Genomic DNA, 56,616 nt, shown 5'->3' on the forward strand with positions numbered 1-56,616 from the left:
CGATCTCGGTGAATATGACGAGGTGCCTGAGACGACCGCCGCGCTGACCCGCGTGTGGGCGGAAAACGGCCGTATCAATGCGCTGGGCGGATGCTGCGGCTCCACGCCCGATCATATCGCTGCGATGGCCCGCGCCGTCGAAGGGCTGACGCCGCGCTCGGTCCCGGACAGCGAAGCTGAGATGCGCCTCGCCGGACTTGAACCTTTCACGATTGCTGCCTGATGAGTGACCTTACCACTGCCCGCTTCGTCAATATCGGCGAACGCACCAATGTGACCGGCTCGGCCCGGTTCAAGAAACTGATCATGGCGGGCGATTACGACACCGCCGTCGAAGTCGCGCGCCAGCAGGTCGAGAACGGCGCGCAGATAATCGACGTCAACATGGACGAAGGCCTGCTCGACGCCGAGAAGGCGATGACGACCTTCCTCAAGCTGATCGCCGCCGAGCCGGACATCGCGCGCGTGCCGGTGATGATCGACAGTTCGAAATTCGAAGTGATCGAGGCGGGACTCAAATGCGTTTCGGGCAAGCCGATCGTCAATTCGATCAGCATGAAGGAAGGCGAAGAGGCTTTCCTCGAACACGCACGCATTTGCATGGATTACGGCGCGGCCGTGGTCGTGATGGCCTTCGACGAGACCGGTCAGGCCGACACGAAAGAGCGCAAGGTCGAGATCTGTGCGCGGGCATACGACCTGCTGACCGGGATCGGCTTTCCCGCCGAGGATATCATCTTCGATCCAAATATCTTCGCCGTGGCGACCGGGATCGAGGAGCACGACCGCTACGGGCTCGATTTCATCGAGGCGGTACGCGAGATCAAGCAGCGGTGCCCGCATGCCCAGACCAGTGGCGGGCTATCGAACCTCTCCTTCAGCTTTCGCGGCAACGAAACCGTGCGCCGCGCGATGCACTCGGTCTTCCTTTATCACGCGATCCCCGCCGGGCTCGATATGGCCATCGTCAATGCGGGCCAGCTCGACGTCTATGATCAGATCGACCCCGAACTGCGCGAGGCGTGCGAGGACGTCATCCTCATGCGCCGCGAAGACGCGACAGAGCGGCTGATCGACCTTGCCGAAAGCTACAAGGGCAAGTCTGCGGCCGACGAGAAAGCCGCAGAGGAATGGCGCGCTTGGGACGTGGCGCGCCGTCTCGAACATGCGCTCGTCAAGGGTATCGATGCGCATGTAGTCAACGATACCGAAGAGGCGCGCCAGCAGTTCGACCGCCCGATCGAGGTGATCGAAGGCCCGCTGATGGACGGCATGAACGTGGTCGGAGACCTGTTCGGCAGCGGCAAGATGTTCCTGCCCCAGGTGGTGAAATCCGCACGCGTCATGAAGAAGGCGGTCGCCCACCTCATTCCCTTTATCGAAGCCGAAAAGGAAGCGTCCGGCCTTGCCGACCAGTCCAAGGGCAAGATCGTGATGGCCACCGTAAAGGGCGACGTCCACGATATCGGCAAGAATATCGTCGGCGTGGTGCTGCAATGTAACGGCTACGAGGTCATCGATCTCGGCGTCATGGTGCCGTGGTCCACTATTCTCCAGACCGCCCGGGACGAGAAGGCCGACATGATCGGACTGTCGGGCCTCATCACGCCTTCTCTCGACGAGATGGTCACCGTGGCGGAGGAAATGCAGCGCGAGGGAATGACCATGCCGCTACTGATCGGCGGGGCGACCACCAGCAAGGTCCACACGGCTTTGCGCATCGATCCGGCCTATGACGGGCCCGTGATCCATGTGCTCGATGCGAGCCGTGCGGTGGGCGTTGCCAGCCGCCTGCTATCTGACACCCAGCGCGACGAGTTCGTCGAGACCACCGCAGCCGAGTACGGGAAGGTGCGCGACGCGCGGGCAGGCAAGGGTCAGAGTGTCCTTCTCCCGATCGAGGAAGCGCGCGCGAATTTCTACGACGCTTTCCTGTCCGACAAGGCGGCCCCGCCGCTCAGGCCGGGGATCCACGCCTTCGACGATTGGGACCTCGCGGACCTGCGCGAATACATCGACTGGACGCCCTTCTTCCGCGCCTGGGAATTGCACGGCACCTATCCGGCAATCCTGACAGACGAAGTGGTCGGCGAGACCGCGCAGCAGCTGTTCGACGACGCCAACGCAATGCTGGACCGCATCGTCGAGGAGAAGTGGCTGACCGCCAAGGGCGTGGCCGGATTCTGGCCCTGCGCACGCGACGGGGACGATGTCACCATCCACCGCGTCGATCGCGAAGAGCACGTGGTCCTGCCGTTCCTTCGCCAGCAGGTGAAGAAGTCGCGCGACCGGGCCAACATGTGCCTTGCCGATTTCATCGACCCGGCAGGTGACTGGATCGGCGGGTTCGCTGTCGGCATCCACGGGATCGAGCCGCATTCCAAGCGCTTCCTCGAGGACAAGGACGATTATTCCGACATCCTGCTGAAGGCACTGGCCGACCGTTTCGCGGAAGCCTTTGCCGAGCGACTGCACCAGTTCACGCGCACCGACCTGTGGGGCTATGCGCCGCAGGAACAGCTGACCAATTCGGCGCTGATCAAGGAAGAGTACCGCGGCATTCGTCCTGCGCCCGGCTATCCTGCGTGCCCCGACCACAGCCTCAAGCCTATCCTCTTCGACCTGCTCGATGCTGAAAAGCATGTCGGGCTGACGCTGACCGAAAGCTTCGCCATGTATCCCACGGCGGCGGTCAGCGGGTTCTACTTCGGACACCCGGAAAGCCAGTATTTCGGTGTCGCCCGGATCGGCCGCGACCAGTTGGAAGATTACGCCGCGCGCCGCGGTGTGGATATTGCGACGGCGGAGCGCTGGTTGAGGCCCAATCTGGATTGACCGCAGCGCCGTGATCGCGCAGGGCTGAACCGTCGGCTGCAGGGGCGATTCTGCGGCAGGCGCGCATGGGAGAGCCTGTGCGGGGGACACCCGCCCGGCGCCGAAGGAGCAACCGCCCCGGAAACTCTCAGGCCCAGGGACCGTGCGCTGCCATCGACACTCTGGAAAGCGTTTGTCGCAGCCGCGGCGGACCACCGAAGGGGTACGCGTGCTCATTTGCGCGCCAGTCTCTCAGGTTTCCCGACAGAGGGGGCATGGGTTGTTTCAGCGCCGTTCGCGGCGCTTCCATGCTTGCCACCAAGGGATGCGTCTTGAGCGATAATACCGACACACCGCAGGAAATCGAACAGCTGCCGCTGGATGCCTGGCATCGCCGCAAGGGCGCCCGCATGGTGCCGTTCGCAGGCTATGAAATGCCGATCCAGTATTCGGCGGAATCGGGCGGCGGGATCGTTGCCGAGCACGAATGGACGCGCAGCCAGGCGGGCCTGTTCGACGTCAGCCACATGGGCCAGCTAATGCTGACCGGCGAAAACGTCGCCGCGGAGCTCGAAAAGCTGCTCCCCGGCGCGATTACCACCCTGAAGCCCGGCAAGGTGCGCTATTCGCTGCTTATCGACGAAGATGGCGGCATCCTCGACGACCTCATGGTCACCAATGCCACGGCGTGGATCGAGGCCGACGAAGAAGCTGGCACCGAAGGGCATTGGGGCGATCCGGCCTACTATCTCGTCGTCAACGGCGCGATGAAGTGGGACGATATCGCCCACCTTCGCGAGCACCTTCCCGACGAAGTCACGCTGACCCACATGGACGAGCACGCGCTGGTCGCCCTGCAAGGCCCCAACGCTGCCACCGCGCTCAATCGCGTCATGCGCAACACCATCGAAGACATGATCTTCATGGAAAGCGTGGTCCACGACTTCGGCGAATGGCCGCTGCGCATCACACGCGCCGGCTATACCGGCGAAGACGGCTTCGAAATTTCGGTCCCCGCCGAATTCGCCGAGAGCCTGTGCGACCGCTTGTGTGCTGAAATCGAGGTTCGCCCTTGCGGCCTGGGCGCGCGCGACAGCCTGCGCCTCGAAGCCGGCCTGCCGCTCTACGGCCACGACATCACGACCGAAACCGATCCCGTCTCGGCCGATCTCGGTTTTGCGCTGACCAAGCGCCGCCGCGAGGAAGGCGGCTGGATGGGGCACGAAAAAGTGATGGACGTCGTCAACTCCGGCCCCGCACGCAAGCGCGTCGGACTGACCTTCGAAGGGCGCCTGCCCGCCCGCGAAGGGGCCAAGGTTTTCGACGGTGATACCGAAATCGGCCGCATCACCAGCGGCGGCTTTTCGCCTTCGCTCGGACACCCGATCGCGATGGGCTACCTTGAAAAAAGCCACATCGAACCGGGAACCGAGGTCGAGGTCGAGGTTCGTAACAAGAGACTGCCCGCGAAGGTCACGACCATGCCCTTCGTCCCCCACCGCTATCACAGAGGGAAGTGAGACAGATGGCCCGTTATTTCACCGAAGAACACGAATGGATCGACCTGGAAGGCGACACCGCCACTGTTGGCATCACCGATTACGCGCAGGGTCAGCTTGGCGACATCGTGTTCGTCGAATTGCCTGAAAGCGGCACCATGCTGGAAAAGGGCAAGGACGCTGCCGTGGTCGAAAGCGTCAAGGCCGCGAGCGACGTCTACGCGCCCATCAGCGGTGAAGTGACGGAAGCCAATTCCGCGCTCGAAGACGATCCGGCGCTGGTCAACACCTCGCCCGAGGAAGACGGTTGGTTCTTCCGCATGACCGTTTCCGACAAGTCCCAGCTCGAAGGGCTGATGGACGACAAGGCCTACAAGAGCTTCTGCGACGAGCTTTGATCTAAACGCCCGACCGGGCGCCAGGGGTTATTCAATGCGTTATCTGCCGCTTACCGAAGCCGATCGTTCGGCGATGCTTGAGACGATCGGTGCGCCCAATGTGGACGCGCTGTTTTCCGACGTGCCCGAAGAGGCGCGGCTGACCGGCCCGATCGAGGGCCTGCCCATGCACGCCAGCGAAATGGCGGTCGAAAAGCACATGCGGCGCCTGTCGAAGAAGAACCTTGCAGCGTCCGATGCAGCGTTTTTCCTCGGGGCAGGGGCTTACAAGCACCATGTCCCGGCCAGTGTCGATCACATCATCCAGCGCGGCGAATTCCTGACCGCCTACACGCCCTACCAGCCGGAAATCGCGCAGGGCACGCTGCAGATGCTGTTCGAGTTCCAGACGCAGGTCGCGCGGCTCTATGGCTGTCATGTGGCCAATGCCTCGATGTACGACGGCTCGACCGCCTGCTGGGAAGCGGTTGCCATGGCCAGCCGGATCGCGCGCGGCAAGAAGCGCAAGGTCGTGCTCTCGGGCGCATTGCACCCCCATTATGCCGAGGTCGTGAAGACCATGGCCAAGTTCACCGAAGACGAGATCGCGCATGCGAGCCCCGCCTTGCAGGCACAGCCCGACAATGACGGGCTGATCGCGCGGATCGACGACGACACCAGCTGCGTGGTCGTCCAGTACCCCGACATCCTCGGCCGCGTGACCGACCTGCAGCCGATCGCCGATGCGGCACATGAGAAGGGCGCGCTGCTGATCGTCGTCAACACGGAGCCGGTGGCGCTTGGTGCGATAAAATCGCCCGGCGAAATGGGCGCGGATATCGTTGTCGGCGAAGGGCAGTCGCTTGGCGTCGGCCTCCAGTTCGGCGGCCCGTATCTCGGCCTCTTCGCGGTCACCAGCCCGAAGCACGTGCGACAGATGCCGGGCCGCCTGTGCGGCGAGACCGTCGATGCAGAAGGCAAGCGCGGTTTCGTCCTGACCCTTTCGACGCGCGAACAGCACATCCGCCGCGAGAAAGCGACGTCGAATATCTGCACCAACTCGGGCCTCTGTGCGCTGGCATTCAGCGTGCATATGACGCTGCTGGGCGAGAAGGGCCTGCGCCGCCTGGCGATGGAGAACCACCGCCTCGCCTGCCACGCCGCCGACCGGCTGGCAAAGGTGCCGGGCGTGAGCGTCCTCAACGACAGCTTCTTCAACGAATTCACGATCCGGCTCGGCACCGATGCGCGCGCAGTCGTGCGCACTCTGGCAGAGCGGGATATTCTCGCTGGCGTATCGCTCGGCCGGCTGTTTCCGAACAATAGTGAGCTTGCCGATGGCCTGCTGGTCGCCGTCACCGAAACCACCACCGAGGAGGACATCGAGACCCTTGCCTCCGCTCTTGAGGAGGTGCTGTCATGAGCGCGCCGAACCAGTCCGGCTGGAAGCCCGGCACCCCGGTCGAAGATCACAATGCGATGAGCGGACCCGACACCGTCACCGGCAACCGCGCGCTGATGCTCGAGGAGCCGTTGCTGTTCGAAATCGGCCATGTCGAGGCGACTGGCGTAGATCTGCCCGAACCTTCGGGAGCGGCAACGCGTCTCGGCGGCATGGACCGCGCAGAGGCGATCGGCCTGCCGGGCCTGTCCGAGCCTGAGGCGGTGCGCCACTACACGCGACTGTCACGCCAGAACTATGGCATCGACCTCGGCTTCTTCCCGCTGGGAAGTTGCACGATGAAGCATAACCCGCGGCTCAACGAAAAGGTCGCGCGCATGCCCGGCTTTGCCGATGTCCATCCGCTGCAGCCGGTCCAGACCGTGCGCGGTGCGCTGGAAGTGATCAACGAGCTGGCTCACTGGCTGATCGCTCTCACCGGTATGCACGGCGTCGCGATGAGCCCGAAGGCAGGCGCGCATGGCGAATTGTGCGGCATCCTCTGCATCCGCGCCGCGCTGGAAGCGCGCGGCGATGCCCGCAAGGTCGTGCTGGTCCCCGAAAGCGCGCACGGCACGAACCCGGCGACCGCTGCCTTTGCCGGCTACGAAGTCGAGGATATTCCCGCCACGCCCGAAGGTCGTGTGGACCTCGAAGCGCTCAAGGCGCGCCTTGGCCCCGATGTGGCTGCGGTGATGATCACCAACCCCAATACATGCGGCCTGTTCGAGCGCGACATGAAGGCGATCTCGGACGCGGTGCACGCAGCGGGCGGCTTCGTCTATTGCGACGGTGCGAACTTCAATGCCATCGTCGGCAAGGTCCGCCCCGGCGACCTCGGCGTCGATGCAATGCACATCAATTTGCATAAGACGTTCTCCACCCCGCATGGCGGTGGTGGCCCGGGTTCCGGCCCGGTGGTCCTCTCCGAAGCGCTCAGCCCCTTTGGCCCGCTGCCCTACACTGCACGCACCAAGGACGGTGTCGTCCACCTGATCGAGGAAGAAGACGCGGACTCTTTCTCCGAAGAGCATTTCGACGGCATCATGCAGAGCTTCGGCCGCATGACCGCCTTCCACGGCCAGATGGGCATGTTTACCCGCGCGCTGACCTATATGCTCAGCCACGGTGCGGACGGGCTGAAGCAGGTCGCCGAGGACGCGGTGCTCAATGCCAATTACGTGCTGCGCAGTCTCGACGACGTGCTCGATGCGCCCTTCGGGCCGAGCGGGCCTTGCATGCATGAGGCGCTGTTCTCCGACGCCGGTTTTGCCGAGGACATCTCGACGCTCGATCTCGCCAAGGGGCTGATCGACGAAGGCTATCACCCGATGACCATGTACTTCCCGCTGGTGGTGCATGGAGCGATGCTGATCGAGCCGACCGAGACCGAGAGCAAGGCTGCGCTCGACCAGTTCATCGCCGCGCTGCGCAGCGTGGCGGAACGGGCGAAGGCCGGAGACGCCACGCTCAAGACTGCGCCGCATTATGCGCCGCGCCGCCGCCTCGACGAGACGCTCGCCGCGCGCAAGCCCGTGCTGGCGTATGAGGAGCCGGTGGCGCCTTCAGGCCAGCCGACGATGAGCGAGCAGGGCGGACGTTGATCGCCGGGCGGCGGTCATGAAGATCGTCTTCAGCCGCAAGGGCTTCGACAGCGCGGCAGGTGGCGGTGCATCGCCTATCGTGGATGGTGTGCCCGTGAGCCTGCCGATACCCGCCGGCGCGGCCTCGAACACGAGCTATGGCGCGCTCGGGCTGGGCGAACATGCGAAGGCAGCCAGCCGGGGCAAGCTCGGCGAGGCGGACCTGTGCCACCACGACCCGATGTTCACGGGCGATGGCACCTGCATCTTCGGGCAGGTCGGCGCGGCGCAGACGCATCTCGCCAACCAGGGTGTCGGCGTGGGCGATATCTTCCTGTTCTTCGGCCTCTTTCGCGAAGAGGCGAGCGGCGAGCCCCATCACCGCATCTTCGGCTGGATGGAGGTAGAGCGCATGGTCCACCTCGCCAGCTGCAGCGATGAGGAGCGCGATGAATTCCGCGCGCACCACCACCCCCACGCGCTGGCCATGCATGGCAGCAACGACTGCCTTTATGTCGGGCCGGGTGGCACGGCCAGTCGCGCCTCACCCGCATTGCGGCTCACGGTCGAGGAAGGGCCCCCATCGCTGTGGAACCGGCCCTCCTGGCTAAAGCGCGGCGGGCTGACCTATCACGACCGTGCGGATCGCTGGCTTCGCGGCGAGAGGCTGAAGAGCGTCGCGCGCGGCCAGGAGTTCGTCGCCGACATCGGTCGGCGCAAGGCCCCGCGCGAATGGCTCGCGGCGGTGCTCGAAGACCTCAGAGCGTCTTGATCACCGAGGAGAAATCGAGGCCGCCGTGTTCCTTGGCGAGTTCCTCGTAAATCTCCGCCGCTTTCGCACCGAGCACGGTGGTCGCATCCACATCCTTCGCCGCATCCATCGCCAGGCGCAAATCCTTCAGCATCAGCGCCGTGGCAAAGCCGCCCTTGTAATCATTGTCCGCCGGGCTTTCGGCGCCCACGCCGGGCATCGGCGTATATGCGTTGAGCGACCAGCAATAGCCTGAGGACTGCGAGCTGATCTCGTAGAACTTCTGCGGGTCGAGCCCGAGCTTTTCGGCCATCTTCATCGCTTCGGCGGTGCCGATCATCGAGATGGCGAGCAGCATGTTGTTGCAGATCTTGGCGGTCTGGCCAGCCCCAGCGTCACCTGCGTGAATGACCGCCTTACCCATCGCCTGAAGCACCTCTTCGGCGCGTCCGAATGCTTTTTCGGTCCCGCCGACCATGAAGGTGAGCGTGCCGCCATTGGCCGCCGCGATCCCGCCCGAAACAGGGGCATCGACCATGTCGTATCCGGCGGCTTCGGCCTTGGCGATGACCTCCTTCGCGGTGCCGACGTCGATGGTCGAGCAATCGAGCAGCACTGCGCCTGCCGGAGCCTTGCCGATCACGCTGCCTTCGTAGACCGCTTTCACGATCCCGCCATTGGGGAGCATGGTCACGACACCGTCGACACCCTGCACGGCTTCGGCCGCATCGGTGAAGGTCGCGCAGCCATTGTCCCTGGCCGTCGCCAGTGCCTCTTCCGACAGGTCGAAGGCATTCACCTCGTGCCCCGCCTTCACGAGGTTCGCGGCCATCCCGCCGCCCATATTGCCGAGGCCGATGAAGGCGATTTTCATGATCTCTCTCCGTCTACCCGGTCTATGCCGGGCTTCGATTGGGTGACAAAGGCGACAGTGTGTCGCCCTTGCGATTAGACTCCAGGCATCTGATTTTTAACAGGTATTTGCCGGAATCCGAAGTTTACACTGTGCGCCCGCTTTTCTGAGGCGGCGAACTTTTGTTGAAAGCGCAGCTAACGCCAGCGCGGCGTTGTAGGAAAGGGCGTTGCCTTAACGCCCCTTCCACTTGCCCTCGCGCTTTTCGACGAAGGCGGCCATGCCTTCCTTCTTGTCCTCGCTCGCGGTAAGGATCTGGAAGATGCGGCGCTCGATGATCAGGCCCTGGTCGAGGCTGGTCTCAAAGGCGGCATTGACCATTTCCTTGTTCGCGATTGCGGCCATCGGCGGCATCGAGGCAATCTGCGCGGCGGTCTTCATCGCATCGTCGAGCAATTCTTCATGCGGCACGACGCGCGCGACGAGGTTGCTGCGTTCGGCTTCCTCGGCACCCATCATGCGGCCCGTCAGGCACATTTCCATCGCCTTGGATTTGCCGATGGCCTTGGTCAGGCGCTGCGAGCCGCCCATGCCGGGGGCCACGCCCAGCTTGATTTCGGGCTGGCCGAACTTCGCGTTCTCGCTGGCGATGATGAAGTCCGCCATCATGGCCAGCTCGCACCCGCCGCCAAGCGCGAAGCCGTTCACCGCGGCAATCCACGGCTTGCGGGTCTTCTTCACGATTTCGCTGGTCCAGGGCGAGAAGAAATCTTCGAGGTAGAAGTCGGCAGCCGCCTTCTCGCTCATTTCCTTGATGTCGGCACCGGCGGCAAAGGCCTTGTCACCCGAGCCGGTCAGGACCGCGCACAGCTGGCTGCTGTCGGCCTGGTAAGCGGCAAAGGCTTCGGTCAGCTCTTCCAGCACTTGGCTGTTCAGCGCATTCAGCGCCTTGGGGCGGTTGAGCGTGATCAGCGTGACCGCATCGCGCTGTTCGACGGTGATGGTCTCGTAACTCATAGGGGTTTCCATTCCTCGTCTGCGGGTAGCGGGGCGAAGATGCTGTCGAGCAGTTCCTCGCTCACGCCCTCGGGCGTTGCCGGATCCCATTTGGGGTCGTTGGTCTTGTCCACGATCACCGCACGCACGCCCTCGGCAAAGTCGGGGCGGGTCAGCACGCGGCTGGCGATGCGGTATTCCATCGCCATATTGTCGGCGAAACTGTCGAGCTCGCGGCTGGTCGCCAGCTGGCGCAGCGCGACCTTGCAGGTCTGCGGGCTCTTGGTGCCGAGCGTGTCGCGTTCCTTGGCCGCCCATTCGTCACCGTCATCGGCGGCCTTTTCGAGGCTGGCGACAATGTCCTCGTAGCGATCGGAGGCGAAGTGCTTCGCGATCTTGTCGGCATTGCCCTCGATCCGTGCCTTTGGCGGGGTGCCGACGGGTTCGGACAGGATGCCGCGGATACGGTCGGGCTTGTCGATGATGCGCGCCTTGACCTCGGGTATCATTTCGCTCGGCACGTAATGCGTGGCGATACCGGCCCAGAGGCATTCCGCCCCGTCGAGTCGCGCGCCGGTCAGCGCAAGGAATTCGCCGAGCCGCCCGCCAAGGCGCGAGAGGTGCCAGCCGCCGCCGACGTCCGGGAACAGGCCGATGCCGGTTTCGGGCATGGCAAAGCGGGTGTTCTCGGTCGCGACGCGGTACGTGCAGGGCAGGGCGATACCAACGCCGCCGCCCATGGTGATGCCGTCCATGAAAGCCACGATGGGCTTTCCATAGGTCATCATCTGGTGGTTGAGCTGGTACTCGTCATGGAAGAACTTGCGGCCGCTCTTGCCGCCATCGTTGAGGGCGGAATGGCGCAGCAGGTTGATATCGCCGCCCGCGCAGAAACCGCGCCCTTCGGAATGATCGAGGATCACCGCTTCGATGGCGTCGTCATTCGCCCATTCGGTAAGCGCCGCGCTCATCGCGTGGCACATGTCGAGCGTCAGCGCATGCAGCGCCTTCGGGCGGTTGAGGCTGATATGGCCGACGCGGCCATGGGTATGGATCAGGATGTCGTCAGTCATGTCGGTGCTCACTGGCGCAGGAGGTCACGACCCACGATCATGCGCATGACCTGGTTCGTGCCTTCGAGGATCGAGTGGACGCGCAGGTCGCGCCAGAACCGCTCGATCGGGTATTCCTTCAAGTAGCCATAACCGCCGAACAGCTGCAGCGCGTCGTTGACGATCTTGCTGCCATTGTCGGTCGCAAGGCGCTTGGCCATGGCGGAAAAGCGCGACTTGTCGGGCGCGTTGTCGGTCACCTTGGCGGCCGCGAGATAGAGCAGCGCGCGCGAGGCTTCGAGATCGGTCGCCATGTCGGCCAGCATGAACTGCGTGTTCTGGAAATCCGCGATCGGCGTGTCGAACTGCTTGCGGTCCTTGGTATAGGCCACGGCCTCGTCGAGGCAGCGCTGCGCACCGCCCAGCGAGCACGCCCCGATGTTGAGGCGTCCGCCGTCGAGGCCCATCATCGCGAAACGGAAGCCTTCGCCCTCGTCGCCGACGCGGTTCGCGACCGGCACGCGCGCATCTTCGAAAATGACCTGCGCGGTGGGCGAGGCATTCCAGCCGAGCTTTTTTTCCGGCTTGCCGAAGGATACGCCGGGCGTGTCCTTGTCGATCACCAGGCAGGTGATGCCCTTGGTCTTGTGATCCGAGGTGCGGACCATGGTAACGTAGACGTCGTTGACGCCGCCGCCGGAGATGAACTGCTTGGTGCCGTTTAGCACGTAGTGGTCGCCATCCAGCACGGCGCTGGTCTTGAGGCCCGCAGCGTCGGAGCCGCTGCCGGGTTCGGTAAGGCAGTAGCTGGCGATCTTTTCCATGCTGACGAGGTCGGGAAGGTAGCGGTCCTTCACGTCCTGCGACCCGAACTGGTCGATCATCCAGCTCGCCATGTTGTGGATCGAGATGAAGGCGCTGGTCGTCGGGCAGCCATAGGCCATGGCTTCCATGATCAGCGCGGCTTCGAGGCGTCCGAGGCCGATGCCGCCACTCTCTTCGGAAACGTAGATCGCGCCGAAGCCGAGTTCGGCGGTGCTCTTGATCACATCGCGCGGGAAGTGGCTCTTTTCGTCCCATTCGCCGGCGAAGGGCGTGATGTTGTCGGCGGTGAATCGCTGCGCCATTTCCTGGATGGCGAGCTGCTCTTCGGAAAGCTGGAATTGTCCTGTCATGGGGGCGCTCTAAACCTCTCGCGGGGGCAAGGGAAGGGGTGGGCGGCCTCAGCCTTTAACGATTGCTTCCGCCTCGATTTCGACTTTCCATTCCTTGCGGCAAAGCCATGCGCAGCCGACCATCGTTGCGGCCGGTTTGGCCTCGCCGAAAAAGCGCGCGTGGACTTCGCCGACGGCGGCCTGGTCGTCGAAATCGGTGAGGAACATGCGGGTGCGCACGACGTCGGAGGCCGAGCCGCCGAGTTGCTCGATCGCGCGGACGATCAGTGTGCAGCAGCGCGCAGCCTGTGCGGCGGCATCGCCTGCGGTGCTCGACCCGTCATCCTCGATCGGGCCGGTGCCGGCGACGATGATGCGATCGCCGTCCCCCACTGCGCGGCAGAAGCCGAATTGCTCCTCGAACGGCGAACCCGAGGATGCCCGCTCCCGCTCGCTCATCCGCAGGTGACCGCGGTGATCTTCATGTCGCGATCATAGCGCACGTTCACCCGGTCCGTGCGATGGTCCATCGTCCATGCGGAGTCCGGCGGGCCCCAGCGCAGGGTCCGCGCGCCGCTTTCTGCGAGGATTGCCGCGCCCATGTCCGAAGTCGCCTCGTGCCCGACATGATACTGCACTGGTGCAGCATCGCAGGTGCCGGCGACCGCGGCGGGAACGTCGGCCCCCTCATAGGCGGTCGCGCAGGCTGCCAGCGGCAGGGCGGCACAAATCGCAAGAACAGCTTTCATCGTCACTCTCCTTCGGGTTCGCACTTCGTATAGCTCACAGGTTCGTCGAGCGCATCTTCGCCCGTTTCGGAACGCATGAGCTTCGCGCCGTCTTCCGACAGGCGCCACTCGATATCGCGGGTCCATTCCTGGCCTTCTCCGGTAAAGGCGAAGCGGGCGCGGATCATGCCGGTGTCCTGCTCCTCGATCTCGTCCACGACGGCGCGCGATTCGTAGAATTCGATGCGCTCTGCGTCGATGGTGATGAGGCCTTTGGCATCGCCCCGCGTCGAGGTGCAGTCGGCCGGCACGAGACCCCAGCGCCCATGCAGAGCCTGCGGTATTTCCGTGCCGAGAAGTTCGGGAAGCGGATTGGCCCCGTCACCGATGCCGCCATCGGGCTCGACCGGCATCATGGTCTCTTCCGGCTTTGGCGCCTCCTGGAGCGGGTCGCTACAGGCGCCGAGCAGGAGAGGGAGCGAAAGGAGGGCGAGGCGTCGGGGTGAAATCATTGTCATTCCTACCCAACGCCTCGCCCGCTGTCCTTATCCCATCGTCGGGATGACGAAGGCGTTGGAGCCGTCACCGCCGCCGTCGGGCCAGCGCTGGGTTACTTTCTTGGCCTTGGTCCAGAACTTGAGGCCTTCCATGCCGTACTGGTCGATGTCACCGAAGCCCGAACGCTTCCAGCCGCCGAAGCTGTGGTAGCTGACCGGCACCGGGATAGGCACGTTGATGCCGACCATGCCGACATTCACGCGGCTGGCGAATTCGCGCGCGGCGTGGCCGTTGCGGGTGAAGATGGCGACGCCGTTGCCGTACTGGTGCTCGCTCGGCAGGCGTACCGCGTCCTCGAAATCCTTGGCGCGCACGATCTGGAGGACCGGGCCGAAGATTTCTTCCTTGTAGCTTTCCATGTCGGGCGTGACGCGGTCGAGCAGCGTCGGGCCGACGAAAAAGCCGTCCTCGTGACCCTGCAGGCTGAAGCCGCGGCCGTCGATGACGACTTCGGCGCCTTCTTTTTCTGCCGTATCGATCCAGCCTTCGACGCGTGCCTTGTGCTCCGGCGTGACGACGGGGCCGTAATGCGCTTCAGGATCGTTGGAGACGCCGACGCGCAGGGCGTTGATCGCAGGGATCAGCTTTTCGCGCAGGCGATCCGCGGTGTCTTCGCCCACAGGGACGACGACGGGCAGCGCCATGCAGCGTTCGCCTGCCGAGCCGAAAGCCGCCCCGGCAAGGTCGTTCACCACCTGGTCGAGATCGGCATCGGGCATGACGATGCCGTGATTCTTCGCGCCGCCGAACGCCTGCACGCGCTTCGCGTTCGCCGTGCCGCGCGAGTAGATATACTGCGCGATATCGGAGGAGCCGACGAAGCTGATTGCCGGAATGTCGGGATGGTCGAGGATCGCGTCGACCATTTCCTTGTCGCCATGGACGACCTGCAGCAGGCCCTCGGGCGCGCCGGCTTCCACGAACAGTTCGGCGAGGCGCACCGGCACGGAGGGATCGCGCTCGGACGGCTTCAGGATGAAGGCGTTACCGGCGGCGATCGCCATGCCGAACATCCACATCGGGATCATGGCCGGGAAGTTGAACGGGGTGATGCCCGCACCTATGCCGAGCGGCTGGCGCATCGAATAGACATCGATGCCGGGGCCCGCGCCCTGCGTGTACTCGCCCTTCAGTGCCTGCGGGATGCCGCAAGCGAACTCGATGACTTCGAGGCCGCGCTGCACGTCGCCATGTGCGTCCTCGACGACTTTGCCGTGTTCGCTGGAAAGCAGTTCGGCGAGTTCCTGCTTGTTCGCTTCGACGAGGCGTTTGAACTCGAACATCACGCGCGCGCGGCGCTGCGGATTGGTCGCCGCCCATTCGGGCTGGACCTTCTTCGCTTCGTCCACGGCCTTCTGCAGCAGGGCTGCATCGCCAAGGGCCACTTCGGCCTGGACCTCGCCCGTGGACGGGTTCCAGATCTGGTGCTTGCGGGTGGCGGAACCGGTGGCTCCACCGGCGATGAAATGGTCAACCTGACGCATGGGGGAATCCTCTCTTTTCTTGCCAACGGCTGTGGCAAGCGGATGCTCCGAAATCAACCGGTTTCAGATGAAACCTTTGCCTTTCGGGACTATCCGACCGCCGCCATCATCTGTGCGCACAGGATCGCGCCATAGGTGCCGAGCGCATAGCCGAGCACTGCCAGAAGAACGCCGACCGGGGCCAGTGCCGGATGGAACGCGGCCGCCACGACGGGCGCCGAAGCTGCACCGCCGACATTCGCCTTGCTGCCGACGGCGACGAAGAAGAACGGGGCCTTGATCAGCTTTGCCACCAGCAGCAGCAGGATGACGTGGAAGAGCATCCAGATCAGGCCGACGGCCATGAAGCCGGGCGCATCGCCCAGCTGCGTGACGTCCATCTTGGTGCCGATGATCGCTACGAGCAGGAAGATGAAGAGCGTGCCGAACTTGCTCGCGCCGACACCTTCCAGGTTGCGCGCGCGGGTGAAGCTGGCGGCAAGGCCGAGCGTGGTCGCCACCACGACGACCCAGAAGAAACTGCTCGCCAGCGTTGCCTCTTCGCCCTGCAATTCGGCGAAGAACCCGCCCAGCATGGTGCCTGCAAGGTGGCACAGACCGACCACCGCGAGGGTGGCTCCGAACAGCAGGACGTAATCGTTCGCGGTCGCCACGCGCTCTACCGAGCTGGTGTAATCGGCCATCTTGTCGCGCAGCCGGTCGATCGCGCTGCTGTCCGCGCCGAGCCAGCGGTCGACCTTCTCGCTCGCGCCTGCACCGTAAAGGAGGAAGATCATCCAGATGTTTGCGACGATAATGTCGACCGCGATGAGCGCTGAGTATTTCTCGATGTTGTAACCATAGACTTCCAGCATCGCGGTCTGGTTCGCCCCGCCGCCGATCCAGCTGCCCGCCAGAGTGGCGAGACCGCGCCATGCCGCGTCTTGTCCCGTCCCGATGATCGAAGGGTCGAACTGCGCCACGATATAGAGCGCCAGCGGTCCGCCGATCACGATGCCTAACGTCGCAGTCAGGAACATGATGATCGCCTTGCTGCCAAGGCCGAGGATGCCCTTCAGATCGATGCTGAGCGTCATCAGGAACAGCGCTGCGGGCAGGAAGAAGTCCTTCGCGACGGTCCAGAGGTTGCTCTCGCTCACATCGATGAGCCCGAAAGTGACCATCAGCGAGGGTACGAGGTAGCAGACGAGGATGATCGGCACGAAAGTGTAGAACTTTTGCCATCCGGGCCGATCGCGCGTCACGAATACGAAGGCGAGCACCAGGCCCAGGAGGCCAAGGATGATGCGGTCGTCGGTAATCACGTGAAATTTCTCCCGGAAGGGGCTGTATCAGCCGGCAGCGAAAGTACCGGTTTCGAAGAAATGGGCGATTTTCTTGCGCTGGGGGAGGATGTCGAAGCCTTTGTCCGCCAGCCAATCTTCGTCGAAAATCGTGTCTGCATAGCGCGCGCCGTCATCGCACAGGATCGAGACGATCGAACCCTTGAGGCCGCGCTCCGCCATGTCGGCGGCGATCTTGGCGCAGGCCCAGACATTCGTACCGGTCGATCCCCCGCAGCGCCGCCCGAGCCGTTCGCTCACCTCGTGCGCGGCAGCGATTGAGCAGGCGTCGGGCACGGCTTCCATGGCATCTACCACGTCCGGCAGGAAGCTCGGCTCCACCCGCTGGCGTCCGATCCCTTCGATGCAGCCCGAGGGATGGTCGACCCGCTCGACCGACCGGTCGGCCCAGTGTCGGTGGAAGACCGAGCCTTCTGGATCGGCGACGCACACCTTGGTGTCGTGGCGATTGTAGCGGGCGAAGCGGCCGATGGTGGCGGACGTCCCGCCGGTCCCCGCTCCGCATACGATCCAGCGCGGCACCGGATGCGGCTCGCGCTGCATCTGGGCGAAGATCGATTCTGCTATGTTGTTGTTGCTGCGCCAGTCAGTCGCCCGTTCGGCGAAGGTGAACTGGTCGATGTAATGGCCCTTCAAATCATCGGCGAGGGCCTGCGCCGCGTCATACATCTCGCCGGGATTGTCGACGAAATGGCACTTGCCGCCGTAGAAGGCGATGGCATCGATCTTCGCCTGCGCCGTCGTCTTGGGCACGACGGCGATGAAGGGGAGGCCCAGCATTCGCGCGAAATAGGCTTCGGAAACAGCGGTCGACCCGCTCGATGCCTCGACGATGGCCGTGCCCTCGCAGATCCATCCATTGCACAGGCCGTAAAGGAACAGCGAGCGCGCAAGCCGGTGCTTCAGGCTGCCGGTCGGGTGGCTGGATTCGTCCTTGAGATAGATGGCAATGTCGGGAAGCGCGGGGACGGGCAGGGGGATGAGATGCGTGTCCGCAGACCGATTGAAATCGGCCTCGATCCGCCCGATCGCCCAGTTCACCCATTCGCGCCTCGTCGTCATCCGGCCCTTCTATAGTCTTGGCCGCGAAGGTGAAGCCGCCGCCCCGGGTTTTCCGCCGCTCACCGAATCGATTGACCGCAAGCCGCGGCCCATGGCAAGCGCCGCTCCACCAGGCGGGTGTAGCTCAATGGTAGAGCAGCAGCTTCCCAAGCTGCGAGATTGACGGAAAACCGCCATTTTTTGCGTTAGTTTTTTCCAATATGGACCGGTTTGGCAGCTCATGTTGGAAGGGTTTTTACTTAGCTTGCGAGCACAAATACATAGGCCTGGCACTGCTATAGTGCAGCCAAACGACTACCCTTCATGCCCAGGCCGAAACAGCCGCGATCGACCGTTTCTGAAGTGACCACCATCTGCGGCCAGAGGTAGAGAATTCGAGAGGCTTTACGCTCGAGCGGTATCTTCATAAGAGCGGCTTGCGGAAAGAAACCGATCAGTTTGGATCTTAGAAATAGTTCGCGCGAGGGACGCTTAGAGGCAATCCTGCGATCGCCGGATAGGACGCACCAATTACCCTCCTTGGCGAGGCGCTCTATCCAATCCTCATCAGCTAAGCTTCCAGTGCCGAACTTATCCTTTATGTGCTCAACGTGATGGGTGCCGGAGAAGAGCTCCGCTAACCCACGCCCGAGCCTAGGGGGCAAATTATTGTCGACTAGCAGCTTCACGCCACCTTCGGATTTGTGAGCCGCTCTTCATAAGCCACAGCGTCCCGGACTGCGGCGGGGTCGATTTCAAATAGCTTTGCGACTTCTGCAACCGATCCCTCGGCTTCGACTGCTTCCCTCAAGACTGAGGTCGATATGCCGTGGTCCGCAACTATCGGCTGCCCAAACGATCTTGTTGGATCTGCGACAAGCGTCCGCTTCCCCGGCAGCAGCCACCACCGTTCAGCACCTTCGTCACCAAAATCGAGATCTTTGAGGGTCGGCTCTACCACACGCTTGAAGACGCCTTGGCTGCGTCGCAAGTCGATAAAGATTGGTTCCTCTAGATCTCGGGTGATCTCAAGGAATATGGTGTTGCCGTCAGTTTTGAATTCGCGGGTCGAGAAGGGCCTCTCATCTCCGACAATATCTCGAGCTCTATCGATGCACGTTCTGATCGTTTGCAGGCCAATGCGTCGATCACGAAGTGCGTTGACTATGCGTGCCTCGATGAGGTCCCTGAAGCCTAGTAGTAACCCGTCATCATCGGCGTCGTATTGCGGATGCCAAAGATGTCGTTCGAACTTACCGTCGTGCTCGTAGCCGAGCAGCCACCGCCGCAGCGTTGCCGGCCTCATGCCAATCATTCGCGCCGCTTCGGGGGGCGTGTAGATACCAATTCCGAAGTCGACCGCAGACATGACGCGTCTATAACCACAATCAGTGAGCATAGGACAAACGAATTTTTCGAATGGTTGAACTATCTCGGAGACGCACCCATAGTCAGCGTAGACTTGTTTCAAGAAGTTGATATGCGGCAGAACGCTGTTGGAATTGTTGGAATGAAGATGTTGGAAAGTTGCGATTGAAACGAATTTTTCCTTAGTTATTTCAATGTTTTGCGGGTGTAGCTCAATGGTAGAGCAGCAGCTTCCCAAGCTGACGACGAGGGTTCGATTCCCTTCACCCGCTCCAACACATCAGCCCGTGCGACGGGCCTTTACCGCCCTGGTGGTGGCGGTTCGACCAGCACCATCCCCTTGCGATTCCCCGCGCCCTTGGAACTGGAATAGAGCAGGGTGAAAAATCCCAGCATCTTGGCCGCCAGGATCGGAGCTCCGTCGAAGGGGATCAGGCGCGCATCTACTCTCCTTGCGAGCAAGCCTTTCTGGAGGTGGGGTATGGCGGCGAGGTCGGCAGAGTCCGGTTGTGCGACGCTGTAGAATATGACGCAATCGAGATCCTTGGGGCGGGCCGCTTCGCGCGCGATGTGACTTCCCCCCACCATGATGAATTCCACGCGCAAACCGGCTTCGGCCATCCTGCGACAAGCCTGAGCCAGCACCAAAGTCCGCGCTTTCCTCACCTCATCGAAGGAAAACTCGCTCGCGAACGCTTCCCACGAGAATACGTAAGGCGCGCTGTTGAGGGGGTTGGACTGCTCGACACCCTGCGGAAATGCGGGAAATGACAGGGGGCGGGCGTAGTCGATCGCCTCGTCCATGATTGCCTGGACGGCCTGCGGGATTGCCGGGGCGTTCAGTTCAGCCATTGCCAGGCCTCGTCCTTGTCGAAGAGTGACACATGATTAGCATCGGGGACTATTTTCGCCTTTTTCCTGATGCAGGGCGCCTGGTTGTCAGGGGGCGTGCGCCGGTCGGCCTCCCCGATGACCACGACCACCTCGCCCAGGCTGCATGCACGCATCATGAGATCCTCCAGCCAATCGCCGAGGCGGACCCGATCTTGCCCTACGCCGAATGCCTTGGCTTCCGAGCGAAGCTGGAGACTGGCCGGGTGGGGCTTGCGCCCGTTCATAGCCCGGTCGGCATGCAGGATCGTGAGCGGCGCCAGGAGGGCGAGCCTGACCGGATCCTGCCCGCTTTCATTGAAGCGGATGGCGAGATCGGAGGCGGCCAGTGCGCCGTAACTCTCACCGACGACCACGATATCGTCGTAATCCTGGCGCGCGACCCAGGCCGCGACTTCGGCATTGAGCTTGCCAAGTGATTGTGCGGTTACATCGGGGCGGTCACCGATCGGCGCATTGGTCCGCGCACCGATGCCGTCCATTTGCAGCACATCGTAGCCGGCACCCACAAGCTTTCGGATGGTGCGCGAAGGATAGCCGTCCTCCACCGATGAAAACGGTCCGCCGTGGAACTGGACGGCCAGCTTGCGGCTGCCCGCGGCCTGCCGATGAAAGAGCGCGGCGCTTTGCATTCCGCCCATCGCGAAACCGGTGATGCTGCTCGAGATATTGCCGGTTCCACTGCCGCATAGGGCATATTGCACGGGTGGCTTGGACTCATGCTCGAACCGCACGAAATGGCCCCCGCTGGCAGACGCGATCAGGAACGCGGCTGATCCTCCGACCGCCACCCCGTCTTCCACCAGGCCACCGGTAAAATCAGACCGCCAGACGTCGTCCGGAGCGCGGCGCACGGCTCCCAGGTGCTGTTCTCCCACGATTTTTCCCGTCGCAAGATTGAACAGCGGCCTGACCGGCAGGCCCTCGCGCGCGGAAGGCATGCCGCCCTGCGCCACTGCCAACGGTGATGCGAGATCGAAAAGCGATGCGTTCGATCCGTCACCGACGGGCCGGCGCATGAGCTGCCCTGGAGTGAAGAGCTCGTCCCGTGCGGCGAGGACCAAGGCACCCGCAAATCGGGAATAGGGGCCTTCCAGCCGGGCGAGATCTTCGACAAGACCATCCTTGTCTATTCCTTCGCGCAGGGCATCGAACCGTGCGCTCTCGACATTGGTCGAAGCCCATGCAGGGTGCAGCGGCCAGGCACGCAGCTCGCTTTTGGCAGGCTCGAACAACCCGTAATTGCGCCCTTCCAAGAGCATTTCGACATATTTGCCACTGCTTCGCCAGTTCAGGGCCGATATCTCGCCGGGGAACCGGAAGAATTGCTTCGTGCCGTCAGCCTCGAGGTAGGCGATCGACGAATTAGCCGCATTTCCCGCGGGATAGACGGCGTTGGGTTTCCTGTCGTCCCAGGCAATCACAGCGCTGCCATCGGGCGAAAGGGAAATGCGGTTGAAGTCGCACTCCGCGGCGTCAAGCCCGACCGAGACCGGAACCTGCCTGCTGCCGTCATCCGCGCGCGCGGGCTTCGCGGATTCCGCGACCCAGGCTAGCGCCGGGATCGACAGGACCGCCATCGCCAGCGGCAGGATGGTGGAAACGCGCGGCATCGCTAGTCACGTAACTTGGGCTGCATGAAGATAACCGACAGGATATAGACCAGCACGGCGAGGCCGAGCAGGAGAAGCGCCATTTCAGTCGTTGTTTCGGTGTAGGATTTGAGCCGGAAGAAAGCGAAAAGCGCGAGCAGCGGAATCCAGAAATTGCGCTGGATCATCAGTTTCGCACCGCACTTGCGGCACTCGAATTCCTTGCCAAGACCCATCTGCGTTTTCTTGAAGGGAACAGGCGTGCCGCATCGCGGGCATCGCTGGCGAAGTGTGTTCATTGGTTCGCTCCGTGTAGGGCGGTGTTTTTGCTGGCAGCTTCATCGCGAGGCCAGTCGGCCGTGATCGAGATAAGCAGGCAGTTATGAATGACGAATGGTGACCAGTCGCCTTTGATCTCCGCCTCTCGCAAAGCAAGGTCGAAAGAGCGGCGCGCTGCGAAAAGCAAAGGATAAAGTGGGAAAAAATCGCGGCTGCCGGCCCTGTGCAGCAAGTGGTCGTAGAGCGCCCGCGACACGCGCCCGTTGCCATCGGAAAACGGGTGGCAATTGAGCAGCATGCCGAGCGCGCCGATCGCGGCCAGGAGCGGGTCTTCGCCCTGAGCGATAAAACGGGCGATGGCCTCGACCTGGGGCGAGACAGTGCCGGCGGGCGGAAAATAGACCTGGATGCCCGTTGCATTGGGGGTCAGGCCGGTTTCTGCTGTGCGGATTTTTCCAGAGCAGCCCGGCAGGGAGGCATTCGCCTCGCACAGGGCCGTCACCAGATTTTCCGGCGTGATCGGTCCGGCAAGCGCGCGGGAGAAATGCGCGCGCAATTCGCGGCCTTGCGCGATGCGGCTCCAGTCCGGGCCTTCGCCCTTGCCGAGATGGGCGCACAAGGGATGGATCAGTTCGGGGAAGGAGCCGTTCGCAATCGCCTTGAGGAGCGCAGGCTCCGGAGGCGCGAGCAAGGCGAGCTTGGCCGTGGCCGCTTCCAGGGCTGCAAGAGCGTCCTGTGAGAGATCCGCTCTTTCGGGCGGGCTCAGGAGAGTGCGACGTGTCTTGATGGTTTTGGTGTCCTGTCGGAAATAGGCCGGAGCGCAAATGCGCCCCGGCCCGGTTCATTAAGGAATCTGGTAGTGCGGGTTGTCGTTGAAACCGCCACCACCATAATACGGATCGCCGTACGGATCGCCCGAGTGATCGTGCGGCTGACCCAACAGATGAAGAATGAAGTGGTATTCCGAGATGGAATCCGGCCAGCTCGGATCCGACGGTACCGAGCCGAGACTGTCGACCGCGATATCGAATGCAGCTTCGAAGCCGGCGTTCAGCAGTTCCACTGCGCTGTTGACGGCGCCGGGGATGAGAAGGCCTGCTGCCGAAGTTGCGATGAAGATTGCCAGCGGTCCGGCTCCGGCTGTTGCCATGCCGGCGCCAAGGGCGAGTGCGCCAAGGAAGCCGACCACCTGGCCTACGCTCGCGTCGCCATTCAGGATGTCGTTGGTAATCTGGCCGGCTTCGTAGAGATCGAAGATGCCGCCCAGCTTGCCAAGACCATCCAGCAGTGCGCTGGCCTTGATGGTGAAGTCGCCGACCTTGATGTCGAAGTCGCCGACCTTGTCGATCATGTCCTTCAGGTTCTGCTCGAGCTTGGCGAGTTCACCTTCCAAGGCAGTTTTGAGCGCTTCGTCCATCGCTTCCGGCTCAGGATCAGGCTCTGCGTCGCCGCCACCGCCGCCGCCGCCGCTGTAGACGTCTTCGTAATTGGGGTCGGAATAATAGTCGTTGTAATCCCAGTAATCCCATTCCCAGCGATCGCCGGTGACCACGATGGTCCCGGTACCGCCGGCGACCATGGCCAGCTCATCCTTGGTGAGCTCGCGCAGTTGCTTGTTCAGTTCCGCCCCTCCGACGGAAATTTTCTTAATTGCATTCATTTTTTCCTCCTATGAAAATGCAATTGACGAAAGGCACAGTCCTTCGCTCTCGCAATCCAGGTGGACGCAAGTCGAAGAAGTGACAGGGCAGCGCGGCCGCCCCGCCTTTAATCACCCGTAATCAGACTGGCCGGAGCCACAGGGCCCCGGCCAGGAAATCACGGCAGGTGATAGTTGGGATTGGGATTCGGATCTTCGTTGCCAGGCAGCGGATCAGGCTCCGGCGGGTTGGTCGGCGTATCCGCATCCGGATCGGCAGGCTCTTCCGGCTCAGGCTCAGGCTCAGGCTCGGGATCGCTAGTGGAACCGCCGCCACCGCCGCCACCGCCGGTGTAGACGTCTTCATAATTGGGATCGTCGTAATAGTCCCAAAAATCCCAATCGGGTTCGTACGGTAGAGGATATTCGCAGACGATGCCGGTACTATAGCCACCAGCAACGATCAGTAATTCTTCCTTAGTCAGATCCCTGATACTTGTATTGAATTTTTCAGTATTGGATTCCATTTTAACTTGCATTGTGCAACCCCTCCAATTGATTCGAGAACTACTCACGAATCTGAATTTAGACTAGACTCGCATATACATATGTCGAGTTTATACGTAAGCATTTCGTCGCATCGACAGGGCGTTTCATCGCTCACAGCGCGCCCTCTTGCAGCGCAGGCTCCAGCGGCTTTGTGCTGGAGCCCTCGGGCCTTGCTCCGGGCTCCGCCTCGTCCCGGTTTTCCGCACTCTTCGCCGCGGGATCGGGCGTCTTCTCAGCCCTGCGAACCCTGCCCATGGCGACGTGGAACAGCTCGTCGGCAGCGGCGATCGACTGGCCGCGGTGCGCCACCATCAGGACTGTCACACCGGTTTCCTTCAGGGATTTGAGCACCTCGCCTTCGAGGTGGTGATCGAGATGCGCGGTCGCCTCGTCGAGGAACAGCACCTGCGGCCTGTGGTAGAGCGCGCGGGCCAGCAGGATGCGCTGCTTCTGGCCGCCCGACAGGGTAGAACCCATATCGCCGACGCGCGTCTCGTAGCCCATTGCGAACTTTTCGATCTCGTCATGGATATGCGCGATTTTCGCGACCTCTCGCACCCTCTCCATGTCGAGCATGGGATCGAAGAAGCCGATGTTTTCGCCGAGGCTCCCGGCGAACAGCTTGTCCTCCTGCGCCACGAAGCCGATCGACTTGCGCCAGGAGGAATGGGCGATCGACTTCAAGGGCGTGCGATCGACCAGCACCTGCCCTCCGCTCGGTTCGAGCAGGCCCGCCATGACCTTGAGCAATGTGGTCTTGCCGCCGCCCGAAGGCCCGACCATGGCGACGACCGCCCCCTTGGGCAGGTAGAGATTGGCGCCTGCAAGGACTTCGTCTTCGGTCGGGCTGAACCTGAATCGGATGCCGCGCGCGAGCACGCCTTTCTCCAGTTCGTCCAGCCGCTCGATCGTTTCCTGGCCGCGCTGCTCTTCCGGTTCGGACAAGGCGATATCCGAAATACGCCCGAGGTGGACCTGGAGAATCCGGAAATTGACCGCCTGCTCGATCAGCCTGATGCCCGCGTCGAGGAATTGCGACTTATACGCCTGGTAGGCGAAGATCATGCCCACGGTGAGCTGTGCATCGAGCACAAGCAGCACGGCGACGTAGAGGAACAGCACCCGTTCTGCGGTAGGGATGAAGCTGGCGAGCGCATCGAATACGGAGGTCAGCCGGGCTAGCTTGATCTCGGCATTGACTGCGTCGGCCTTGGAGCGTTGCCACATGCGCATCCGATTGCTTTCCTGCGCGAAAGCCTTGATCGCGGATGCCCCCCGCACCGTTTCCATGAACACGGAGTTTTCTTTTGCCGCCGTCGTGATGACGTCGACATTGCGTAGCTTGATGGCACGCAGGAACGCCCAGCGTATGAGGCCATAGAGGATCAGTGCCCCGGCCCCGATCGCGGAGAGCAAGGGCGAGTAGACGATCATGAGGATGAACGTCAGCACTGCCAGAATGCCGTCGACAAAGGCGGCAACCATGCCTTGGCTGAGCAACTGGCTGATCGGCTTGGTCGACCCGAAGCGGGAAACGATGTCGCCCACATGTCGCTTTTCGAACCAGGTTAGCGGCAGACTGGTCAGGTGGCGGAAAAGATTGACGATTATCTGGTATGACAGCGCGGCATTGAGGCTGGCGATGATAAGGCCTCTCAACCAGTTCGCGGCAAGGCCGATCAGGGCCAGCATGCCGAACCCGATGGCAAGCACTCCCAGCAGATCGTAATCGTATGAAGGTATGATCGTGTCGATCGCGATTTGCGTGAAGAACGGGATCGACAGCGCGACCAGCTGCATCACAAGCGATACGATGAGGATGTTGCGCAGGTTGCTCCAGAGCCCGCTGATCGAGCCCCAGAGATTGCTGATCTTCAGCTTGCGCTGCTGGTTTTCCTGTCGGAAATTTTCGGCCTTGCGGATTTCAACGGCGACGCCGGTGAAACTGTCCGACATCTCCGCCGCGGTCAGCTTGCGCTCTGCAGTGCCGGGATCGAGGATAGTAAACTTGGGGCCGCCGATGCCTTGCTGTACCTTGGTCAGCACGACGAAGTGGGACAAGTCCCAATGGAGTATTGCGGGCAGGGCGAGGTGTGCCAGGTCCTCCACCTCGCAGCGAACCGGACGCGCATTGAGCTTCAGCTGTTCGCAAACTTCGAGCATCTGCTTGAGCGTCGCCCCGCGCAGCGAAATGCCGAACTGCCTCCGCAGCGTCTGGATGTCGGTCTTGAGGCCATGATAGCCTGCCACCATCGCGATGCAGGCCAAGGCACATTCGCTGCCTTCGTCCTGGGCAATGAACGGGGTGGTCGGCCGACCGGTAAGATTGATCAGGTCCATGCTCATTGATTGCGCTTCGTCACTGCGGTGAGGGGGGAGAGCAACCATTCGAGGAATGTCCGGCGCTCCAGCACGATACTTGCCTGCAAGGTCATGCCGGGCTGGAGGATAATCCCGCGCTCTGCGAGATCGGCGCCCTCTTCATTGAGCAGGACGCGGATGCGGAATACCGGCTCTTCCACCTTGAACGGCGCATCGATCTGGCGCGGATCGATCATCGTGGCCGACACCATTTCGACCTTGCCGTCGATGTTGCCATACCTCTGGTAAGGGAAGGCATCGACCAGCAGGTTCACTTCCTGGCCTTTGTCGACCAGGCCGATGGCTCGCGAGGGTGCGAAGACCTGCGCTTCCACCTGCTTGCCCAGCGGTACGATGGTCATCGCGGAGATGCCGGGCGTCGCCGTCTGGCCTTGCGCCAGCTGCATCGCTGTCACCTTGCCGGAAATGGGCGAGGCGACGACGAACTCCTTGGAGCCCGCCATCTGGTCCCTTTCCCGTTCGAGGCGGGAGACGGAGGTTTCCAGCAGGTTCAGCTCGCGGGACATGTCGGCCTGGAGCGAGCTTTTCTGCAACAGCGCGCGCTGAAGCGAACTCTTGGTCGTCACCAGCTGCTGCTCCAGATTGGCCAGTTGCTGTTCGCTCTGGATTACCTGCTGGCGCCTGCGTTCGATTTCGACCCCGCTGACGAAACCGCGTTCGGCAACCCGCTCTGCCTTGGCGAGGAGTTCGCGGTTCGAATCGACCACGCCGCGCTGCATGGTGACCTGGTTCTCATAGGTCCGCACTTGCGAATCGAGATCCGCCACCTGCGCATCCAGCTGGTAACCGGCGCTGCGATAGGAATTGCGGATATCGATCGACTGTTTCCGCTGGAGGTCCGTCTCCAGTTCGATCGCTGCCACGCCGCCGGCCGCGATCCGCGCACCTTCCCCGGTCTGGATGTCGGTATCGATCCTCAAGAGGGGATCGCCCTTGCGGACGATGTCGCCATCTCGAACGAAAATCTCGCTTACAACGCCCTGCCTGGCCACGCTGATCTTGGCCGAAGGCGGATCGGTGATCAGGATGCCACGCGCAGTCTCTGTGCGGGAGTATTCGCCCAGGAAGGCAAACGCCAGAAAGCCGACCATGAGCACCCCCAGCGCCACGACAATCATCGTCGTGGCACGCGGCTGGCTCAAGACCACAGACCCGTGCATGCTGTCCGCACGCTTGCGAACAACCTCGTCCCTAAACAACATTGGATTAACGACCCTAATCCGAATTTGAGGGTCTATTGATACCGATCAGATCACTTTCGTCTACCGCCTGCGGATAATTTTTTCCCGGTATATTCCAGAGTGCTGAAAATCTTGCCGAAAAACCGAAATTATTCTCCAAAATATTCGCAAAAGTAGCAATTTGATACTTATTCTCGGCATTGCGTATGAACCTTCGGGATTCGCCTTCTGATAATCGGGAGCCATCCGGAAGGTGCCGTTCAAGTCTGCCCCGTCCTTGAGTTACAGGTCCATGACGTTATTAGTGATGCCGTTGGGATATTGGGGGCAGATGAATGTCGATCGGGAAGTTGTTTGCGCGCTTTTTCGTGGTGTCTCTGGCGATCGTCGGTGTTGCGATCTGGCCAATAAGTGCCGGTGCCCGGGATTACGCCCATTTCATCCTCGACAACCGGATTGCGCAGACCGACGACTACAGCGTCTACCTTGCGAATCTGGAACAGACCTACCCGATCTCTTCCCACAGCAAGCCCACTCACCGGGGCGGCTGCCTGATGCGGCGCAATGGCGCGACTTTCGATGCGCTGGTCGTTATCAACGCGCGGTACGAGGCGATCGGGACTTGGGAACAGATCGAACAGCAGGCGACGCCGGTCGGCAAAGCGATCGCCAAGCTCCCGGGAATGACCTTTGCCCAATGTGCGTCCCGTTTCCGCAGGGGAGACACCAAGGCGCGGAGCATCCGCTTTCTGGTCGTCAGCGACGAACTGCCGCGCGATGGAGACGGCGGACGCTGGCTGGTTGCGGAAGGCTGGGTTGCCTTCAAGGAAAAGCAGGCCTTGATGCAGACCAGAAGCGGCAACAAGGAACCTGTCTGGACAACCGATTTCAAATACGAAATCGAGCCTGGCAGCAGCCACCTCACCGTGCGCACAGATTCCTTGCAGACGTATACTGGCGGCGATCTCTCCAAGGCGCTTGCAGGCTTCGCGGCAAATCCGGAGAAACCGTCCGACCTCTATTTCCGAAGCGTGTCGCAAGCCCGGCAGGCCGCAAGAACTGCCGAGGGCGATTTCTGCTCGAGCAGCCTGAGAGCGCCGGCTGTGATCGATTTCAAAGGCAAACAGTTCCGGGGTCTCGCCCCGAAGGACGTATGCAAATTGCACGCTTCGGTTGCCGGTTATGTCGAAAAGACCAACACATGCGTGAACTACGGCGAATGCAAGAATCCCTCCCCCCAGACCATGGCATTTGCCGATGAGGTCATTCGCCCCGCGCTTGCGACACTGGCGGCCAATTTCTCCTATTATCTCAACCAGTCGCCTCGCGACATCGATGCTGCGGACGTTCACTACCGCGATCTGTTCAAGACTTTCTTCGGGTCGACCGACGCGTTCTCGATCAAGCATGGCATCGTGTTCTACCCGGTCAACGAGCTGGCAGAACCCATCTCACCGCTGCGCCGCTTCCTGACCGATGCCAGCGCTGCCTACGTAACCGCAATTGCCGATCAGTATGTTGAGAAAAAGGTGCCGTTCACGCGCAAGCTTATGAAGAGTTCGCTTTTCAAGGCTTCGCAGGCCCGGATGGCGTCCGGGGACCGAATGCAAAACGCGGGTGCGCGGCTGTTCAACTACGACAACATCCAGGCCTATCTCCAGGATGAAGCGAGGGGGCGCGGCGGAAACATGGCTTATCGCCTGAATTTCTACCTTCTCACGTCACCCGAATACGACCGCAGGGCCACCGAAGCCAACCGGAAGTACGCCTCGTACTACCGGGAAATGGCGCGCCAGAAGAAGCTGGAACCGGCGATCTACTTGCTGGGCGCGCTCATGCTCGGACGTGGCCTCGGGCCTTACCGCCCGGGTGCAGCCTCCAACGTCCCACTTGGCCAGCGCAAGATCCACACTTTCGGATATTCGGCCGACGATTTCCTGCTGGGCAATCCCATCCCGACCGGCAAGTAAGTGGGCTAACGCTCCTCGGCGGCGCTATTTCGGCGGCATGCGGATCGCGCCATCCAGGCGGAACTGGTGGCCGTTGATGTAGCTGTTGCGAGCGATCTCGACGATCAGCGAGGCGAATTCCTCCGGATGGCCGAGCCGTTTGGGGAAGGGCACGCTGGCGTTGAGCTGGTCCCACATCTGCGGGTTGCGATCCTTCATCCCCAGCATCAGCGGGGTCGCGAAAATGCCCGGCATGACCGAGTTGACGCGAATGCCGAGGTCCATGAGGTCGCGGGCCATCGGCAGCACCAGCCCGTTCACACCCGCCTTGCAGCTGCCGTAAATCACCTGCCCTATCTGCCCGTCCTGCGCGGCGACGCTTGCGGTGAGGGTGATGGCGCCGCGCTCGCCGTCTTCGTTGAGCGGCTCGCTATTGGCCATGCCGAGAGCGGAATGGCTGGCGATGCGGTAGGATGAGACGAGAATGCCCTCCGCGCCGAATGCGTAGTCTTCGGTGGAAAGGCGCTTGTAACCGCCACTTTCCTTGTCCCAGCCCAGCGTCTTGCCCCGGCGGCTGGTCATGGCGCAATGGACCGTGACGCGCTCCTGTCCGTGGGCCGCGCGGGCGGACGCGAAACCGTCGACCACCGACTGTTCATCGGTGATGTCGACCCGCGCGAAATGTCCGCCGATTTCGCTCGCGTGCGCTTCGCCCGCTTCCTCGTTCACGTCGAAGATCGTCACTTTTAGCCCGGCCTCGGCCAGCGCGCTCGCGCTCGCCTTGCCCAGACCCGAGGCGCCGCCCGTGACGACGGCTGCCATTCCCGCTTTCAGTTCCATGCCCTTCTCCCTGCTGTCATTTGGCTTTCACGCTGCTATCGCATGGCGAGGCCTCCGGGCCAATGGAGAGAAGTATGACCACCCAGATGCAGCGCCGCCAATTCCTGTCCACGACCGCAACCGCCTTCGGCGCTTTGACGCTGAGCGGGTGCATGACGCGCGGGGCGGATTTGACGGATGCGGGATACGGCCCGCTGGTCCGCGATCCGAATGGCTTGCTCGACCTGCCCGAAGGCTTCTCCTACCGCCTGCTGTCCAGCCTTGGCGAAGCAATGAGCGATGGCGGGACGGTGCCGGACAAGGCCGACGGGATGGGTTGCCTGCCGCTGCCCGGCGGAGAGATCGCCCTGGTGCGCAATCATGAACTCACGCCCTTCGACGAGGGCGGCGGGGCGATCGCCGACGGATACGACAGGCTCGCGGGCAGAGCAGTGCTTCCGGGCGGCACCACGACGCTTGTGCTCGATGCGGCGACGCTGGAGAAAAAGCGCGAATATCGCTCGCTGGCCGGGACCATCCGCAATTGCTCGGGCGGGGTGACGCCTTGGGGTAGCTGGCTGACCTGCGAGGAATATGTCACCGAGCCCGAAAATATCGCGCCCGACAAGCTGGGCCGCGACCATGGCTGGATCTTCGAAATCCCGGCCGATGCCGAAGGGCAGGTCGACCCCGTGCCGCTCAAGGCAATGGGCCGGTTCAACCACGAGGCTGCCTGCGTCGATCCGGAAACCGGCATCGTCTACCTGACCGAAGATCGCGGCGATTCCGTGCTCTACCGCTTCATCCCCAAGGTCCGCGGCAAACTGGCCGAAGGCGGCAGGCTGGAGGCGATGGTGATCGACTCCGTGCCCGACACCCGCAACCATGATGCGCCCCTGATGCCGGTCGGGAACAGCTATCCGGTGCGCTGGATCGCACTGGACGATGTCGAGGCGCCGGAGGACGATTTGCGTGAACGCGCGGCGGCGCAGGGCGCATCCATCATCGCGCGCGGCGAGGGTATCCACATGGGCACCAACGAGCTTTACGTGTGCTCGACCAGCGGAGGGGCGGCAAAATATGGCCAGGTGTTCAGGCTGGTGCCCGGACGCGGTGCCGGTCCCGACCGTTTCGAGCTTTTCTTCGAAAGCGAAAACGCAGCGCAGTTCAATTACGGCGACAATCTCACGGTCGGCCCGAACGGTCACCTGATCGTGTGCGAAGACCAGTACACGCCGATCGTGGACAACCGGCTCATCGGGATCACGCCCGCTGGCGAGCCCTATGCTTTCGGCCGCCTGCGCATGCAGACCGAGCTGGCAGGCGGGTGCTTCTCGCCCGACGGGAAATGGTTCTTCGTGAATGCCTATGCGCCGACGCGCACGATCGCGATTACCGGGCCATGGAAGGCGTGACGCCGCTTTAGATGAGCGCGCTGCTGTTCGCCCTTGTCGCGGCCTTCGCGCTCTCGGTCGGCGCGCGCGACCAGCTGCTGATCGCGGATCTGCGCGCCCGACTGGGGCGATCGCCCGGCCTTATTGCGACAGGAGTGGCTGTGGCGGCCGCGACGGGGGCACTGGCCGGGTGGGCCGGCGGCAGGTTCGCCGCCTTGCTGTCGGTCAATACGGCGCAGATGTTCGTCGCGATGGCCCTGCTGTTGGCGGCGGTCGAACTCGCGTGGCCCATTCGCGGCAAGCCGCCTGCGGAACCGACCCGTTCGCTCTTCGCCATCGGGCTCGCTCTGGCATTGCGCCAGCTTACCGATGCGGCGCGCTTCGTGGTCTTCGCGATTGGTGCGGCGCTCGCCTTCCCGCAAATGGCAGCGCTCGGCGGCGCATTGGGTGGAGTGGCGGCGATTGCGACCGGCTATGCGCTTGGCGAGAGGCTCCGCCTGCTACCCCATCGCGCGGTTCGACTGGGTTTGGCGGGCATCATCTTCATCGCTGCGATAATAATCGGATTTTCCGTTCGCTTCGTCTGACAAGGATCGTTTATTCCGATCTCTGCAACAGCCAAAGACCATGAAACCCTTCGTCCTTCCTCCCGTTGGTTGGGTGTACACTTCACAACTCACGAAGGGGATTTTCCATGGCCGAACTCGGCAACAATTCGAAAGCCGGTCTCGTTACCGCGCTCAACGGCGCACTGGCCGACACGCTGGCGCTCTACATGAAAACAAAGAACTTCCACTGGCATGTCGCAGGCCCGCGCTTTCGCGACCTGCACGTCCTGTTCGACGAGCAGGCCGCCCAGCTGATCGCCACTGTCGACGATCTGGGTGAGCGCGTGCGCAAGAACGACGAATACACGCTGACCTCGATCGGCTCGGTCGCCAGCGAGACCAAGATCGCCGACCAGGACGACGTCACGCTCACTGCGGACGCGATGGTCAAGGAATTGCGCGACGACAACCGCAAGCTTCACGACCGTCTCGGCAAGGTGAAAGAAGAAGCCGAAACCGCCGGCGACAACGCGACCAGCGGCATCGTCGATGACTGGATCGACCAGTGCGAAGAGCGCATCTGGTTCCTCAACCAGACCAGCAAGTAAGCTTCGCAAGAAAATACCAATTCACAACCCGTTCGCACCTTGGGTGCGGGCGGGTTTGTTGTATGTGTGAGCGATGGCAGACGTAACGATCATTGAACGGGCTAGCGACGAAGCAATCGCCGACTGGCTCGCCGCACGGTTTTCCGAGGCACTGGATGGAGGGGATGGGCCGGTCACGATCACCGTCCCCGGCGGTTCGACCCCTTTCCCGATTATAGAGAAGCTGCTCGAACACGACCTCGATTTCTCGCGGCTGGTCGTATGGCCGAATGACGATCGCATCGTTCCCGAAGATCACGACGCGTCGAACACGGGGAAGCTGAGCGCCCTGTTCGAACCGGCCGGCGCGGAAGTGGTGACGCTGACGATCATGGAAGCAGTCCCGCACTTCGATCTTGCCTGGCTCGGCATGGGCGCGGACGGTCACATCGCTTCGCTCTTTCCCAACACCGATCCGCAGCTCGATGAAGAGCGGCGGATCATCCGGCTGACGCCCGATCCCCTGCCGCCGGAAGCTCCGTTCGACCGGATCAGCCTGACGCTGCCGTCGTTGCTCGATTCCGCCCAGATCGCCTTCGTGATCCGCGGTTCGGACAAGCGCACGGTTTTCGACGATGCCGTGTCCGGCCAGAGCGACCTGCCTGTCGCACGGCTCCTCAAGGGTGCGAGCCAGCCCGTCACATGCTTCACCTGATCCCGGCGCCGCTGCACCGGCTCGCCCTTCGCATCGCTTACCGCTTGCGCGCGCGCCTGCGCAAATCCACCGGCACGACCCGCGACGGGGTGAGCGTGATCGTGCGTGACCTCGACGGGCAATTGCTCCTCGTGCGCCACAGCTATGGTCCCAAAGGCTGGTTTTTCATCGGTGGCGGCATCGATCGCGGTGAAACGGCGGAACAGGCTGCGCGGCGCGAGATGCGCGAAGAGGTCGGCTGTGAAGCGACCGCGATCAGGCTTATCGGTACGATCAAAGAAGAACTGTCGGGCGCCGCGCATACAGCGCATATCTTTGCTGCCGTCATCGACGACCTGCCCAGACCCGATGGCCGCGAGATCGTGGAAGCGCGGTTCTTTCCCACTCATTCGCTGCCCGAACCGCTGAGCTCGCGCACGCGCGAGCGGCTGGCCCTGTGGCGCTCCAACGCCGCCTAGAGCAGGCTCAGCTGCGCGTCGGGGCGCCGTGGTTCTTCCTCTTCGTCCTTTTCGAGCTTTGACAGTGTCAGCCCCATCAGCCTGATCGGCATGGGCAGCGGAAGAACCTCTTCGAGCAGGATGCGGGACACGCTCGCGAACTCCTCCTTGCCGGTGATCGGGCGGGGCACGGACTTGGCCCGGCTGAAGATTTGGAAGTCGGTGTATTTCAGTTTCAGGGTGACCGTGCGCCCGCTTGCTTCGGCGCGCTCGATCCGCTCCCAGACGATGTCGATGATGTTCTCCAGCGTCTCGCGCAGTTCGCCGCCGGAGGAGATGTCGCGGCTGAAAGTGCGTTCTCCACCCACAGATTTGCGGGTCCGGCTGGCGCGCACCGGGCGCAGGTCGATGCCGCGCGCGGCGCGGTAGAGATAGTCTGCGAAACTGCCGAAATGGGCGCGCAGCCACTCGATATCCTTGGCGGCGAGGTCCGCACCCGTCGCTATGCCGAGGCGGGTCATCTTCTCCTCCGCCTTCGGACCGACGCCGTGAAACCGCCTGACGGGCAGGGACTGGACGAAATCGGCGCCCTGGCCCGGGCGAATAACGCATAACCCGTCGGGCTTGTTCTGATCGCTGGCGAGCTTGGCGAGGAACTTGTTGTAACTGACCCCGGCGCTGGCGGTCAGCTTCGTCTTGGCGCGGATTTCCTGCCGGATCAGTTCGGCGATGCGGGTCGCGCTGCCAATGCCCAGCCGGTCTTCGGTCACATCGAGATAGGCTTCGTCGAGGCTAAGCGGTTCGACCAGTTCGGTGTGGTGGCGGAAAATCGCCCTGATCTGCTGTGAGACCTCGCGGTAGACGTCGAAGCGGCTCTTGCAGAAGATTAGGTCGGGGCACAGCCGCTTGGCCGTGACCGAGGGCATGGCGCTGCGCACGCCGAACTTGCGCGCTTCGTAGCTGGCCGCGGCCACCACGCCGCGCCCGCTCGCCCCGCCGACTGCCACGGGCTTGCCGCGCAAGTCCGGATTGTCGCGCTGTTCGACGCTGGCGAAGAAAGCATCCATGTCGACATGGATGATCTTGCGCAGGCCATCGGCCTCCTCGTCATCATCCCTGTCCTGCGCTTCGCTCATGCCCAAACAGATAGCGATACGGGTTGCAAAGCGGAACCTTGTGCGGCACCCGCCATTTTGTGCAAATGCGAAACGATCAACTTGCGACGGGCGAACGCCCCCTTGCCGGGGCCGCCAGCCGCGCGCCCATTGGCGAGCGCGAGCTGATCTGGATGATGGCGCTGCTGATGGCGCTCAACGCTTTCGGTATCGACGCCATCCTCCCCGCGCTCGACGCACTGGCGACCGACCTGGGTGCGCAGGGCAACAACCGGCAATTCGTGGTCGGTGCCTATTTGCTCGCAGCAGGGATCGGTACGCTGGTGCCGGGTGCCTTCGCCGACCGCTATGGGCGCAGGCCCGTGCTGTTCGTGGCGCTGTTCCTCTACATCACGCTTTCGATCGCCTGCGCGCTGGCCAGCACATTCGACATGCTGGTGGTGTTGCGCGCGGCGCAGGGCTTTTTTGCAGCCGGAATCATCGCCCTGCCGCCCGCGATCATTCGCGACCGGGTGGGCGGCGACAAGATGGCGCGCATGATGAGCCTGATTTTCGTGATCTTCCTACTCGTCCCGGCAGTTGCGCCCAGCATCGGGCAGGGTGTGCTCGTCCTGATGGGCGACTGGCGCTGGATCTTCGCCAGCATGGCGCTGGCGGGCGTAGTGATGAGCGCGTGGGTCTATTTCCGCCTGCCGGAGACGCTGCACGAGGAAGACCGGCAGGAAATCCGCATCGGCCCGATTGCGCGCAACATGAAGAGCGCGGTCACCTTGCGCGAAACCATCGGCTACACGCTTGGCAGCGCGCTGGTCTTCGGTGGTCTGTTCGGCTTCATCAATTCCTCGCAGCAGCTGATCGGCGAGGCTTTCGGGGCGGGCGACCGCTTCCCGCTGATCTTCGCCATCTGCGCAGGCTGCATGGCGCTGGCCAATTGGTCCAACAGCCGGATCGTCGAACGTTTCGGCGCGCGCAAGGTCAGCCACGCAGCGTTGTTCGCCTTTATCGCGGTGGCGGCGGCGCAGCTCTATTTCGCCAACCAGCCCGACGAAACGCTGTGGACTTTCGTCCCGCTGATGGCGGCGAACATGAGCCTGCTCGGCTTCATCGGGGCGAATTTCGGCAGCATCGCCTTGCAGCCCTTCCGCCACATCGCCGGCGCGGCGTCTTCGGCGCAGGGATTCCTGCGCATGACCAGCGGCGCCTTGCTGGGGGCCTTCGTCGGCTATGCCTATGACGGCACGGCCCGCCCGCTGGCCGCAGCGCTGCTGGTCACCGCGGTATTGAGCCTTGCTTTCGTGCTGTTCTCCGAACGCGGGGAACTGTTCGGCGAAAAGATGCCCGAAGACGCCTAGGCTTCGGCGTGCAAGCGTCGCCAGGCGAGATCGGCGAATTCACATAACAAGGGCCGCGTATCGCGCGGGTCGATGATGTCCTCGACATTGAAGCGCTCGGCGCTGCGGAAAGGCGATGTGACCTTGTCCAGCCGTTCGCGGATGGTGGCGAGTTCGGCTTCCGGGTCCTCCGCCGTTTCCAGTTCCGATTTGTAGGCCACCTCCAGACCGCCAGCGATGGGTAGCGAACCCCAATCGCCCGACGGCCAGCAAAAGCGGTACTGGTACGTCTCCGCATTGCTCATCGCGCTACCCGCAATGCCATAGGCGCGGCGCAGCACGACCGAGGCGAGCGGGACGCTGGCCTTGTAGATCGCATTCATTGCCTGCACGCCGTAACGGATGGTGCCCGCCATTTCCGCCTCGCGCCCGATCATGAAACCGGGGTTGTCTACGAGATGGACGATCGGCAGGCGGAACTGGTCGGCCAGCTTCACGAAGCGTTCGACCTTTTCGGATGTTTTTGCCTCCCACGATCCGCCGAGATAGGAGGGATCGCTGGCAAGCACCGCGACCGGCCAGCCGTCGAGCCGGGCGAGGGCGGTGATGCAGGCGCGGCCCCACATGCGGCCGATTTCGAATACGGTGCCCTGGTCGAACACCATCTCCATGCAGCGGCGCATGGAATAGACCTGCTTGTCCTCGCGCGGGACGAGGGAGAGCAGCGCTTCCTCGCGGCGGTGGGCCGGATCGGTGCAATTGGATCGGCGCGCGAACTGGCCGACGTGTTCGGGCATGAAGGAAAGGAAATGGCGCGCACGGGCGAAGGCTTCGGCCTCGCTTACCACCTCGTCGTCGATCACGCCGTTGCGGGTATGGATGCCGCTGCCGCCGAGGTCTTCCTTGGCCTGGTTGTGATCGGTCGATCCCTTGTAACTGTCGCCGAGACCGTCGACCACGGCGGGGCCGGCGGCGAAGATCTGGCTGAGGCCCTTAACCATGACCGAATAATGGCTCGCCACCGCACGCGCCGCGCCAAGCCCGGCCGTCGGGCCGAGCGCGAGGGCGACGACAGGCACGGTATCGAGGTTCTTCACCACGTCCGACCATCCCGGCACGGCGGGGATATAGGTCGCGCCGATCTGTTCGAGCGTCTTGACGCTGCCGCCACCGCCCGTGCCGTCGATCATGCGGATGATGGGCAGCTTGAGCTCGTGCGCCATCTTTTCGGCCTGCACCATCTTGCGGGAAATCCCTGCATCCGCCGCGCCGCCGCGAATGGTGAAATCGTCTGCCGTGGCGACGACCGGACGCCCTTCGACCAGCGCCTTGCCGAAGAGGAAGGGGGCGGGGAGGATACCGGCAAGGTCGCCGTTTTCGTCATAGCTCGCCTTGCCCGCGATCTTGCCGATTTCGCGGAAACTGCCGTCGTCGACCAGCGCGGCGAGCCGGGCGCGGGCATCCATCTTGCCGCGCGCGTGCTGGCGCGAGACCTTTTCCTCGCCGCCCATCTGTTCGGCGAGCGCCTCGCGTCGGCGCAATTCGTCGAGTTCGTCCTGCCAGCTCATGCGTGCCCTCTCTCCTCATTGGACACGCTTGCAAGGGTCGGAGCGAAAGGGAAGCCTTATTCTTCTTTCGGCTCGACAACCGCCAGCACGGCCTCGACCTGGACCTGGCCGCCTGTCGCAGCGGATAGCTCGATCACGGTCCCGTCGAAGGGCGCTGTGAGGGCGTGTTCCATCTTCATCGCCTCGAGCACCATCAGCCGCTGGCCTGCGCTGACAGTGTCGCCCTCGGCCACATCGACCGCGATGACCTTGCCCGGCATGGGAGCGAGGATGGCGCCGTCGCCGGCCGCAGCGGCGCCAGAGCCGCGAGACTGGCGTTCGAAGACGAAACTCTGCCCGTCGGCGAAGACGACTGCGCGCTCGGGGTCGACGAATCCTGTTGCCAGGCTGTCGACATGCGACGCAGCCGCGCTGACTGTACGCGTCTCGCTCTTGTGCGTGAGCGTTGCATTGAGCCTGCCCGGCGCATTGAGGCGCAGGCCGATCGGCAGGTCTTCGTGTTCTTCCGTTTCGGCAAGCGCGATAAAGTCGGCAGCGGTCTGCCAGATATCGCCATCAGCCTCGTCTGCCGACACCAGCGTGTTGAGCTTCGCTTCGATGAACCCGGTGTCGAGGTTCGCGTCTTCGAAATCCTCGTCGCGCAGGCAATTCGCTATGAATGCCGCATTGGTTTTCACCGGCCAGATTTCGACGCTTTCGGCGATGTCGGCGAGCTGGTCGATGGCCTCGGGGCGCGTCTCACCCCAAACGACGAGTTTGGCGACCATCGGATCGTAGTACGGCGAGATCATATCGCCTTCTTCGACGCCCGTTTCGATCCGCCCTTCGACACCGAGATCGAAATGGTCGAGCCTGCCGGTCGAGGGCAGGAAGCCACCTCCCGGGTCTTCGGCATAGAGGCGCGCCTCGATAGAATGGCCGTCGATGAAGAGATCGTCCTGCTTCAACGGGATCGGCTCGCCGCTTGCCACGCGTAGCTGCCACTCCACCAGGTCCACACCGGTGATCTCTTCGGTCACCGGGTGTTCGACCTGCAGGCGCGTGTTCATCTCCATGAAGAAGATGCGGTCGGCGCGCAGGCCTTCGCTGGCGTCGGCGATGAATTCGATCGTGCCTGCGCCTTCGTAATCGACCGCCTTGGCGGCGCGCACGGCCGCGGCGCAAATTTCCTCGCGGGTGGCCTCGTCCATGCCGGGGGCGGGGGCTTCCTCGATCACTTTCTGGTGGCGACGCTGGAGCGAGCAATCGCGCTCGAACAGGTGGACGACGTTCCCGTGGCTGTCGCCGAAGACCTGCACCTCGATATGACGGGGCGAGGTGATCCACTTTTCCAGCAGCACCTCGTCGTTGGAGAAGCTGGCCTTGGCCTCGCGCCGGCAACTTTCGAGCGATGCTTCGAAATCGGCTGCGGCATCGACCTTGCGCATGCCCTTGCCGCCGCCTCCTGCGACCGCCTTGATCAGCACGGGATAGCCGATGGCGTCGGCCTCTTGCTTCAGGCGCTCTACCGACTGGTCCTCGCCCTCGTAGCCCGGTGTGACCGGCACGCCTGCCTCGCGCATAAGCTTTTTCGCGGCATCCTTCAGGCCCATGGCATCGATGCTGGACGGTTTGGGGCCGACCCAGATCAGGCCTGCGTCAATGACCGCCTGCGCGAACCCTGCGTTCTCCGACAGGAAGCCGTAACCGGGATGGATTGCCTCGGCACCGGTCTGCTTTGCCGCAGCGATGATCTTCTCGCCAACCAGATAGCTTTCCGCTGCTGGCGAGGGGCCGATATGCACCGCCTCGTCCGCTTGCCGCACGTGCAGCGCCTTTGCATCGGCGTCGGAATAGACCGCCACGGTGGCGATGCCCATTTCACGCGCGGTGCGAATGATCCGGCAGGCGATTTCGCCGCGATTGGCGATGAGGAGTTTCGAAATCATACGAATGCGCGCTAGCCGTAGCGGCCAGATCCATCAAGCGCCTGGCGTCACGCTACCAACCGGCGACGGGCCTGAAATCGTGGCGCGACCAGATGATCGGTTCATGTGGCCCTCTCGGACGGTTCCATAGCGCTTCGAAAAAAGCGGTGGTCACGTGCCAGCTTTTCTCCAGGCCGCCGACGCGTACGCGCTTGTTCCAGGCCAGCTGGCCGCGACCAAGCACCTTGCGCCCGATCGCGCCGTAGATATTGGCCGCCGCAAGCACGGCCCAGCGTTGGCGGAAGCGCAGCTTCTTCGCGCCGAGCTTCGATGCCGCCTCGTGCTTTTCCATCAGCGCGATGAGGCGCGGCATCAGGCTGGCGAGCTTGAAGCGGTTTTCGGGAAGGGCATGTTCACCCGCTTCCCAGTCCAGTTCGGCCAGCCACGTCGCTGGCAGGTAGCAGCGTCCGGCTTCTGCATCCTCGGTAATGTCGCGCGCGATATTGGCGATCTGGAAGGCAAGGCCGAGGTCGCAGGCGCGGTCGAGCGTTTCGCCGTCGTCCTTGGGCACGCCCATGATCACCGCCATCATGATGCCGACCGATCCGGCCACATGATAGCAATAGCGCATCATGTCGGCCTCGGTACGTGGCTGCCAGCGGGTGGCGTCGAGCGCGAAGCCGCCGATCATGTCGTTCGCCATGTCCCAGTCGAGCCCGCACTCGTCGGCCACCAGGCCGAAGGCATCGAAAGCGAAGTCTGCCGTGGGCTGTTCGTCCAGCGCGCGCCTGGTCAGCACGCGGATCGCCTGGACGCGGTCTTCGGCGCTTTTGAGATCGCCCTGGTCGCCCAGCGGACCGCCCTTGTCCTGGTTGTCGGCGATATCGTCGCACCGGCGGCACCAGGCGTACAGAAGCCATGAGCGTTCGCGCGTCGTGCGGTCGAACAGCTTCGAGGCCGCGGCAAAGCTGTGCGAGCCTTCCGCAATCGCCTCATACGACTTGGCGACCAAAGCGGCACGCTCGCGCCCGCCACCGGCACGCGCCGGAGTGACGCGCAAATTGCTCGTGGTAAGGGGGCGCTGCGCGCTCAGAGGTCTTCCGCCTTCATCTTGAAGATCGGGGTATGCGGCGAATAGCTTTCCATCTGCTGAAGCAGGCCGCTTAACGAGGTGTCGTGCACGAGGATGCCCTGGTGCGCAGGCCGCACGAAGCCGACGTCCGCCATCTTGCGGTTGAAGGCGATGAGTTCATCGTAAAAGCCGAATGCGTTGAGCAGGCCGACCGGATTGGAATGATAGCCCAGTTGCGCCCAGCTCATCGCTTCCCACAGCTCGTCCATGGTGCCGACGCCGCCGGGAATGGTGATGAACCCGTCGCTGAGATCGGTGAAGCGCTGCTTGCGTTCATGCATGCCGCCGACGGTGTGCAGTTCGGTGCAATCGTGGTTCGCGACTTCCGAATTGGCCAGCGCTTCGGGGATGATGCCGATCACTTCGCCGCCCGCTTCGAGCGCGCCGCGCGCAGTCGCGCCCATCAGGCCGAGCCTGCCGCCACCATAGACGACGCCGATCCCGCGCTCCGCCAGGCCGGCGCCTACATCATAGGCAAGCTGGATGTAACGCGGATCTTCAGGCGAAGCGGAACCGCAATAAACCGCTAGTCTCTTCATTTTTCGAGCAAATCCTCAATCATGAGCCCCGCGGTCGCCTTGGCGCTGCCGACCACGCCGGGGATGCCGGCGCCCGGGTGCGTGCCTGCGCCCACGAGGTAGAAATTATCGATCACGTCGTCGCGATTGTGCCCGCGGAACCATGCGCTCTGCGTCAGCACCGGTTCGAGGCTGAAGGCGCTGCCCATATGGGCGTTGAGGTCCATCGCGAAATCGCGCGGCGCGTAGTGGAACTTGGTCTTGATCCGGCCATGGAGGTCCGGGATCAGGCGGCGCTCGACCTCGTCGAGGATGCGCTTTTCCAGGATCGGGCCCATCTCTTCCCAGTCGACCGACAGCTTGCCCATGTGGGCGACGGGGACGAGCGCGTAGAAGGTGCTCATGCCTTCGGGCGCCATACCGGGATCGGTCACGCTGGGGTGGTGGAGGTAGATCGAGAAATCCTGCGGCAGGACGCCGTGATCGTAGATGTCTTCCAAGAGGCCCTTATAGCGCGGGCCGAACAGGATCATGTGATGCGGGATGCCCGGCCAGGTGCCCTCGATGCCGAAATGGACGACGAAGAGACCCGGCGAAAAGCTCTTGCGCGACAGCGACTTGGCGTAGCTCTTGCCGCGTTTCGTTTCGCCCAGCAGGTCCTTGTAGCTGTGCATGATGTCGGCATTGCTGGCGACTGCGTCGAAGCGCTCCTTCCAGCCCGAATGGGTTTCCACCTCGCTCGCCCGGTTGCCCAGCGTGTGCACCTGGACGACGGGATCGTGGAGGCGAACAGTGCCGCCGATCCGCTCGAAATGTTTCACCATGGCGGCGATCAGCCGGTTGGTGCCGCCCTTGGCCCACCAGACGCCGCCGTCCTTTTCCAGCTTGTGGATGAGGGCGTAGATGCTGCTGGTCTTCATCGGGTTGCCGCCGACGAGAAGGGTGTGGAAGCTCAGTGCCTCGCGCAGCTTCTCGTTTTCGACATAGCTCGACACCATGGAATAGACGCTGCGCCACGCCTGCTTCTTGGCCAGCGCGGGAGCAGCCTTGAGCATCGACTTGAAGTCGAGGAAGGGCTTGTGGCCCAGCTTGACGTAGCCTTCCTCGTAGACGCCTGCCGAATATTCGAGGAAGCGCTGGTATCCGGCGACGTCCGCAGGATTGAGCTGCGCGATTTCGCCGAACAATTGCTCTTCGTCGTTGGAATAGTCGAAGTTCGTCCCATCGGGCCAGTTGAGCCGGTAGAAGGGCATGACCGGCATGATCTCGATGTCGTCGGCCATGTCGTGACCGCTCAAGGCCCACAATTCGCGAAGGCAGTCGGGATCGGTGATGACGGTGGGGCCGGCGTCGAAGGTGAAGCCGTCCTTCTCCCAGTAGTATGCGCGGCCACCCGGTTTGTCGCGTGCCTCGATTACCGTGGTTGCGATGCCTGCCGACTGGAGACGGATGGCGAGCGCAAGACCGCCGAAACCCGAACCGATCACGCAGGCGGTGCGGCCCGTGTGCGGTATCTCGGTAGCGTCGGAAGGGGCGGGGGGTGTCGTCTCGGCGTTCATCGATGGTTCTCATGGACGAGCGGCGCGCCCTTGCCAAGCAAGGCCGTTACCGCGCGGGAAATTGGAACGGGCGGTTTGCCCGAGAGGATGCGCAGCTTGTCGAAGCGGGTCGAGCGCGCGGCATAGAACCGCTCGATCAAAGGCTCCGGCAGTCGATAGAAGCGCTCGAACACACGGTATCGTTCCTCCGGAATGGCCGCATCGAACAGCATTTTTCCCAGGAGCCGGTAAAAGCGTGTTCCACGCCAGTGGTCATGTGCGCGTTTCCCGACGAAATCGGCGAGTTCTGGGCCGGGCAAATGCGCTGCCCCGGCAATGGCCAGCGCGTTCGCAGCGGCGACCGGCATGGTGTAGCTGGTGAGCGGATGGACGAACCCGCCGCGAGCGCCCGACAGCGCCACGCCGGGCTGCTGGAGTGAAGCGCGATAAGCGCCAAAATCGCCGCCGGTGATGACGGGCAGGACGCCGTTTTCCTCGTGGATCACCTCGGCGCTCCAACCCTTGGCCTTGGCGTAATCCTCGATCCGCCGCGCCAGCATTTCCCGGTCGAGAACCGGACTGTCGGCGTAATACGTATCCTCGACGAAGATTTCGTTCTCGCCGAGCGGCAGCAGGTAGATGAAGCGATAGGCGCCGGGCTGATCGACCGTCGCGTCCATGATGACGGGACGCTCGATCCCGTGCGGTGCCCGGGTGCGAAGGTGCTGGCCGAGGAAAACCTGCCAGCCGCCGGCAAGATGCTCGCTCGGCACGGCATCGCGGCAATCGATTACGGCGCGCGCCTTGATCGCCGAGCCATCGCCGAATTTTACCCTGTTCGCGTCAAGGTGGGTGGCGCGCTTTCTCGTGAGGATCGCGTCCTGCGGCAATTGGCGGCGCAGGTGCGCATCGAAATCACGGCTGTCGAGGGAGCGGTAATTGGCGGCCAGCTGGCGCGTGTGGGCCGGAAACCGCACTTCATTGCCACCGGTCCAGCTTGTCGCCGTGAAGCCGGAGAGCAGGTCCGTCGCCTCCGGTCGGAGGTCATGCTCGAACCAACTCCAGCGATGATTGCCGCCGAAACTCTCGCCCGCTTCCACCAGTGCGATGCGCATAGTCGGGTGCGCACGATGGATGGCGAGCGCGGTCAGGCCCCCGGCCAGTCCGCCCCCGACAATGGCAATATCGTATTCGCGCCCCATGAGGACCACCGCTTACGTCCCGTGGCCCTGCGCGGCAATCGGTTTTGCCCGACACGGCATTGTTCGTGGAACGCCTGCGGGACACGGTCGTTTGGCGGACAAGGGCAATTCGAGGGAAATTCCAATGAAATACGTCGCAATCCTTGGCGCAGCCGGCTTGGGCCTGTGTGCCGCCGCTCCTTTGGCAGCACAGGACTATGCCGAGGTCGAAGGTGCGCCCGGCGGGCCGCCATCCACCGTTTTCGACGGCGATTTCCTGAGCGTGGGCGTGGGTGTCGGCTACAATGCGAGCTATTCCGGCAGCGACGATTACAATCTAAATGTCCTGCCGATCGTGCAGGGTTCTGTCTGGGGCATCGACATCAATCCGCGCCCGGCGGGCCTTGCGCTCGACCTCATGCCCGATGCCGACGATGCGAAGGTGAACTTCTCCGCCGGACCCATGTTCCGACTGCGCAGCGACCGCGTCGATGCGGAGGATATCAACGACGATATCGTCGCTTTGTATGGCGAACTTGATCGCGCAGTCGAAATCGGCGGCAGCTTCGGCGTGTCATTTCCCCAGGTGCTCAACCCCTTCGACAGCCTGAGCGTCAATGTGGACGCGACATGGGACGTCGCGGGCGCTCACAATGGCATGACGATAAGTCCCTCGGTCACCTATTTTACCCCGCTCAGCCGCGCGACGGCCGCCTCGTTGACGCTGAGCACCAGCTTCATCGACGACGATTTTGCGGACTATTATTATTCGGTTCCGCCGGTGAACGCGCTAGTTGCCGAAGAGGCTTTGCTGCCCGGCTTCCAGGCCGAAGGCGGGATGCAAAGCTATGGGATCAACCTGTTTCTCGCACACGATCTCAGCGGTGATGTGACCGATGGCGGTTTATCGGTGATCGGGATCGGCGGCTGGTCGAAGCTGGTCAATGATGCTGCCGATACGCCGTTTACGAGCATTCGCGGCGATAACGACCAGTATTTTGTGGCCCTGGGCGTGGGCTACACCTTCTAGGATTTACGTTCGCCAGCCAAGCGGTTGTGCTTTTCGGCCAGCGCCTGCGCCCGCTCTATCCGCTCGCGGAACTTGCCTTCGAAGGGATCGCCTGCGGAGATCGGTTTCGTACGCACGCCCGCCAGGTCTAGGCCATAGAGCTTGTCGTTGGAGCCCATATAGGCCTTGGCCGGCACGCCTTCGCCACCCAAGTCGTCCAGCAGGTGCTCGATGCCGGAAGTGCTGACGCTCACCAGCCACTCGCCATAGCTGGTCGCGAATATGAGGTAGACGCTGCCATCGTCTCCGGTCGGAGTATAGAACAGGCGAGCCGTACCCTTACGCTCCCGTCCGCCTGCATAGGCGCGCCTTCGCTGGATACCCAGCCAGATGTTGTAGATGCCGGCCCAGACCAGGATCGCCCCGAAGAGGACGAAGATTACGCCGAGAACGGTCGGGATCTCCTCAAGGTCGGGAAACATCCCGAGACCGGCCGCGATCATGGCCAGTCCGATGACGATGCTCAGTAATCCGATCATGGCCTGCCAACTCCGCAACTTGGAATTGGCAGGCCATTAGCACGATCGGGTTAAGGCTTTCGCCTTTTTTCGGTCAGTCGCCCTTCGACGCGGTGCCGACAGTGCCGTCGGCAAGCTCGGGACGGCTGTCGGGCATGGCCGCGTCGCGGTCGCCCGTCTTCAGGTAGGTATCAAACCAGCGCATCATGCGCAGGTTGTAGTCGTAGCGTGCCGCTGCCTTGCGGTTGCCGTGGCCCTCACCCGGATAGAGCACCAGGCGTACGGGCACGTCGGGCTTGCGCACCTTCATCGAGCGATAGAGCTCGTAGCTCTGGCTGGGCGCGACGCGCGTGTCTTCCGCGCCGTGCATGATCAGGAGCGGCGTATTGGCCTTGTCGACGTGATAGATCGGCGAGACTTCGAGCATCTTCTGCCAGTCGTCCCACGGCCAGGCGCGGCTGTGAACATTGTACATTTCGTACGGGATGTCGGTCGTGCCGAATTTCGAGATCTGGTTCGAAATGCCGACGAACATCACGCCCGCCACGAACTCGTCGCTGAAATAGGTCGAAGTCCATGCGGTCGCATAACCGCCATAGGAACCGCCGGTCACACCGACGCGGTCGGCATCGGCCACGCCCGCTTCGACAAGCGCGCGCTTCGCGTCCACCAGATCGGTGAACTCGGGGTCGGTATAGCGGCCCTGGTGCTGCTTGGAGAAAGCCGTGCCGTAGCCGGTCGATCCGCGATAGTTCGGCAGGAAGACCGCATAGCCCTGGCCTGCTGCGACCTGGCCCGGCTTGGAGTAGGCGGTCTGCCAGCCATTGCTGTCATGCGCTTCGGGGCCGCCATGAACGTTCAGGATCAGCGGAGCGCCACCGCGAGGTGCGCCGCCGACCGGCTCGATCAGGACGCCTTCTACCTGCTGGCCGTCACGCGCGGTGAAGGTGAATGCCCGCTGTTCGCCAAAATCGATTTCCGACAGCCAGCTGTTATGCTGTGTCCAGCGCTGGAATGCGCCGTTGTTCCACACGAACAGTTCGGTCGGGTGCTTCGGGCTGCTCGCCTCGACGGCGATGACATTGCCGCCGGCTTCGACGCTGCTGAGGACCAGCGCGCCGCCATCATGTTCCTCGGCGACGGAGCCATCGGCGTTGTAGACGCGCAGCGAAGACTGAACACCCGTATGAATGACTGCGGCAAGGCGGCCGTCGGGAAGCCATTCGGCATCGACGGCTGCTTCTGCGGCACCGGCGTTGAGCGCGCGGTAGTTACCCGTTGCCACGTCGACGAGGTGCAGCGTCGTGTCGGCGGGGTCATTCATGTCGACGCCGGCGATCATGGACAGCTGCGTGCCGTCGGGCGAAATCTCGATATCGCCGAGCTTGCCCGGCGTTTCGACCACGTTGAGCACCTTGCCGCTGGTAAGGTCGATGATGTGCGCGCGCTTCGAGGTGTATTCGTCGTCGATCTGCGGCGTGGGCGCGCTTTCGACGACGCCGGTCGTGCCGTTCGGCGCGACGTGGAAGCCGCTGACATAACCCGGAATGGTCAGTTCGGTCGGCTCGGCATCGACTTCGCCGCCGACCTTGGCTGCGAACAGGCGGTTGAGGCGTGCTTCTTCTTCATAAACGATCGCATTGAAGCCGGCCTTGGACTGCTTTTCGCGGTCCTTGTCGTCTTCGGCCGAAGCCAGCATCCAGATCGCCGAGCCGTCCGGAGCCCAGGCATAGGACCGCACGCTGGCATCCTTTACCGCGGCGAGCTTGCGGTGCGCACCGCCGTCTACCGGGATGCCCCAGACCGCGCGGTCCTCGTCTCCGTCTGCCCAGACGAAGCTGATCATACGGCCGTCGGGCGAAAAGGCGATGCCCGACACGCTCATGTCTTCGGGCAGGAATTCGCGCGCATTGGCAGGGCCATAGGCGACATTCAGCTGCTGCGTGGTGGAACCGTTTTCCTCGCCTTCGGTGACGTCGGGCAGGCTTGCGGTGGTGTAGGCGATGCGGCTGCCATCGGGCGAAACGGCGACCGTGCCGACGCTTTCGAGCGCGGCGACGTCTTCGGGCGTCATGGGGCGCGCCTGTGCCTGTGCGGAAATGGAAGCTGTGGCAAGCAGGCCGGTGGCAACTGCAAGGCGACGAAGGGTAATCAAGATGTTCTCTCCTGCAAGAATCTTCTGCCCGGCTACATAGCGATAGCGCGGCGAAGGGCAAACCGGGGCTTGTCGGCGGCGGGTCGTGCAGGCATCACGGGCCAGCAAGAGGAGAGGAATTCATGCGAAAACTGATCACGGGCCTTGCCGCAAGCGTGCTGGCGGCGGCAACGCCGCTCGCTGCCCAGACCACCGTCATCCATGCCGACGGAGTAGTGACCGATGCCGACAGCGCTCCGCTGGGGCGGTCGACAGTGACCGTGACCGACGGCCGGATCGTCAGCATCGTGGATGGCTGGCAGGCCGTGCCCGAAGGCGCCGAGATGGTCCATCTGGAAGGCAAGACGCTGGTGCCGGGCCTGATCGACCTGCACACGCACCTGTCCGGCGATCCGAGCGGCGAGTTCTGGCGCGCGGCGGTCCAGCCGCCCGAATGGTATTCGCTGGTGGCAGCCAAGAATGCGCGCGTTACCGCCAAGGCCGGTTTCACGACCGTTCGCGATCTTGGCGCGCGGAGCGACCAGGTCATGCAATCGCTGCGCCGCGCGACGGCCGAGGGAATGCTTCCCGGGCCGCGCATCGTCACGTCAGCGCGCACCATCGCGATCGTCGGGGGGCATGGCGACATCAACGGCTTCCGCCGCGAAGTGAACGACGCACTCGGCACCTCCTTTGCCTGCACCGGCGCGACCGAGTGCGCGGAGAAGGTGCGGCTGGCATCGAAATACGGTGCCGATCTCATCAAGATCACCGCGACCGGCGGCGTGCTGAGCCAGCAGGGCCGCGGGCTCGAAGCGCATTTCACTTTCGACGAGATGAAGACCATCGTCGATACGGCGCACTCGCTTGGCCTCAAGACCGCAGCGCACGCGCACGGTGCGCGCGGCATCGAACTGGCGGCGCGTGCCGGAGTCCAGACGATCGAGCACGGCACCTATATCGATGAACAGGCGGCCAAGGTGATGCGCGAGAACGGCACCATCCTCGTGCCGACCCTCATGGCATTCCAGGGCATCAAGGAGAACCTTGGCAAGGGCTTCTACACGCCGGTTGTCGAAGACAAGATCCGCGCCGTCAGCGCCTATGCCGAGACAATCGTCGAACGTGCGCGCAAATGGGGCGTGACCATGGCATTCGGTACCGATGCCGGCGTGTTCCCGCACGGCGACAATGCCGGCGAACTCGCGCTGATGCGCAAGGGCGGCATGAGCGATGCGCAGGTGCTCGCCAGCGCCACCACGGGCGCGGCAAAGGTGCTCGGTATGGAGAACGAAATCGGCCGCATCGCGCCGGGTTTTTCCGCCGACATGGTTGCGGTTGACGGAAACCCGCTCGACGATGTCAGCGTGCTCGAGGACACCGGCTGGGTCATGGTTCGCGGCCGCGTCATCGAGTGAGGGGCCGCCCTCGGCGCTCGTCCCTGATCGACCATCTTCGGTCGCCGGTCCGTTTGTCGCTTGTCGCGGCGGTCCGGCAGGCATAGGCCGCTGCCAGAATCGAGACAGGGACTTTACGCAATGAATTTGCTTCGCACCGCGCTGATCGGCGCATCCGCACTCACGCTTTCCGCTTGTGCGAGTGTCCCGCCCCTTGGGGAGGCACCGACGGTCTCTGCAAGCGACGAGGCCAGCGAGCATGACCGCCTGTTCGGCCTGTTCGAAGACGCGGACGAGCGGGACCTGGCCCTCAACCCCCTGTCGGCGCTGTTTCGCGGCGATACGCGCTATGCGGACAGGATCGGGGACTACTACACCGACGCCTACAACGATGCCTCGCGTGCAGATGCGCAGCTCAACCTTGCAAAGCTGGCCGAAATCGATCGTAGCAAACTGTCCGAAACCGACCGGATCGCTTACGATGTCTTCGCCTACAACCAGCGAGAGGCGCTGGCCGGGTTGACGCCTCAGATACTTGCCGTGACCGAGGTGCGACCGGTCAACCATTTCACCGGGTTTCACACCTTCTATCCCAGCTTCGCGAGCGGGCAGAGCGCGGCACCGTTCGCGACCCTCGAAGACTACGAAAACAATCTGAAGCGGCACGCCGACTATGCCGAGTTGACCGACCGCATGATTGCGCGTTTTCGCGAAGGGATGGACAGCGGCGTACTGGAAACGCAGCTGACCATCGGCAACGTGATCAGCCAGCTCGACACGCAATTGGCCCTCGACATCGAGGAGTCGCCATTCTGGATGCCGGTGACGAACTTCCCGGAGGAATTCTCGCAAGCCGACAGGACCCGGCTGGAGGCCGAGTATCGCACCGGCATCGAGCAGGTTTACGCCGCGCATGAACGCCTGCGCGATTTCCTGCGCGACGAGTATTACGCTGCCGCCCGCGAAAGCGTGGGCCTGTCGCAGATGAAGGGCGGCGAAGCTCTTTACCGCCAGCTCGTCGAAGAAACGACCACTCTGCCGCTGGAGCCCGACTACCTCCACGATCTCGGATTGTCGGAAGTTGCCCGGATCAAGACCGAGCTGGAAAAGGTGAAGGCCGAGGTCGGCTTTACAGGCACGCTCAATGAATTCTTCGACTATGTGCGCACCGATCCCAAGTTCCAGCCGGAAAGCCGCGAAGCGCTGACGCAGACCTATTACGATATCGGCGCGCAGGTGGATGCGAAGATCCCGGAGTATTTTTCGCTCACGCCCAAGACCCCGCTCGAGATCAAGCCTTACGAGGAATATCGCGAGAAGTTCGAGGCAGGTGGATCCTACCAGAGCGGTGCAGCGGACGGATCGCGCCCGGGCACGTTCTATTTCAACGCCTATGACCTCCCCAGCCGACTGACGACCGGCAATATGACGCTGTACCTGCACGAAGGCGCGCCGGGGCATCACTTCCAGATCAGCCTGGCGCAGGAAAACGAGGCACTGCCGGCGTTCATGCGCTTCGGCGGAACGACGGCCTATATCGAAGGCTGGGCGCTCTATGCCGAGACCCTCGGGTACGAGATGGGCTTCTTCGACGATCCGTGGAACCGGTACGGCACGCTTCAGGACGAACAGCTTCGCGCCATGCGGCTGGTGGTGGACACGGGCCTTCACGCCAAGGGCTGGAGCCGGGAAAAGGCCATCGACTTCATGCTGGAAAATTCCGGCATGACGCGCACGGAAGTGGTGGCCGAGGTGGAACGCTACATCGCCATTCCCAGCCAGGCGCTTGCCTACAAGGTCGGTGCGCTGAAAATCCAGGAATTGCGGGCCAAGGCAGAAAGCGCGCTGGGCGATGCTTTCGACATACGCACATTCCATGCCCAGGTGCTCGATAGCGGCGGTCTGCCGCTGCCGGTGCTGGAAGCAAAGATCGACCGCTGGATCGCGGCTGGCGGCAAGTAAGAACGAATACAGGAGAGGCACTATGAAAATGACCGCAACGCGCACTGCGCTGGCCCTGGTGATGGTATCGGGCCTTGGCGCCTGCACTGCCGCAACGAACGGCATCGAAAGCGCCGCGCAGGCCGTGGGCGAAAGCGCATCGCAAGCTGTCGCTGCCGCGGCGCTGGACGAACTGCTGGTCCGCAGCGAGGCCGCCTATCTCGATCGCAACCCGGTCGCAGCGTTTTTTCGTAGCGATTTCTCCGATGCCGACCGGCTGGGCGACTTCTCGCCAGCCTATTACGCCAAGGAGCGCGCTGCCGCCGAGGCAGATCTTGCCGCCCTGCGCCTCATCGACCGCGCCGCGCTGAGCCAGACCGACCGGATCGTATACGATACGTTCGAATACACGATGGAACGCCGGATCGCGGAAACCGCGCCGGATGTTTTGCCGACCGTCCTCGCAACGCCCCTCGATCACTTTCGCGGGCTTCACGTGTTCTACCCGCGCTTCTCCGCCCCCGGCGCCCTGATGCCGTTCGATACGGTCAAGGATTACGAGAATAACCTCTCGCGTCACCGCGATGCCGCCAAGATCATCGACCAGATGATCGCGCGCATGCGGACAGGTGCCGCGCGCGGCATTACCGTGCCGAGCCTGACGGTCGAGATCATGATCAAGCAGTTCGATACGCAGCTCAATGCGCCGGACGACAAGAACCCCTATTACGCGCCTCTGGCGGCATTCCCGAGCACCTTCGCAGACGAGGAGAAGCGGGGCCTCACCGCGGCCTATCGCGAGACAGTTCAGGGAACTCTCTTCCCCGCGATGAAGCGCATGCGCGATTTCCTCGCGGAGGAATACCTGCCCGTCGCGCGCGAGACGATTGCGGCGACCGCCAATCCGGGCGGCGATGCCTATTACAGCTACCGCATTCACGAAATGACGACGCTGCCGCTGACGGCCGAGGAGATCCACCAGACCGGCCTTTCCGAAGTTGCGCGCATCAACGCAGCCATTGCCGCAGCGAAAGCCGAAGCAGGGGATCGCACGGCGCCGACCTACACCACCAAGGCCGAATTGCAGGAGGCGTGGTACGAAGTCGCCAGGGAAGTCGATCCCCTGATGGATCGCCTGTTCCTGAACCAGCCCAGGACGCCGCTGCGCATCGAGCCTTACGAGGAATATCGCGAGGCCTTCAATCTTGCCGCATCCTACATGGCAGGCAAACCCGACGGGACGCGGCCGGGGACCTTCTATTTCAGCGGCTACAACGTGGCGGAGCGCAATCTCGGCACGTCGATCAACCTCTACATGCACGAAGGCAATCCGGGCCACCACTTCCAGACGATGCTCGCCTTCGAGAATGAGGAACTGCCCGATTTCATGCGCTATGGCGGGTTCACCGCCTTCAGCGAGGGCTGGGGCCTCTACGCCGAGAGCCTTGGCTACGAACTGGGCCTTTACGACGATCCGCTTGACCGTCTTGAAGCGTTGCAGGGGGGCGAGTTGCTGCGCGCGGTGCGGCTCGTCGTCGATACCGGGATGCACGCCAAGGGCTGGAGCCGCGAGCGGGCGATCGAATACATGGTCGACAACGGCCAGGCGCGCGACTTCGCCGAAAGCGAAACGGCCCGCTACATCGTGATGCCCGCCCAGGCGCTGGCCTACAAAACGGGCGAATTGAAGATCAAGCAGCTGCGCGCCAAGGCAGAAGCGGAATTGGGCGACGATTTCGACGTGCGCCGTTTCCATGACCAAGTGCTGGCGACGGGCGATGTTCCGCTCGAAGTGCTCGAGGCGAAGATCGACGACTGGATCGCAAGCGGCGGAAAGTAGGCGGCGAGGCGAGTCCCGCAACGGGACAAGCCCCTGCCTGCGCAGCAGAATGTCGGGAACCGGATTGGCGACTAGGGGGTTTTACGCGGCAGGACGGTGGGAAAGTATTTCATGGAGGTAACCCATGTCGAGCTTGTCCTTCCATAGTAGCCGCCCCGATCGGTGGGTTAAGCCCAAGGCCTATAGCGACGCGTCCCTGCGCTATAAGCACCACGGCAAGATCCTCCCGATGGAGCAGCCGGGTTTCTTCGCCCGCCTGTTCGGGGCTCGCTAAGCGGTTCAGTCTCAAGGACACCCGTAAAAGGGAAGGGGCCGGAGGTCGAAAGACCCCCGGCCCCTGATTTTTGTGCCTGCGAAAGGCCGGAAGAGGTCAGTACTCTTCCGGTTCCTCCGGCGTGTCGGCCGTGTGCGTGGGGCCGGCATCCTTCTCGCCCCGGGCCAGCTTGAACACCACGCCGCTGAGCAGTGCGAGGGCGAGCAGGTTGGGCAGCGCCATTGCGGCATTGGAAATGTCGCCGAGGCGCCAGACCAGTTCGGAAGGCTGCGCCGCGCCAAGGAAGATCACCACGCACCACAACACGCGCCACGCCATGTGCAGCTTCTTCTCGCCCGAGCGGGTCGAACCCTTCATCCGGTCGTAGAGGAAGGTGATCGCCCGTTCGCCGTAATAGGACCACGTCAGCAGCGTGGTGAAGACGAACAGGATCAGCGCGATTGAGGCCACCAGCGTGCCGATGGGGACGCCTGCCAATGTGAACGGGAAGGCGGCGGCAAAGGCGCCGCTCGTCATCTCGAACCCGACGCGGTCGGATTGCCATGCGTGCAGCACTGCCTCGCCGCCCGCGGTAAAGTCGCCGCGCACGGTCAGGATGACCAGTGCGGTCATGGTGCAGATCACGATCGTGTCGATGAACGTGCCGAGCATGGCCATGCGGCCCTGCGTTTCGGGATCGTTCGTCTGTGCCACGGCGTGGGCGATGGCGGTCGAACCCTGGCCCGCCTCGTTGGAGAACAGGCCGCGTGCGACACCGGCGCGGATGGCGATGATGATCGCCGCACCGACGAAGCCGCCGCTGGCCGCCTGCGGATTGAACGCGCCGTTGAAGATCAGCGAGAAGGTTTCACCCAGGTCGCCGAAGTTCAGGATCAGCGCGATCACGGCCATGACGATGTAGGCCGCCGCCATGAAGGGCACGACCTTTTCGGCAACGTTGCCGATCGACTTGATGCCGCCGATGATGACGATGAACACCAGGATCGCGACGATCAGGCCGCCGAGCCACTCCTCGATGCCGAACAGCTCGTTGAGGCCGTCGGCCACGGCGTTCGCCTGGATGGAGTTGCCGGTGACCAGCGCGGAAAACAGCGTGCCGAGGCAGAACACCACGGCCAGCCAGGTCCACTTCTTGCCCAGGCCCATCATGATGTAGGTCATCGGACCGCCGCGCAGCACGCCGTCGCTGGTGCGTTCGCGATAGCGGATCGCCAGCGAACCTTCGGCGAAAGCCAGCGCCATGCCGAACAGGGCGGTGATCCACATCCAGAAGATCGCCCCGGGCCCGCCCAGCGCGATGGCAGTCGCCACGCCCGCAAGGTTACCCGTGCCGACCTGTCCGGAAAGCGCGGTTGAAAGCGCGGCGAAGGGCGAGATTTCGCCTTCGCCCTGGCTCTTGCGTCCTGCAAACAGGCCCTTGAAGGCGCTGCCGAGCTTGATGATCGGGTAGAATCGCAGACCGATCATGATCCACAGGCCGATGCCCAGCAGGATGATGGTCATCGGCGGGAAGGGGAGCACTTCCACCCCGTTCCACGTACCTACCCAGATGAAATCGGATACATTGGTGACCGGCTCTACCAGCCGATCGCCAAGACTTGGTGCCTGGCTTGTTGCCATGGTGAGAAAACCCCTCTCGCGTCCCTTGAAATCAAGTCGCGCACGCTAGAGATGCTTGGCCGCCTTGGAAAGACGCAAAAGCGCGCCTCTCCCCCGCTTGCGTTTTGCGCGGGTGGAGCCTACATGGCTTGTCGTCTTCCGACATCGATGATGGATACAGCCCCTCCCGGACTTGAACCGGGGCGGCGAAACCCCCATCCCGGAAGGCACGAGCAGTTCAAGTGCGAGAGTGACAGGCCATGGCCGACAAAGGAAACAAGACTTCCCCCGCCGAATTCATCCGGCAGGTGCAGACCGAAGGCCGCAAGGTCGTTTGGCCGACGCGCGAAGAGACGATCCGCATCTCGATCTTCGTTTTCATCATGATGGTGATCCTCTCGCTCTTCTTCCTCGGCGTGGATTCGGTGTTCAGCGCGGTCGTGCGCTGGCTCATGACCCTCGCCTGACAGGCATAACGGCCCGACAAGACCCTCCGACAGGATAAAAGATTAGATCATGGCACGCTGGTACATCATCCACGCCTACTCCGGCTTCGAGAACAAGGTTCGCGATTCGATCATCGCCGAAGCAGAGCGTCTGGGCCTTTCCGAAGGCGTCGAAGAAGTCGAGGTTCCGACCGAAACCATCACCGAAGTGAAGCGCGGCAAGAAGGTCCAGGTCGAGCGCAAGTTCATGCCCGGCTACGTGTTGGCCAAGCTGAACATGACCGACGACGTGTACCACCTCGTGAAGAACACGCCGAAGGTGACCGGCTTCCTCGGCAACAACAACAAGCCGCAGGCGATCTCCGAAAAGGAAGCCGCGCGCTATTTCGGCGGTGTCGAAGAAGCAAAGTCCGCGCCCAAGAAGCAGGTCAATGTCGATTACGAGATCGGCGACCAGGTCAAGGTGCTCGACGGCCCCTTCGCCAGCTTCAACGGCCTTGTCGAGGAACTCGATTTCGACAAGCAGAAGGTCAAGGTTTCCGTTTCGATCTTCGGCCGCGCCACGCCGGTGGAACTCGAATTCGAACAGGTCGAGCTGGTCAAGTAACCGCAAGACATCAGCGATCCGAAAAAGGGGCGCTCCTCGCAACAGAGGGGCGCCCCTTTTCGTATCTGCGGTTGCGCCCTCAGCTGGTGCCGAGCATGCCCAGGCTGTTGGCGTAGGCGAGGCTCATCATGATCGTGTCGACCGCGGCGTGGGCAAGGATGCAGGCCCACAGATTGCCGCCGCACTTTACGCGCAAATAGCCGAGGCCTGCGCCGACGACGCCGGTGATGAGGACGCCGCCCAGTCCCTGGTAGAGGTGGGGGAAGCTGAACAGCACCGCTTGGATCAGGATTACCAGCCATATCTTGTCGCCGATGCCGCGCAGGCGCTGCAGCCGGTCCATCAGGAAGCCGCGATAGAGCAATTCTTCCCCGAAGCCGGCCGCGAACCAGGCGACAAAGACGATCCACATGACGAAGCTCGTCGGGCTTTCGGTCACGAAATCCATCACCGCCACGACATTGGGCGTATCGATACCCAGCTGGCTGACTAGCCACGATCCCGCCTGGAACCACGCGATGATAAGCACGGTCGCGAGAGAGGCGAGGGCGAAGGTA

The 56,616-nt window shown here is 62.9% G+C and carries 54 protein-coding genes, 1 tRNA gene and 1 riboswitch (2 of these 56 running past the window's edge); of the genes, 23 read left to right on the forward strand and 32 right to left on the reverse strand.

The window, feature by feature from the left end; all coding sequences use genetic code 11:
- From LCM24_RS08425 to LCM24_RS08455, 7 genes are all read left to right on the forward strand, one after another.
- On the forward strand, positions 1-223 hold the end of the coding sequence (locus tag LCM24_RS08425; RefSeq protein ID WP_224803625.1) for a homocysteine S-methyltransferase family protein. The gene continues 818 nt to the left of window position 1, outside the view; the window shows 223 of its 1,041 coding nt (coding positions 819-1,041); its start codon lies beyond the left edge, outside the window; the stop codon is at positions 221-223.
- Positions 223-2,835 carry a methionine synthase gene (metH, locus tag LCM24_RS08430; protein ID WP_224803626.1) on the forward strand — a complete coding sequence of 871 codons (2,613 nt, stop codon included), beginning with the start codon at positions 223-225 and terminating at the stop codon, positions 2,833-2,835. Before LCM24_RS08425 ends, metH begins: the two co-directional genes overlap by 1 nt.
- Positions 2,836-2,891: 56 nt before the next feature.
- Positions 2,892-2,988, forward strand: a riboswitch (glycine riboswitch).
- A gap of 158 nt (positions 2,989-3,146) precedes the next feature.
- On the forward strand, positions 3,147-4,334 hold the full coding sequence (gene gcvT, locus LCM24_RS08435) for a glycine cleavage system aminomethyltransferase GcvT (RefSeq protein WP_224803627.1): 1,188 nt from the start codon (positions 3,147-3,149) through the stop codon (positions 4,332-4,334).
- Positions 4,335-4,339: 5 nt separating this feature from the next.
- Complete coding sequence (gcvH, locus tag LCM24_RS08440) at positions 4,340-4,711, forward strand: glycine cleavage system protein GcvH (RefSeq protein WP_090477853.1); 372 nt, start codon at positions 4,340-4,342, stop codon at positions 4,709-4,711.
- 34 nt (positions 4,712-4,745) lie between these two features.
- Positions 4,746-6,113 carry an aminomethyl-transferring glycine dehydrogenase subunit GcvPA gene (gene gcvPA / locus LCM24_RS08445; protein WP_224803628.1) on the forward strand — a complete coding sequence of 456 codons (1,368 nt, stop codon included), beginning with the start codon at positions 4,746-4,748 and terminating at the stop codon, positions 6,111-6,113.
- Positions 6,110-7,735 carry an aminomethyl-transferring glycine dehydrogenase subunit GcvPB gene (gene gcvPB, locus LCM24_RS08450; RefSeq protein ID WP_224803629.1) on the forward strand — a complete coding sequence of 542 codons (1,626 nt, stop codon included), beginning with the start codon at positions 6,110-6,112 and terminating at the stop codon, positions 7,733-7,735. The genes gcvPA and gcvPB overlap by 4 nt, the downstream gene beginning before the upstream one ends.
- A gap of 16 nt (positions 7,736-7,751) precedes the next feature.
- Positions 7,752-8,486 (forward strand): hypothetical protein, encoded by a 735-nt coding sequence (locus LCM24_RS08455; RefSeq protein ID WP_224803630.1) that lies wholly within the window; start codon positions 7,752-7,754, stop codon positions 8,484-8,486.
- Here LCM24_RS08455 and mmsB read toward each other — a convergent pair.
- The 12 genes from mmsB to LCM24_RS08515 form a co-directional block, all read right to left on the reverse strand.
- Positions 8,473-9,339, reverse strand: coding sequence for a 3-hydroxyisobutyrate dehydrogenase (gene mmsB, locus LCM24_RS08460; protein WP_224803631.1), 867 nt, complete (start codon positions 9,337-9,339; stop codon positions 8,473-8,475). The two genes, LCM24_RS08455 and mmsB, sit on opposite strands and share 14 nt — an antisense overlap.
- Before the next feature lie 213 nt (positions 9,340-9,552).
- Complete coding sequence (locus LCM24_RS08465; RefSeq protein WP_224803632.1) at positions 9,553-10,335, reverse strand: enoyl-CoA hydratase-related protein; 783 nt, start codon at positions 10,333-10,335, stop codon at positions 9,553-9,555.
- Positions 10,332-11,387: an enoyl-CoA hydratase/isomerase family protein gene (locus tag LCM24_RS08470; RefSeq protein ID WP_224803633.1), complete on the reverse strand. Its 1,056-nt coding sequence runs from the start codon at positions 11,385-11,387 to the stop codon at positions 10,332-10,334. Before LCM24_RS08470 ends, LCM24_RS08465 begins: the two co-directional genes overlap by 4 nt.
- Before the next feature lie 8 nt (positions 11,388-11,395).
- Positions 11,396-12,541 carry an acyl-CoA dehydrogenase family protein gene (locus LCM24_RS08475; RefSeq protein ID WP_224803634.1) on the reverse strand — a complete coding sequence of 382 codons (1,146 nt, stop codon included), beginning with the start codon at positions 12,539-12,541 and terminating at the stop codon, positions 11,396-11,398.
- A gap of 48 nt (positions 12,542-12,589) precedes the next feature.
- The gene (locus LCM24_RS08480) at positions 12,590-12,979 is read right to left on the reverse strand and encodes a RidA family protein (RefSeq protein ID WP_224803635.1); all 390 of its coding nucleotides are present in this window, start codon (positions 12,977-12,979) and stop codon (positions 12,590-12,592) included.
- Positions 12,976-13,269, reverse strand: coding sequence for an I78 family peptidase inhibitor (locus LCM24_RS08485; protein WP_224803636.1), 294 nt, complete (start codon positions 13,267-13,269; stop codon positions 12,976-12,978). The genes LCM24_RS08480 and LCM24_RS08485 overlap by 4 nt, the downstream gene beginning before the upstream one ends.
- 2 nt (positions 13,270-13,271) lie before the next feature.
- Positions 13,272-13,760 (reverse strand): hypothetical protein, encoded by a 489-nt coding sequence (locus tag LCM24_RS08490; protein ID WP_224803637.1) that lies wholly within the window; start codon positions 13,758-13,760, stop codon positions 13,272-13,274.
- 33 nt (positions 13,761-13,793) lie between these two features.
- On the reverse strand, positions 13,794-15,290 hold the full coding sequence (locus tag LCM24_RS08495; RefSeq protein WP_221562408.1) for a CoA-acylating methylmalonate-semialdehyde dehydrogenase: 1,497 nt from the start codon (positions 15,288-15,290) through the stop codon (positions 13,794-13,796).
- An 89-nt stretch (positions 15,291-15,379) separates the two neighbouring features.
- Complete coding sequence (locus tag LCM24_RS08500) at positions 15,380-16,594, reverse strand: DUF819 domain-containing protein (protein ID WP_160594224.1); 1,215 nt, start codon at positions 16,592-16,594, stop codon at positions 15,380-15,382.
- A gap of 27 nt (positions 16,595-16,621) precedes the next feature.
- A complete protein-coding gene (locus tag LCM24_RS08505) occupies positions 16,622-17,695 on the reverse strand; it encodes a PLP-dependent cysteine synthase family protein (protein WP_224803638.1) in 1,074 nt (357 codons plus the stop codon).
- Between the two features lie 275 nt (positions 17,696-17,970).
- Positions 17,971-18,363: a DUF5615 family PIN-like protein gene (locus LCM24_RS13120; RefSeq protein ID WP_224803639.1), complete on the reverse strand. Its 393-nt coding sequence runs from the start codon at positions 18,361-18,363 to the stop codon at positions 17,971-17,973.
- A complete protein-coding gene (locus LCM24_RS08515; RefSeq protein ID WP_224803640.1) occupies positions 18,360-19,043 on the reverse strand; it encodes a DUF433 domain-containing protein in 684 nt (227 codons plus the stop codon). Before LCM24_RS08515 ends, LCM24_RS13120 begins: the two co-directional genes overlap by 4 nt.
- Before the next feature lie 200 nt (positions 19,044-19,243).
- Between LCM24_RS08515 and LCM24_RS08520 the strand changes: the two genes are divergently transcribed.
- Positions 19,244-19,317, forward strand: a tRNA-Gly gene (locus LCM24_RS08520).
- Positions 19,318-19,342: 25 nt separating this feature from the next.
- Here LCM24_RS08520 and LCM24_RS08525 read toward each other — a convergent pair.
- Genes LCM24_RS08525 through LCM24_RS08540 form a run of 4 tightly spaced genes read right to left on the reverse strand, consistent with a single transcriptional unit; the run spans position 19,343 to position 22,360 of the window.
- Entirely contained in the window at positions 19,343-19,894 is a 552-nt protein-coding gene (locus LCM24_RS08525; protein ID WP_224803641.1) for a DUF6932 family protein, read from the reverse strand.
- Positions 19,882-21,546 (reverse strand): alpha/beta fold hydrolase, encoded by a 1,665-nt coding sequence (locus LCM24_RS08530; RefSeq protein WP_224803642.1) that lies wholly within the window; start codon positions 21,544-21,546, stop codon positions 19,882-19,884. The genes LCM24_RS08525 and LCM24_RS08530 overlap by 13 nt, the downstream gene beginning before the upstream one ends.
- A gap of 2 nt (positions 21,547-21,548) precedes the next feature.
- Positions 21,549-21,824 carry a hypothetical protein gene (locus LCM24_RS08535; RefSeq protein WP_224803643.1) on the reverse strand — a complete coding sequence of 92 codons (276 nt, stop codon included), beginning with the start codon at positions 21,822-21,824 and terminating at the stop codon, positions 21,549-21,551.
- Entirely contained in the window at positions 21,821-22,360 is a 540-nt protein-coding gene (locus LCM24_RS08540) for a Fic family protein (protein WP_224803644.1), read from the reverse strand. Before LCM24_RS08540 ends, LCM24_RS08535 begins: the two co-directional genes overlap by 4 nt.
- On the opposite strand from LCM24_RS08540, the gene LCM24_RS08545 reads away from it, so the two are divergent.
- A complete protein-coding gene (locus LCM24_RS08545; RefSeq protein ID WP_224803645.1) occupies positions 22,349-22,543 on the forward strand; it encodes a hypothetical protein in 195 nt (64 codons plus the stop codon). The genes LCM24_RS08540 and LCM24_RS08545 overlap by 12 nt on opposite strands.
- A 105-nt stretch (positions 22,544-22,648) precedes the next feature.
- Here the strand turns inward: LCM24_RS08545 and LCM24_RS08550 are convergent, their stop codons facing one another.
- The 4 genes from LCM24_RS08550 to LCM24_RS08565 form a co-directional block, all read right to left on the reverse strand.
- On the reverse strand, positions 22,649-23,464 hold the full coding sequence (locus tag LCM24_RS08550) for a hypothetical protein (protein ID WP_224803646.1): 816 nt from the start codon (positions 23,462-23,464) through the stop codon (positions 22,649-22,651).
- Positions 23,465-23,622: 158 nt separating this feature from the next.
- Positions 23,623-23,970 (reverse strand): hypothetical protein, encoded by a 348-nt coding sequence (locus tag LCM24_RS08555; RefSeq protein ID WP_224803647.1) that lies wholly within the window; start codon positions 23,968-23,970, stop codon positions 23,623-23,625.
- Between the two features lie 133 nt (positions 23,971-24,103).
- Entirely contained in the window at positions 24,104-26,338 is a 2,235-nt protein-coding gene (locus LCM24_RS08560; RefSeq protein ID WP_224803648.1) for a peptidase domain-containing ABC transporter, read from the reverse strand.
- Complete coding sequence (locus LCM24_RS08565; RefSeq protein ID WP_224803649.1) at positions 26,335-27,516, reverse strand: efflux RND transporter periplasmic adaptor subunit; 1,182 nt, start codon at positions 27,514-27,516, stop codon at positions 26,335-26,337. Before LCM24_RS08565 ends, LCM24_RS08560 begins: the two co-directional genes overlap by 4 nt.
- Before the next feature lie 374 nt (positions 27,517-27,890).
- Between LCM24_RS08565 and LCM24_RS08570 the strand changes: the two genes are divergently transcribed.
- Positions 27,891-29,525: a hypothetical protein gene (locus LCM24_RS08570; protein ID WP_224803650.1), complete on the forward strand. Its 1,635-nt coding sequence runs from the start codon at positions 27,891-27,893 to the stop codon at positions 29,523-29,525.
- A gap of 24 nt (positions 29,526-29,549) precedes the next feature.
- On the opposite strand, the gene LCM24_RS08575 is transcribed toward LCM24_RS08570, so the two are convergent.
- Positions 29,550-30,344 (reverse strand): SDR family oxidoreductase, encoded by a 795-nt coding sequence (locus tag LCM24_RS08575; RefSeq protein ID WP_224803651.1) that lies wholly within the window; start codon positions 30,342-30,344, stop codon positions 29,550-29,552.
- A 74-nt stretch (positions 30,345-30,418) separates the two neighbouring features.
- On the opposite strand from LCM24_RS08575, the gene LCM24_RS08580 reads away from it, so the two are divergent.
- From LCM24_RS08580 to LCM24_RS08600, 5 genes are all read left to right on the forward strand, one after another.
- Positions 30,419-31,738, forward strand: coding sequence for an alkaline phosphatase PhoX (locus LCM24_RS08580; RefSeq protein ID WP_224803652.1), 1,320 nt, complete (start codon positions 30,419-30,421; stop codon positions 31,736-31,738).
- An 11-nt stretch (positions 31,739-31,749) separates the two neighbouring features.
- Complete coding sequence (locus LCM24_RS08585; protein ID WP_224803653.1) at positions 31,750-32,304, forward strand: hypothetical protein; 555 nt, start codon at positions 31,750-31,752, stop codon at positions 32,302-32,304.
- Positions 32,305-32,411: 107 nt separating this feature from the next.
- Positions 32,412-32,873: a Dps family protein gene (locus LCM24_RS08590; RefSeq protein ID WP_224803654.1), complete on the forward strand. Its 462-nt coding sequence runs from the start codon at positions 32,412-32,414 to the stop codon at positions 32,871-32,873.
- A 73-nt stretch (positions 32,874-32,946) separates the two neighbouring features.
- On the forward strand, positions 32,947-33,567 hold the full coding sequence (locus LCM24_RS08595; protein WP_224803655.1) for a 6-phosphogluconolactonase: 621 nt from the start codon (positions 32,947-32,949) through the stop codon (positions 33,565-33,567).
- Positions 33,555-34,025, forward strand: a complete 471-nt coding sequence (locus LCM24_RS08600) for an NUDIX domain-containing protein (RefSeq protein WP_224803656.1) — start codon at positions 33,555-33,557, stop codon at positions 34,023-34,025. The genes LCM24_RS08595 and LCM24_RS08600 overlap by 13 nt, the downstream gene beginning before the upstream one ends.
- Here the strand turns inward: LCM24_RS08600 and dinB are convergent.
- Complete coding sequence (gene dinB / locus LCM24_RS08605; RefSeq protein WP_224803657.1) at positions 34,022-35,140, reverse strand: DNA polymerase IV; 1,119 nt, start codon at positions 35,138-35,140, stop codon at positions 34,022-34,024. The genes LCM24_RS08600 and dinB overlap by 4 nt on opposite strands.
- Positions 35,141-35,205: 65 nt before the next feature.
- Here dinB and LCM24_RS08610 point away from each other — a divergent pair, with 65 nt between their 5' ends.
- Entirely contained in the window at positions 35,206-36,471 is a 1,266-nt protein-coding gene (locus LCM24_RS08610) for a multidrug effflux MFS transporter (protein WP_224803658.1), read from the forward strand.
- Here the strand turns inward: LCM24_RS08610 and LCM24_RS08615 are convergent.
- From LCM24_RS08615 to crtY, 6 genes are read right to left on the reverse strand one after another with little or no spacing between them, the layout of a single operon-like run.
- A complete protein-coding gene (locus tag LCM24_RS08615) occupies positions 36,468-38,018 on the reverse strand; it encodes an acyl-CoA carboxylase subunit beta (RefSeq protein WP_224803659.1) in 1,551 nt (516 codons plus the stop codon). The two genes, LCM24_RS08610 and LCM24_RS08615, sit on opposite strands and share 4 nt — an antisense overlap.
- Positions 38,019-38,074: 56 nt before the next feature.
- The gene (locus LCM24_RS08620; RefSeq protein ID WP_224803660.1) at positions 38,075-39,946 is read right to left on the reverse strand and encodes an acetyl/propionyl/methylcrotonyl-CoA carboxylase subunit alpha; all 1,872 of its coding nucleotides are present in this window, start codon (positions 39,944-39,946) and stop codon (positions 38,075-38,077) included.
- 52 nt (positions 39,947-39,998) lie between these two features.
- Positions 39,999-40,985: a phytoene/squalene synthase family protein gene (locus tag LCM24_RS08625; protein WP_224803661.1), complete on the reverse strand. Its 987-nt coding sequence runs from the start codon at positions 40,983-40,985 to the stop codon at positions 39,999-40,001.
- 29 nt (positions 40,986-41,014) lie between these two features.
- Entirely contained in the window at positions 41,015-41,596 is a 582-nt protein-coding gene (locus LCM24_RS08630; RefSeq protein ID WP_224803662.1) for a TIGR00730 family Rossman fold protein, read from the reverse strand.
- The gene (locus tag LCM24_RS08635) at positions 41,593-43,134 is read right to left on the reverse strand and encodes a phytoene desaturase (protein ID WP_224803663.1); all 1,542 of its coding nucleotides are present in this window, start codon (positions 43,132-43,134) and stop codon (positions 41,593-41,595) included. Before LCM24_RS08635 ends, LCM24_RS08630 begins: the two co-directional genes overlap by 4 nt.
- Positions 43,131-44,315, reverse strand: coding sequence for a lycopene beta-cyclase CrtY (gene crtY, locus LCM24_RS08640; protein ID WP_224803664.1), 1,185 nt, complete (start codon positions 44,313-44,315; stop codon positions 43,131-43,133). The genes LCM24_RS08635 and crtY overlap by 4 nt, the downstream gene beginning before the upstream one ends.
- Before the next feature lie 124 nt (positions 44,316-44,439).
- Between crtY and LCM24_RS08645 the strand changes: the two genes are divergently transcribed.
- The gene (locus LCM24_RS08645) at positions 44,440-45,324 is read left to right on the forward strand and encodes a MipA/OmpV family protein (RefSeq protein WP_224803665.1); all 885 of its coding nucleotides are present in this window, start codon (positions 44,440-44,442) and stop codon (positions 45,322-45,324) included.
- On the opposite strand, the gene LCM24_RS08650 is transcribed toward LCM24_RS08645, so the two are convergent.
- Together LCM24_RS08650 and LCM24_RS08655 are read right to left on the reverse strand one after the other, a co-directional pair.
- The gene (locus tag LCM24_RS08650; RefSeq protein ID WP_224803666.1) at positions 45,321-45,842 is read right to left on the reverse strand and encodes a hypothetical protein; all 522 of its coding nucleotides are present in this window, start codon (positions 45,840-45,842) and stop codon (positions 45,321-45,323) included. The two genes, LCM24_RS08645 and LCM24_RS08650, sit on opposite strands and share 4 nt — an antisense overlap.
- A gap of 73 nt (positions 45,843-45,915) precedes the next feature.
- A complete protein-coding gene (locus tag LCM24_RS08655; protein WP_224803667.1) occupies positions 45,916-47,976 on the reverse strand; it encodes a S9 family peptidase in 2,061 nt (686 codons plus the stop codon).
- A gap of 122 nt (positions 47,977-48,098) precedes the next feature.
- Between LCM24_RS08655 and LCM24_RS08660 the strand changes: the two genes are divergently transcribed.
- The 4 genes from LCM24_RS08660 to LCM24_RS08675 all read left to right on the forward strand — a co-directional run bounded on the left by LCM24_RS08660 (position 48,099) and on the right by LCM24_RS08675 (position 53,407).
- On the forward strand, positions 48,099-49,373 hold the full coding sequence (locus LCM24_RS08660; protein WP_160594247.1) for a metal-dependent hydrolase family protein: 1,275 nt from the start codon (positions 48,099-48,101) through the stop codon (positions 49,371-49,373).
- Between the two features lie 120 nt (positions 49,374-49,493).
- On the forward strand, positions 49,494-51,314 hold the full coding sequence (locus LCM24_RS08665; RefSeq protein WP_224803668.1) for a DUF885 domain-containing protein: 1,821 nt from the start codon (positions 49,494-49,496) through the stop codon (positions 51,312-51,314).
- 22 nt (positions 51,315-51,336) lie between these two features.
- Complete coding sequence (locus LCM24_RS08670) at positions 51,337-53,133, forward strand: DUF885 domain-containing protein (protein WP_224803669.1); 1,797 nt, start codon at positions 51,337-51,339, stop codon at positions 53,131-53,133.
- A gap of 124 nt (positions 53,134-53,257) precedes the next feature.
- The gene (locus tag LCM24_RS08675) at positions 53,258-53,407 is read left to right on the forward strand and encodes a hypothetical protein (protein WP_224803670.1); all 150 of its coding nucleotides are present in this window, start codon (positions 53,258-53,260) and stop codon (positions 53,405-53,407) included.
- Between the two features lie 96 nt (positions 53,408-53,503).
- Here LCM24_RS08675 and LCM24_RS08680 read toward each other — a convergent pair whose 3' ends face one another.
- Positions 53,504-55,027, reverse strand: a complete 1,524-nt coding sequence (locus tag LCM24_RS08680) for an alanine/glycine:cation symporter family protein (protein ID WP_090477938.1) — start codon at positions 55,025-55,027, stop codon at positions 53,504-53,506.
- 239 nt (positions 55,028-55,266) lie between these two features.
- Here LCM24_RS08680 and secE point away from each other — a divergent pair, with 239 nt between their 5' ends.
- Together secE and nusG are read left to right on the forward strand one after the other, a co-directional pair.
- Positions 55,267-55,473: a preprotein translocase subunit SecE gene (gene secE / locus LCM24_RS08685; protein WP_090477939.1), complete on the forward strand. Its 207-nt coding sequence runs from the start codon at positions 55,267-55,269 to the stop codon at positions 55,471-55,473.
- 49 nt (positions 55,474-55,522) lie between these two features.
- Positions 55,523-56,059: a transcription termination/antitermination protein NusG gene (gene nusG, locus LCM24_RS08690; RefSeq protein WP_090477942.1), complete on the forward strand. Its 537-nt coding sequence runs from the start codon at positions 55,523-55,525 to the stop codon at positions 56,057-56,059.
- A gap of 79 nt (positions 56,060-56,138) precedes the next feature.
- Here nusG and LCM24_RS08695 read toward each other — a convergent pair whose 3' ends face one another.
- Positions 56,139-56,616, reverse strand: partial view of a CPBP family intramembrane glutamic endopeptidase gene (locus tag LCM24_RS08695; protein WP_224803671.1) — the 3' portion only. The gene runs 305 nt beyond the window's last position; the window shows 478 of its 783 coding nt (coding positions 306-783); its start codon lies off the right edge, out of view; the stop codon is at positions 56,139-56,141.

Source organism: Qipengyuania aquimaris (assembly GCF_020171965.1).
GTDB classification, from domain to species: domain Bacteria; phylum Pseudomonadota; class Alphaproteobacteria; order Sphingomonadales; family Sphingomonadaceae; genus Qipengyuania; species Qipengyuania aquimaris_A.

Coding starts and splice junctions, on each gene's coding strand:
- LCM24_RS08670 (WP_224803669.1), top strand. CDS start 51,337: ATGAAAATGACCGCAACGCGCACTGCGCTGGCCCTGGTGATGGTATCG.
- LCM24_RS08495 (WP_221562408.1), bottom strand. CDS start 15,290: ATGCGTCAGGTTGACCATTTCATCGCCGGTGGAGCCACCGGTTCCGCC.
- crtY (WP_224803664.1), bottom strand. CDS start 44,315: ATGGGGCGCGAATACGATATTGCCATTGTCGGGGGCGGACTGGCCGGG.
- LCM24_RS08630 (WP_224803662.1), bottom strand. CDS start 41,596: ATGAAGAGACTAGCGGTTTATTGCGGTTCCGCTTCGCCTGAAGATCCG.
- LCM24_RS08585 (WP_224803653.1), top strand. CDS start 31,750: ATGAGCGCGCTGCTGTTCGCCCTTGTCGCGGCCTTCGCGCTCTCGGTC.
- LCM24_RS08475 (WP_224803634.1), bottom strand. CDS start 12,541: ATGACAGGACAATTCCAGCTTTCCGAAGAGCAGCTCGCCATCCAGGAA.
- LCM24_RS08560 (WP_224803648.1), bottom strand. CDS start 26,338: ATGAGCATGGACCTGATCAATCTTACCGGTCGGCCGACCACCCCGTTC.
- LCM24_RS08590 (WP_224803654.1), top strand. CDS start 32,412: ATGGCCGAACTCGGCAACAATTCGAAAGCCGGTCTCGTTACCGCGCTC.
- LCM24_RS08620 (WP_224803660.1), bottom strand. CDS start 39,946: ATGATTTCGAAACTCCTCATCGCCAATCGCGGCGAAATCGCCTGCCGG.
- metH (WP_224803626.1), top strand. CDS start 223: ATGAGTGACCTTACCACTGCCCGCTTCGTCAATATCGGCGAACGCACC.
- LCM24_RS08550 (WP_224803646.1), bottom strand. CDS start 23,464: ATGAATGCAATTAAGAAAATTTCCGTCGGAGGGGCGGAACTGAACAAG.
- LCM24_RS08515 (WP_224803640.1), bottom strand. CDS start 19,043: ATGTCTGCGGTCGACTTCGGAATTGGTATCTACACGCCCCCCGAAGCG.
- LCM24_RS08600 (WP_224803656.1), top strand. CDS start 33,555: ATGCTTCACCTGATCCCGGCGCCGCTGCACCGGCTCGCCCTTCGCATC.
- LCM24_RS08455 (WP_224803630.1), top strand. CDS start 7,752: ATGAAGATCGTCTTCAGCCGCAAGGGCTTCGACAGCGCGGCAGGTGGC.
- nusG (WP_090477942.1), top strand. CDS start 55,523: ATGGCACGCTGGTACATCATCCACGCCTACTCCGGCTTCGAGAACAAG.
- LCM24_RS08465 (WP_224803632.1), bottom strand. CDS start 10,335: ATGAGTTACGAGACCATCACCGTCGAACAGCGCGATGCGGTCACGCTG.
- LCM24_RS08490 (WP_224803637.1), bottom strand. CDS start 13,760: ATGATTTCACCCCGACGCCTCGCCCTCCTTTCGCTCCCTCTCCTGCTC.
- LCM24_RS08675 (WP_224803670.1), top strand. CDS start 53,258: ATGTCGAGCTTGTCCTTCCATAGTAGCCGCCCCGATCGGTGGGTTAAG.
- secE (WP_090477939.1), top strand. CDS start 55,267: ATGGCCGACAAAGGAAACAAGACTTCCCCCGCCGAATTCATCCGGCAG.
- LCM24_RS08480 (WP_224803635.1), bottom strand. CDS start 12,979: ATGAGCGAGCGGGAGCGGGCATCCTCGGGTTCGCCGTTCGAGGAGCAA.
- LCM24_RS08530 (WP_224803642.1), bottom strand. CDS start 21,546: ATGCCGCGCGTTTCCACCATCCTGCCGCTGGCGATGGCGGTCCTGTCG.
- LCM24_RS08635 (WP_224803663.1), bottom strand. CDS start 43,134: ATGAACGCCGAGACGACACCCCCCGCCCCTTCCGACGCTACCGAGATA.
- LCM24_RS08680 (WP_090477938.1), bottom strand. CDS start 55,027: ATGGCAACAAGCCAGGCACCAAGTCTTGGCGATCGGCTGGTAGAGCCG.
- LCM24_RS08615 (WP_224803659.1), bottom strand. CDS start 38,018: ATGAGCTGGCAGGACGAACTCGACGAATTGCGCCGACGCGAGGCGCTC.
- LCM24_RS08470 (WP_224803633.1), bottom strand. CDS start 11,387: ATGACTGACGACATCCTGATCCATACCCATGGCCGCGTCGGCCATATC.
- mmsB (WP_224803631.1), bottom strand. CDS start 9,339: ATGAAAATCGCCTTCATCGGCCTCGGCAATATGGGCGGCGGGATGGCC.
- gcvPB (WP_224803629.1), top strand. CDS start 6,110: ATGAGCGCGCCGAACCAGTCCGGCTGGAAGCCCGGCACCCCGGTCGAA.
- LCM24_RS08570 (WP_224803650.1), top strand. CDS start 27,891: ATGTCGATCGGGAAGTTGTTTGCGCGCTTTTTCGTGGTGTCTCTGGCG.
- LCM24_RS08535 (WP_224803643.1), bottom strand. CDS start 21,824: ATGAACACACTTCGCCAGCGATGCCCGCGATGCGGCACGCCTGTTCCC.
- LCM24_RS08650 (WP_224803666.1), bottom strand. CDS start 45,842: ATGATCGGATTACTGAGCATCGTCATCGGACTGGCCATGATCGCGGCC.
- LCM24_RS08555 (WP_224803647.1), bottom strand. CDS start 23,970: ATGGAATCCAATACTGAAAAATTCAATACAAGTATCAGGGATCTGACT.
- LCM24_RS08485 (WP_224803636.1), bottom strand. CDS start 13,269: ATGAAAGCTGTTCTTGCGATTTGTGCCGCCCTGCCGCTGGCAGCCTGC.
- LCM24_RS08505 (WP_224803638.1), bottom strand. CDS start 17,695: ATGACGACGAGGCGCGAATGGGTGAACTGGGCGATCGGGCGGATCGAG.
- LCM24_RS08645 (WP_224803665.1), top strand. CDS start 44,440: ATGAAATACGTCGCAATCCTTGGCGCAGCCGGCTTGGGCCTGTGTGCC.
- LCM24_RS08665 (WP_224803668.1), top strand. CDS start 49,494: ATGAATTTGCTTCGCACCGCGCTGATCGGCGCATCCGCACTCACGCTT.
- LCM24_RS08595 (WP_224803655.1), top strand. CDS start 32,947: ATGGCAGACGTAACGATCATTGAACGGGCTAGCGACGAAGCAATCGCC.
- LCM24_RS08575 (WP_224803651.1), bottom strand. CDS start 30,344: ATGGAACTGAAAGCGGGAATGGCAGCCGTCGTCACGGGCGGCGCCTCG.
- LCM24_RS08610 (WP_224803658.1), top strand. CDS start 35,206: ATGCGAAACGATCAACTTGCGACGGGCGAACGCCCCCTTGCCGGGGCC.
- LCM24_RS08580 (WP_224803652.1), top strand. CDS start 30,419: ATGACCACCCAGATGCAGCGCCGCCAATTCCTGTCCACGACCGCAACC.
- gcvH (WP_090477853.1), top strand. CDS start 4,340: ATGGCCCGTTATTTCACCGAAGAACACGAATGGATCGACCTGGAAGGC.
- dinB (WP_224803657.1), bottom strand. CDS start 35,140: ATGAGCGAAGCGCAGGACAGGGATGATGACGAGGAGGCCGATGGCCTG.
- gcvPA (WP_224803628.1), top strand. CDS start 4,746: ATGCGTTATCTGCCGCTTACCGAAGCCGATCGTTCGGCGATGCTTGAG.
- LCM24_RS08545 (WP_224803645.1), top strand. CDS start 22,349: ATGCGCGCGCAATTCGCGGCCTTGCGCGATGCGGCTCCAGTCCGGGCC.
- LCM24_RS08525 (WP_224803641.1), bottom strand. CDS start 19,894: ATGGCTGAACTGAACGCCCCGGCAATCCCGCAGGCCGTCCAGGCAATC.
- LCM24_RS08660 (WP_160594247.1), top strand. CDS start 48,099: ATGCGAAAACTGATCACGGGCCTTGCCGCAAGCGTGCTGGCGGCGGCA.